The 56,905-nt window shown below is 73.5% G+C and carries 52 protein-coding genes and 1 pseudogene (2 of these 53 running past the window's edge); 30 read left to right on the top strand and 23 right to left on the bottom strand.

Annotation, left to right across the window (positions count from 1 at the left end; genetic code table 11):
- Window positions 1-152, bottom strand: the start of a protein-coding gene (locus tag CNQ36_RS26765) for an IucA/IucC family protein (RefSeq protein WP_121547858.1). 1,363 nt of this gene lie to the left of the window's left edge; only the first 152 of its 1,515 coding nucleotides appear in the window; its start codon is at window positions 150-152; its stop codon lies off the left edge, out of view.
- Window positions 153-230: 78 nt separating this feature from the next.
- On the opposite strand from CNQ36_RS26765, the gene CNQ36_RS26770 reads away from it, so the two are divergent.
- Complete coding sequence (locus CNQ36_RS26770) at window positions 231-1,724, top strand: IucA/IucC family protein (protein ID WP_121547859.1); 1,494 nt, start codon at window positions 231-233, stop codon at window positions 1,722-1,724.
- Between the two features lie 41 nt (window positions 1,725-1,765).
- A complete protein-coding gene (locus tag CNQ36_RS26775; RefSeq protein WP_121547860.1) occupies window positions 1,766-2,692 on the top strand; it encodes a HipA family kinase in 927 nt (308 codons plus the stop codon).
- A gap of 3 nt (window positions 2,693-2,695) precedes the next feature.
- Here the strand turns inward: CNQ36_RS26775 and aceB are convergent, their stop codons facing one another.
- Together aceB and CNQ36_RS26785 are read right to left on the bottom strand one after the other, a co-directional pair.
- Entirely contained in the window at window positions 2,696-4,315 is a 1,620-nt protein-coding gene (aceB, locus tag CNQ36_RS26780; protein WP_121547861.1) for a malate synthase A, read from the bottom strand.
- Window positions 4,316-4,456: 141 nt separating this feature from the next.
- Window positions 4,457-5,074 carry a nucleotidyltransferase family protein gene (locus tag CNQ36_RS26785; protein WP_121547862.1) on the bottom strand — a complete coding sequence of 206 codons (618 nt, stop codon included), beginning with the start codon at window positions 5,072-5,074 and terminating at the stop codon, window positions 4,457-4,459.
- A gap of 205 nt (window positions 5,075-5,279) precedes the next feature.
- Between CNQ36_RS26785 and CNQ36_RS26790 the strand changes: the two genes are divergently transcribed.
- Window positions 5,280-5,594 carry a DUF5955 family protein gene (locus CNQ36_RS26790; protein WP_040905768.1) on the top strand — a complete coding sequence of 105 codons (315 nt, stop codon included), beginning with the start codon at window positions 5,280-5,282 and terminating at the stop codon, window positions 5,592-5,594.
- 22 nt (window positions 5,595-5,616) lie between these two features.
- Here the strand turns inward: CNQ36_RS26790 and CNQ36_RS26795 are convergent, their stop codons facing one another.
- Window positions 5,617-6,399, bottom strand: a complete 783-nt coding sequence (locus CNQ36_RS26795) for an IclR family transcriptional regulator (RefSeq protein ID WP_121547863.1) — start codon at window positions 6,397-6,399, stop codon at window positions 5,617-5,619.
- Between the two features lie 243 nt (window positions 6,400-6,642).
- On the opposite strand from CNQ36_RS26795, the gene allB reads away from it, so the two are divergent.
- The gene (gene allB, locus CNQ36_RS26800; RefSeq protein ID WP_121547864.1) at window positions 6,643-7,983 is read left to right on the top strand and encodes an allantoinase AllB; all 1,341 of its coding nucleotides are present in this window, start codon (window positions 6,643-6,645) and stop codon (window positions 7,981-7,983) included.
- 38 nt (window positions 7,984-8,021) lie between these two features.
- The gene (gene alc, locus CNQ36_RS26805; RefSeq protein WP_121547865.1) at window positions 8,022-9,137 is read left to right on the top strand and encodes an allantoicase; all 1,116 of its coding nucleotides are present in this window, start codon (window positions 8,022-8,024) and stop codon (window positions 9,135-9,137) included.
- A 96-nt stretch (window positions 9,138-9,233) separates the two neighbouring features.
- Here alc and CNQ36_RS26810 read toward each other — a convergent pair whose 3' ends face one another.
- The gene (locus tag CNQ36_RS26810; protein WP_004923020.1) at window positions 9,234-9,992 is read right to left on the bottom strand and encodes an SDR family oxidoreductase; all 759 of its coding nucleotides are present in this window, start codon (window positions 9,990-9,992) and stop codon (window positions 9,234-9,236) included.
- Between the two features lie 160 nt (window positions 9,993-10,152).
- Between CNQ36_RS26810 and CNQ36_RS26815 the strand changes: the two genes are divergently transcribed.
- Window positions 10,153-10,578 carry a guanyl-specific ribonuclease gene (locus CNQ36_RS26815; RefSeq protein WP_121547866.1) on the top strand — a complete coding sequence of 142 codons (426 nt, stop codon included), beginning with the start codon at window positions 10,153-10,155 and terminating at the stop codon, window positions 10,576-10,578.
- A gap of 31 nt (window positions 10,579-10,609) precedes the next feature.
- Here CNQ36_RS26815 and CNQ36_RS26820 read toward each other — a convergent pair whose 3' ends face one another.
- Entirely contained in the window at window positions 10,610-10,810 is a 201-nt protein-coding gene (locus tag CNQ36_RS26820) for a hypothetical protein (RefSeq protein WP_121547867.1), read from the bottom strand.
- A 177-nt stretch (window positions 10,811-10,987) separates the two neighbouring features.
- On the opposite strand from CNQ36_RS26820, the gene CNQ36_RS26825 reads away from it, so the two are divergent.
- From CNQ36_RS26825 to CNQ36_RS26835, 3 genes are read left to right on the top strand one after another with little or no spacing between them, the layout of a single operon-like run.
- Window positions 10,988-12,238 carry a sensor histidine kinase gene (locus CNQ36_RS26825; RefSeq protein ID WP_121547868.1) on the top strand — a complete coding sequence of 417 codons (1,251 nt, stop codon included), beginning with the start codon at window positions 10,988-10,990 and terminating at the stop codon, window positions 12,236-12,238.
- 58 nt (window positions 12,239-12,296) lie between these two features.
- A complete protein-coding gene (locus CNQ36_RS26830; protein ID WP_121547869.1) occupies window positions 12,297-12,971 on the top strand; it encodes a response regulator transcription factor in 675 nt (224 codons plus the stop codon).
- A 34-nt stretch (window positions 12,972-13,005) separates the two neighbouring features.
- Window positions 13,006-13,434 carry a PaaI family thioesterase gene (locus CNQ36_RS26835; RefSeq protein ID WP_121547870.1) on the top strand — a complete coding sequence of 143 codons (429 nt, stop codon included), beginning with the start codon at window positions 13,006-13,008 and terminating at the stop codon, window positions 13,432-13,434.
- Window positions 13,435-13,448: 14 nt separating this feature from the next.
- Here CNQ36_RS26835 and CNQ36_RS26840 read toward each other — a convergent pair whose 3' ends face one another.
- On the bottom strand, window positions 13,449-14,471 hold the full coding sequence (locus CNQ36_RS26840) for a Gfo/Idh/MocA family protein (RefSeq protein WP_121547871.1): 1,023 nt from the start codon (window positions 14,469-14,471) through the stop codon (window positions 13,449-13,451).
- Window positions 14,472-14,587: 116 nt separating this feature from the next.
- Between CNQ36_RS26840 and CNQ36_RS26845 the strand changes: the two genes are divergently transcribed.
- The 8 genes from CNQ36_RS26845 to CNQ36_RS26880 all read left to right on the top strand — a co-directional run bounded on the left by CNQ36_RS26845 (window position 14,588) and on the right by CNQ36_RS26880 (window position 25,652).
- A complete protein-coding gene (locus CNQ36_RS26845) occupies window positions 14,588-15,337 on the top strand; it encodes a GntR family transcriptional regulator (protein ID WP_004923017.1) in 750 nt (249 codons plus the stop codon).
- A 170-nt stretch (window positions 15,338-15,507) separates the two neighbouring features.
- Entirely contained in the window at window positions 15,508-16,512 is a 1,005-nt protein-coding gene (locus CNQ36_RS26850) for a sugar ABC transporter substrate-binding protein (protein WP_121547872.1), read from the top strand.
- Window positions 16,509-17,552 (top strand): ABC transporter permease, encoded by a 1,044-nt coding sequence (locus CNQ36_RS26855; protein WP_121547873.1) that lies wholly within the window; start codon window positions 16,509-16,511, stop codon window positions 17,550-17,552. Before CNQ36_RS26850 ends, CNQ36_RS26855 begins: the two co-directional genes overlap by 4 nt.
- Window positions 17,549-18,343, top strand: coding sequence for an ATP-binding cassette domain-containing protein (locus CNQ36_RS26860; RefSeq protein WP_121547874.1), 795 nt, complete (start codon window positions 17,549-17,551; stop codon window positions 18,341-18,343). Before CNQ36_RS26855 ends, CNQ36_RS26860 begins: the two co-directional genes overlap by 4 nt.
- Before the next feature lie 182 nt (window positions 18,344-18,525).
- Window positions 18,526-19,668, top strand: a complete 1,143-nt coding sequence (locus tag CNQ36_RS26865) for an ROK family glucokinase (RefSeq protein WP_121547875.1) — start codon at window positions 18,526-18,528, stop codon at window positions 19,666-19,668.
- A complete protein-coding gene (locus tag CNQ36_RS26870) occupies window positions 19,665-20,243 on the top strand; it encodes a sugar kinase (protein WP_121547876.1) in 579 nt (192 codons plus the stop codon). Before CNQ36_RS26865 ends, CNQ36_RS26870 begins: the two co-directional genes overlap by 4 nt.
- A gap of 97 nt (window positions 20,244-20,340) precedes the next feature.
- Entirely contained in the window at window positions 20,341-23,250 is a 2,910-nt protein-coding gene (locus CNQ36_RS26875) for a DEAD/DEAH box helicase (protein WP_121547877.1), read from the top strand.
- A gap of 548 nt (window positions 23,251-23,798) precedes the next feature.
- The gene (locus tag CNQ36_RS26880) at window positions 23,799-25,652 is read left to right on the top strand and encodes an SWIM zinc finger family protein (protein ID WP_410177138.1); all 1,854 of its coding nucleotides are present in this window, start codon (window positions 23,799-23,801) and stop codon (window positions 25,650-25,652) included.
- Between the two features lie 37 nt (window positions 25,653-25,689).
- On the opposite strand, the gene CNQ36_RS26885 is transcribed toward CNQ36_RS26880, so the two are convergent.
- The 3 genes from CNQ36_RS26885 to CNQ36_RS26895 form a co-directional block, all read right to left on the bottom strand.
- Entirely contained in the window at window positions 25,690-26,130 is a 441-nt protein-coding gene (locus CNQ36_RS26885; RefSeq protein ID WP_121547879.1) for a hypothetical protein, read from the bottom strand.
- Between the two features lie 100 nt (window positions 26,131-26,230).
- Window positions 26,231-27,058: a DUF4397 domain-containing protein gene (locus CNQ36_RS26890; RefSeq protein ID WP_121547880.1), complete on the bottom strand. Its 828-nt coding sequence runs from the start codon at window positions 27,056-27,058 to the stop codon at window positions 26,231-26,233.
- A gap of 134 nt (window positions 27,059-27,192) precedes the next feature.
- Window positions 27,193-27,786, bottom strand: a complete 594-nt coding sequence (locus CNQ36_RS26895; RefSeq protein WP_121547881.1) for a sigma-70 family RNA polymerase sigma factor — start codon at window positions 27,784-27,786, stop codon at window positions 27,193-27,195.
- A gap of 93 nt (window positions 27,787-27,879) precedes the next feature.
- Between CNQ36_RS26895 and CNQ36_RS26900 the strand changes: the two genes are divergently transcribed.
- From CNQ36_RS26900 to CNQ36_RS26920, 5 genes are all read left to right on the top strand, one after another.
- On the top strand, window positions 27,880-28,905 hold the full coding sequence (locus tag CNQ36_RS26900; RefSeq protein ID WP_121547882.1) for a MerR family transcriptional regulator: 1,026 nt from the start codon (window positions 27,880-27,882) through the stop codon (window positions 28,903-28,905).
- A gap of 208 nt (window positions 28,906-29,113) precedes the next feature.
- The gene (locus CNQ36_RS26905; protein ID WP_121547883.1) at window positions 29,114-30,364 is read left to right on the top strand and encodes an NAD(P)/FAD-dependent oxidoreductase; all 1,251 of its coding nucleotides are present in this window, start codon (window positions 29,114-29,116) and stop codon (window positions 30,362-30,364) included.
- 105 nt (window positions 30,365-30,469) lie between these two features.
- Complete coding sequence (locus CNQ36_RS26910) at window positions 30,470-31,696, top strand: lycopene cyclase family protein (RefSeq protein WP_121547884.1); 1,227 nt, start codon at window positions 30,470-30,472, stop codon at window positions 31,694-31,696.
- Entirely contained in the window at window positions 31,693-32,424 is a 732-nt protein-coding gene (locus tag CNQ36_RS26915; RefSeq protein WP_121547885.1) for a class I SAM-dependent methyltransferase, read from the top strand. The genes CNQ36_RS26910 and CNQ36_RS26915 overlap by 4 nt, the downstream gene beginning before the upstream one ends.
- Complete coding sequence (locus CNQ36_RS26920) at window positions 32,421-34,007, top strand: FAD-dependent oxidoreductase (RefSeq protein WP_121547886.1); 1,587 nt, start codon at window positions 32,421-32,423, stop codon at window positions 34,005-34,007. The genes CNQ36_RS26915 and CNQ36_RS26920 overlap by 4 nt, the downstream gene beginning before the upstream one ends.
- 38 nt (window positions 34,008-34,045) lie before the next feature.
- Here the strand turns inward: CNQ36_RS26920 and CNQ36_RS26925 are convergent, their stop codons facing one another.
- From CNQ36_RS26925 to CNQ36_RS26960, 8 genes are all read right to left on the bottom strand, one after another.
- A complete protein-coding gene (locus CNQ36_RS26925) occupies window positions 34,046-35,056 on the bottom strand; it encodes a DUF5914 domain-containing protein (RefSeq protein WP_121548610.1) in 1,011 nt (336 codons plus the stop codon).
- Window positions 35,053-36,048, bottom strand: a complete 996-nt coding sequence (locus CNQ36_RS26930) for a phytoene/squalene synthase family protein (RefSeq protein ID WP_121547887.1) — start codon at window positions 36,046-36,048, stop codon at window positions 35,053-35,055. The genes CNQ36_RS26925 and CNQ36_RS26930 overlap by 4 nt, the downstream gene beginning before the upstream one ends.
- Window positions 36,035-37,606 carry a phytoene desaturase family protein gene (gene crtI / locus CNQ36_RS26935; RefSeq protein ID WP_121547888.1) on the bottom strand — a complete coding sequence of 524 codons (1,572 nt, stop codon included), beginning with the start codon at window positions 37,604-37,606 and terminating at the stop codon, window positions 36,035-36,037. The genes CNQ36_RS26930 and crtI overlap by 14 nt, the downstream gene beginning before the upstream one ends.
- On the bottom strand, window positions 37,603-38,745 hold the full coding sequence (locus CNQ36_RS26940; protein ID WP_163013375.1) for a polyprenyl synthetase family protein: 1,143 nt from the start codon (window positions 38,743-38,745) through the stop codon (window positions 37,603-37,605). The genes crtI and CNQ36_RS26940 overlap by 4 nt, the downstream gene beginning before the upstream one ends.
- A 132-nt stretch (window positions 38,746-38,877) precedes the next feature.
- Entirely contained in the window at window positions 38,878-40,374 is a 1,497-nt protein-coding gene (locus tag CNQ36_RS26945) for a cryptochrome/photolyase family protein (protein WP_121547890.1), read from the bottom strand.
- A 13-nt stretch (window positions 40,375-40,387) separates the two neighbouring features.
- Complete coding sequence (locus CNQ36_RS26950) at window positions 40,388-41,761, bottom strand: cryptochrome/photolyase family protein (protein WP_004923004.1); 1,374 nt, start codon at window positions 41,759-41,761, stop codon at window positions 40,388-40,390.
- Between the two features lie 36 nt (window positions 41,762-41,797).
- Complete coding sequence (locus CNQ36_RS26955; protein WP_121548611.1) at window positions 41,798-43,369, bottom strand: SDR family oxidoreductase; 1,572 nt, start codon at window positions 43,367-43,369, stop codon at window positions 41,798-41,800.
- 186 nt (window positions 43,370-43,555) lie between these two features.
- A complete protein-coding gene (locus CNQ36_RS26960; protein ID WP_121547891.1) occupies window positions 43,556-44,452 on the bottom strand; it encodes an SDR family oxidoreductase in 897 nt (298 codons plus the stop codon).
- Between the two features lie 419 nt (window positions 44,453-44,871).
- On the opposite strand from CNQ36_RS26960, the gene CNQ36_RS26965 reads away from it, so the two are divergent.
- The 4 genes from CNQ36_RS26965 (at window position 44,872) to CNQ36_RS26980 (ending at window position 48,408) form a co-directional block, all read left to right on the top strand.
- Window positions 44,872-45,075 (top strand): cold-shock protein, encoded by a 204-nt coding sequence (locus CNQ36_RS26965; protein ID WP_004923001.1) that lies wholly within the window; start codon window positions 44,872-44,874, stop codon window positions 45,073-45,075.
- 314 nt (window positions 45,076-45,389) lie between these two features.
- Entirely contained in the window at window positions 45,390-46,847 is a 1,458-nt protein-coding gene (locus CNQ36_RS26970; RefSeq protein ID WP_121547892.1) for a DEAD/DEAH box helicase, read from the top strand.
- A gap of 773 nt (window positions 46,848-47,620) precedes the next feature.
- Window positions 47,621-47,959, top strand: coding sequence for a MerR family transcriptional regulator (locus CNQ36_RS26975; protein ID WP_004922999.1), 339 nt, complete (start codon window positions 47,621-47,623; stop codon window positions 47,957-47,959).
- Window positions 47,960-48,204: 245 nt separating this feature from the next.
- Complete coding sequence (locus CNQ36_RS26980; protein WP_004922998.1) at window positions 48,205-48,408, top strand: cold-shock protein; 204 nt, start codon at window positions 48,205-48,207, stop codon at window positions 48,406-48,408.
- 100 nt (window positions 48,409-48,508) lie between these two features.
- Here CNQ36_RS26980 and CNQ36_RS26985 read toward each other — a convergent pair whose 3' ends face one another.
- The 3 genes from CNQ36_RS26985 to CNQ36_RS26995 all read right to left on the bottom strand — a co-directional run bounded on the left by CNQ36_RS26985 (window position 48,509) and on the right by CNQ36_RS26995 (window position 52,987).
- Complete coding sequence (locus CNQ36_RS26985; protein ID WP_121547893.1) at window positions 48,509-50,194, bottom strand: ribonuclease J; 1,686 nt, start codon at window positions 50,192-50,194, stop codon at window positions 48,509-48,511.
- A 241-nt stretch (window positions 50,195-50,435) separates the two neighbouring features.
- On the bottom strand, window positions 50,436-51,977 hold the full coding sequence (locus CNQ36_RS26990) for an alanine/glycine:cation symporter family protein (RefSeq protein ID WP_121547894.1): 1,542 nt from the start codon (window positions 51,975-51,977) through the stop codon (window positions 50,436-50,438).
- A 488-nt stretch (window positions 51,978-52,465) separates the two neighbouring features.
- Window positions 52,466-52,987 (bottom strand): nitroreductase family deazaflavin-dependent oxidoreductase, encoded by a 522-nt coding sequence (locus CNQ36_RS26995; RefSeq protein ID WP_121547895.1) that lies wholly within the window; start codon window positions 52,985-52,987, stop codon window positions 52,466-52,468.
- 171 nt (window positions 52,988-53,158) lie between these two features.
- On the opposite strand from CNQ36_RS26995, the gene CNQ36_RS27000 reads away from it, so the two are divergent.
- The 4 genes and pseudogenes from CNQ36_RS27000 to CNQ36_RS35400 all read left to right on the top strand — a co-directional run.
- A complete protein-coding gene (locus CNQ36_RS27000; RefSeq protein ID WP_121547896.1) occupies window positions 53,159-54,250 on the top strand; it encodes a PP2C family protein-serine/threonine phosphatase in 1,092 nt (363 codons plus the stop codon).
- Window positions 54,251-54,279: 29 nt separating this feature from the next.
- Window positions 54,280-54,819 carry a MarR family winged helix-turn-helix transcriptional regulator gene (locus CNQ36_RS27005; RefSeq protein ID WP_121547897.1) on the top strand — a complete coding sequence of 180 codons (540 nt, stop codon included), beginning with the start codon at window positions 54,280-54,282 and terminating at the stop codon, window positions 54,817-54,819.
- Between the two features lie 727 nt (window positions 54,820-55,546).
- Window positions 55,547-55,750, top strand: coding sequence for a cold-shock protein (locus tag CNQ36_RS27010; RefSeq protein ID WP_014670069.1), 204 nt, complete (start codon window positions 55,547-55,549; stop codon window positions 55,748-55,750).
- Between the two features lie 79 nt (window positions 55,751-55,829).
- Window positions 55,830-55,949: pseudogene (locus CNQ36_RS35400) on the top strand (transposase); the annotation flags it as partial.
- 257 nt (window positions 55,950-56,206) lie between these two features.
- On the opposite strand, the gene CNQ36_RS27020 reads toward CNQ36_RS35400, so the two are convergent.
- On the bottom strand, window positions 56,207-56,473 hold the full coding sequence (locus CNQ36_RS27020; protein WP_121547898.1) for a hypothetical protein: 267 nt from the start codon (window positions 56,471-56,473) through the stop codon (window positions 56,207-56,209).
- Window positions 56,474-56,554: 81 nt separating this feature from the next.
- Window positions 56,555-56,905, bottom strand: partial view of a bacteriocin immunity protein gene (locus CNQ36_RS27030; RefSeq protein WP_228313092.1) — the end only. Its footprint extends 552 nt past the window's final position; only the last 351 of its 903 coding nucleotides appear in the window; its start codon lies beyond the right edge, outside the window; it ends in the stop codon at window positions 56,555-56,557.

The raw sequence follows: 56,905 nt of genomic DNA on the forward strand, positions 1-56,905 counted from the left end.
GGCAGCGGTTCGTGCGCGAGACCGCGCCACAGCCGGGTCAGCACGGCCGCACGGGCGCCGGGCAGCTCGCCGGCGTACCGCGGCACGAGGCCGGGCCGCACCACGGCCAGCTCGTCGGCGATCTCGGCCTCGGCGGTGGGGGGTCGGTGCACGGGCGGACTCCTCGGTACGCGTGGGGCGGGACGTCCGGACGGGACGTCCCGCCGGACGACGACAGACATACTGATCGCGTGGACCTCATCCCCCCGCCCACGGACGACGACACGGCCCGCCGCGCGGACGCGTACGCGTCGGTGCCGCTGCTGAACTGCCTGCTGCGCGAAGTGGCCCGGCCCTTGCCGGGGACCGGGGACCGCCCCACCTACCGCCTGCCCGGCACCGGCCGCCTGCTGCGCGTGAGCGGCACCCGGCGCCCCGCCGGACCCGAGGTCCGCACGGCGGGCGGCTGGCACCGGGTGAGCCACACGGAGCTGGTGAAACTCGTCGCCGAGGAACTGCGCCGGCACACAGGCCGGTCCAACCACGAACTGCCCGCCGAGATGCTCGACAGCCGGGAGGCGGTCGCCGCGCTGCTCACCGCCCGCGCCCGGGCCACCCCGCCGGACGACCCCTATCTCCGCTCCGAACAGGCCCTCGTCACCGGCCACACCCACCACCCCGCCCCCAAGGCGCGCGGCGGCGGCCCCGCCGCCGCCTGGCTGCCCTACGCGCCGGAGGCGCACGCCCGGTTCCCGCTGACGCTGCTGGGGCTGCGCGAGGACGCCGTCGCCGACGAGGGCGACACCGCGGCCCTCGACCGCCTGGGCGCCGCCCCGCCCGGCTACCGGCTGCTCCCCGCCCACCCCTGGCAACTGGACCTCGCGGCCCGTGACCTCGCCCCCGCCTTCGCCGACGGCCGTCTGATCCGGCTGGGCACGACCCCCTTCCCGGTGTGGCCGACGGCGGCGATCCGCACCGTGTACGCGCCCGCGCGCGATCTGTTCCTGAAGTTCAGCCTGGATGTGCGCATCACCAACGACATCCGCCGGCTGTGGCGCCACGACCTGCTGAGACTCCGCACGACCGACACGGCCGCAGGCGCCGCCCTCGCCGGGACCGGCGCGGCCTGGCAGAGCGACCGCGGCCACCGCACCGCGGACTTCGCCTACGAACAGCTGGCCGTGGTGGTGCGCGACGGACTGCGCGACCACCTCCCGCCCGGTGCGACCCCTTTCCTGGCCGCCGCCCTGGCCGAGGGCTTCGACGGCAGCCCCCTGGCCGCCACGACCGCCCCGGCCGCCTGGTGGGACGCCTACCTGGCGGCGGTGGTCCCCCCGGCGCTGACCGCCTTCGCCGAGCACGGCGTCGTCCTGGAGGCCCACCTGCAGAACACGCTGGTCGCCATGGACCCCGGCGGGATGCCGGTGCGCGCCCTCTACCGGGACGCCGAGGGCGTGAAACTCCTTTCCGCGGTGACGCGGGAGGCGGGCTGGGAACGCCTGGTCTACTGCCTGATCGTCAACCACCTCACCGAGATCGCCGCCGCCCTCGCCGCACACCATCCCGGCCTCGACCCCTGGCCGGCGGTCCGCCGTGAACTCTCCCGCCACGACCTCCCCGAGATCCCCGCCCTCCTCACCGCCCCCACCCTCCCGGCCAAGACCAACCTCCTGCTGCGCTGGACCGGGGCGGACGGCGCGGACGCCCGCTACCGCCCGGTGGCCAGTCCGCTGGCCGGGCCGTGAAGGCCGGTGCCCGTACGGGGACCTGACGTACGCTGGCCGGTGTGCTGCGCGAAGTGAAGGCTGTCCGGTATGTGATGCCCCTGAGGTCGGGCGGGTCCGTGCCCGGCGTCTTCGAGACCGACGACCTCGGCACGTACGTCGTCAAGTTCACCGGGTCCGCGCAGGGGCGCAAGGCGCTGGTCGCCGAGGTGATCGTGGGGGAGCTGGCGCGCGCCCTCGGGCTGCGGTTCCCCGAGCTGGCGCTGGTGCACTTCGACCCGGCGGTCGCCGACAGCGAGCCGCACCAGGAGGTGCGGGAGCTGCACGCGGCCAGCGCCGGCGTCAACCTCGGCATGGACTACCTGCCGGGCGCGCGGGACTTCACCCCCGAGGTCGCCGAGGCCTTTCCCGTCGATCCGCTGGAGGCCGGGCGGATCGTCTGGCTCGACGCCCTCACGGTGAACGTGGACCGGACCGTCCACAGCTCCAACCTGGTGGTGTGGCCGACCCTGGGCGTCGCACCCCCGCGGCTGTGGCTCATCGACCACGGGGCCGCGCTCGTCTTCCACCACCGGTGGGAGGGGTCCGACCCGGCCAAGGCGTACGACTTCCGTCACCACGCCCTCGGCCACTACGGCCCCGACGTGCGCGCGGCCGACGCCGAACTCGCCCCGAAGGTGACCGATGAACTGCTGCGGTGCGTCACCGCCGAGGTGCCCGACGACTGGCTGGCCGGCGACCCCCGCTTCGCCACGCCCGACGAGGTCCGCGAGGCCTACGTGACGTTCCTCCACGCACGGGTGCGGTCGTCCGCGGCCTGGCTGCCCGTGGACTTCCCCGGCGCGGACGAGCTCGCCGAGGAGAACGCCCGGCGGGCGGCGAGTACGCGACGGGGGCGCCCCGAATGGCTGAAACGGGTCCCCGACCTGCACGGCAAACCGGCGGCGGCCCAGGACTGGTCGGTGCACCTGGGCCGCTCGGAGCCTTAGGGGTCAGCCCCTGAGCTGCTCGTAGGCCGGCAGGGTCAGGAAGTCGGCGTAGTCCTCGTCCAGGGCGACCTTCAGCAGCAGGTCGTGCGCCTGCTGCCAGTTGCCCGCCGCGAACGCCTCCTCGCCCAGCTCCGCCCGGAGGTTCGCGAGTTCCCCGGCGGCGACCTCGCGGGCCAGTCCGGCGGTGACCTGCTCGCCGTTGTCGAGGACGACCTCCGCGTTGATCCACTGCCAGATCTGGGAGCGGGAGATCTCGGCGGTGGCGGCGTCCTCCATCAGGTTGAAGATGGCGACCGCGCCCATGCCGCGCAGCCAGGCCTCGATGTAACGGATGCCCACCTGAACGGCGTTGACCAGGCCCGCGTACGTCGGCTTCGCGTCGAGGGAGTCGATGGCGAGGAGGTCCTCCGCCCGGACGTCGACGTCCTCGCGCAGGCGGTCCTTCTGGTGCGGCCTGTCGCCGAGCACCCGGTCGAAGGACTCCATGGCGAGGGGGACCAGGTCGGGGTGGGCGACCCAGGAGCCGTCGAAACCGTCCCCGGCCTCGCGGTCCTTGTCGGCGCGGACCTTCTCGAAGGCCACCTTGTTGACCTCCGCGTCCCGGCGGGACGGGATGAACGCCGCCATGCCGCCGATCGCGTGCGCGCCGCGCCTGTGGCAGGTGCGGACGAGGAGTTCGGTGTACGCCCGCATGAACGGGGCGGTCATCGTCACCGCGTTGCGGTCCGGGAGCACGAACCTGGCCCCGCCGTCGCGGAAGTTCTTGACGATGGAGAAGAGGTAGTCCCAGCGGCCGGCGTTCAGACCGGAGGCGTGCTCGCGGAGTTCGTAGAGGATCTCCTCCATCTCGAACGCCGCGGTGATCGTCTCGATGAGGACGGTGGCGCGGACGGTGCCCCGGGCGATGCCCAGGTGGTCCTGCGCGAAGACGAACACCTCGTTCCAGAGACGGGCCTCCAGGTGCGACTCCGTCTTGGGGAGGTAGAAGTACGGGCCCTTGCCGGCGTCGATCAGCCGCTGGGCGTTGTGGAAGAAGTACAGGCCGAAGTCGACCAGCGCGCCCGGCACGGGAGTGCCGTCCGCATCGGTGAGGTGGCGCTCGTCCAGGTGCCAGCCGCGCGGGCGCACGACGACCGTCGCCAGCTCCGCGTCCGGGCGCAGGGCGTACGACTTGCCGGAGACCGGATCGGTGAAGTCGATGCGGCGGGTGTAGGCGTCGATCAGGCTGAGCTGGCCGCCGACCACGTTCTCCCAGGTGGGCGCGGAGGCGTCCTCGAAGTCCGCGAGCCATACCCTGGCGCCCGAGTTGAGGGCGTTGACGGTCATCTTGCGGTCGGTGGGGCCGGTGATCTCGACGCGGCGGTCGTTCAGGGCCTCGGGGGCCGGGGCGACCCTCCAGGAGTCGTCGGCGCGGACATCGGCCGTCTCCGGGAGGAAGTCCAGCGTGCAGGTGCGGGCGATCTCGGCGCGGCGCTCCGCGCGCCGGGCGAGCAGCTCGTCACGCCGCGGGGTGAACCGCCGGTGCAGCTCGGCCACGAAGGCGAGCGCCGCCTCGGTGAGGACCTCCTCCTGCCGGGGCAGGGGCGCGGCGTCGACGACGGCCGGCGGGGCTGGTGCGGACATCGGTGTCACTTCCTTCGGCGTGCGGGGCACCGGGTGCCGGTCGACCCGGGTACGGCGGTGGCTCCTGAGTGGTGGATAGTAGTTTCCTCATAGTGGAAGTTCAATGTTCTGTTGACGCCGGATCCCTCGCCGGTCGCCGGCTCATTCAAGGTGCGTCAGATCCGCCTCGGTGTCGATGTCGTACGCCTCGGCCACGTCGCCGCACTCGACGAGCGCGAGTTCCTCCGCGTGCTCCCGCAGATACGCGCGTGCCCCCCGATCCCCGGTCGCCGTCGCGGCGATCCCGGCCCAGTGCGCGGAGCCGAACAGGACCGGATGGCCGCGTACCCCGTCGTACGCGGCCGAGACGAGCGAGGCGGGGGAGCGGTAGGCGCCGAGCACCCGCGCCACCGCCTCCGCGCCGATCCCGGGCTGGTCGACCAGCGAGACCAGCGCGGCCCGCGCGCCCGTCCCGGCCAGCGAGCCCAGGCCGGCCCGCAGCGACGTGCCCATGCCCTGCTCCCACGCGGGGTTGTCGACGAGGACGCAGCCCGGCAGCGCGGCGCGGGCGCGCACCTCGTCCGCCGCCGCGCCGAGCACCACGTGCACCCGCGTGCAGCCGCCCGCGCGCAGGACCGCGACCGCGTGCTCCACCAGCGGCCGGCCCCGGTGGCCGAGCAGTGCCTTCGGCCTGCCGCCGAGCCGCCGCCCGCCGCCCGCGGCCAGCAGCAGACCCGTGACCTCGGGGGTGCCGCCCCCGCCTGTGTGAGGTGTCGTCATGTCTCCTGCATACCGCACTCGCCGCGGGGTAGGAGCGCGGCGCGGTACGCGGCGCCCCGGGCCGCGATGTCACGCTGCGGAGCAAGTCGATGACGCAGCGGACTGGCGCAAGCGGGCAAGGGTGGCGTTTACTGGCGCGACCGGCCGACGGGGGAGCGGAGGCCGGTCAGGGGAGGGTGCACGGCGACGTGCCAGGGGAGGGACTGTGTTGCGCAGCGTGGAGCAGAGGCGTGTGCCCGGCACTCAGGCGGACCCGAGGGTGGCGGAGCTGCACTCCGCCGTGTCCCGGTTACGCCGTCAACTCGCCGCCCACCCCGGAGAGTTCCGGGACCGGGGCGTCGCGGAGGAGGAACTCGCCGAGCTGGCGGGCATGGCCGCCGCGGGCGACCCGGACATTCCCCGGCTCCGCCGTTCGCTGCTGCTGATCGCGGGTGCGATCGGCTCGGTGAGCGCGCTGCGGCAGGGGGTGCGCGAACTGCGCGAAGCGGTGGACCTGTTCGGGCGGTCGCCGCGCGGCTGACGCGCCCCGTCGGGGCTCCGGGTCAGGTGCCCGGCGTGGCGAGTGCCTCGGAGAGCTCCACCGCGATCTGCCGCAGCACCGGCACGATCTTCTCCGTCGCCGACTCCGTGACCCGGCCCGCGGGGCCCGAGATCGAGATCGCCGCCGCCGTGGGGGAATCCGGCACCGGGACGGCGAGACAGCGGACGCCGATCTCCTGCTCGTTGTCGTCCATCGCGTAGCCCAGGCGGCGCACGTCCTCCAGTGCCGCGAGGAAGCCGTCCGGCGTGGTGATGGTCTTGTCCGTCGCGGCGGGCATGCCGGTGCGGCCGAGCAGGGCCCGCACCTCCTCCGGCGGGAATCCGGCCAGCAGGGCCTTGCCCACACCCGTGGAGTGCGGCAGCACGCGCCGGCCGACCTCGGTGAACATCCGCATGGAGTGCTTCGACGGCACCTGCGCCACGTACACGATCTCGTCCCCGTCGAGCAGCGCCATGTTGGCCGTCTCGCCGGTCTCCTCCACCAGGCGCGCCAGATACGGCCGTGCCCAGGTGCCCAGCAGCCGGGAGGCGGACTCGCCGAGCCGGATCAGGCGCGGGCCGAGCGCGTACCGGCGGTTGGGCTGCTGGCGTACGTAGCCGCAGGCGACGAGCGTGCGCATCAGGCGGTGGATCGTCGGCAGGGGCAGCCCGCTGCTCGCGGACAGCTCGCTCAGGCCGACCTCGCCGCCCGCGTCCGCCATCCGTTCGAGCAGATCGAAGGCGCGCTCGAGGGACTGCACGCCACCGGCGGGCCGGGCGGAGTCGGTGGTGCTGGACGTCGGCACGGCACGTTCCTTTCGAGGCCTGGCAGGAAGGGCAGAAGCCTACCCGGCGGCCGTCCGGCCGCCCGTCGGCGCCCAGCCGAGTTCTGCTGGATGGAAGTATATTTCCGCTTCCTGGAATCGTCCAGGCTGGCCGTCGATCCGGTCCGCACCGGAAGTGTGCCCTTGACGGGCCGCGGGCGCCGGTGAACACTCCTTCAACAGAACGTTGAATTCCATCCGGACGGAAGGTCAGGAGGATTCCGGGTGCCCGACGCCGAACTGGTGCTGCGCTCGACGCGCGTCATCACCCCCGACGGAACGCGCGCCGCGTCCGTCACGGTCGCCGGCGGCACGATCACGGCCGTACTGCCGTACGACGCGCCCCTCCCCGGGGGCGCGCGCCTGGAGGACCTCGGCGACGACGTCCTGCTGCCCGGTCTGGTCGACACTCATGTGCACGTCAACGACCCGGGCCGCGCCGAGTGGGAGGGCTTCTGGACCGCCACCCGCGCCGCGGCGGCCGGCGGCATCACCACGCTGATCGACATGCCGCTCAACTCCCTCCCGCCCACCACCACCGTCGAACACCTGCGCACCAAGCGGCGGGTCGCCGCCGACAAGGCCCATGTCGACGTCGGCTTCTGGGGCGGCGCCCTGCCGGACAACGTCGAGGACCTGCGTCCGCTGCACGAGGCGGGCGTCTTCGGCTTCAAGGCCTTCCTGTCACCGTCCGGCGTCGACGAGTTCCCCCACCTGGACCGGGAGCGACTGGCCCGCTCCCTGGCGGAGACCGCCTCCTTCGGCGGGCTGCTGATCGTGCACGCCGAGGACCCGCACCGCCTCGCTGCCGCCCCGCAGCACGGCGGCCCGAAGTACGCCGACTTCCTAGCCTCCCGCCCCCGGGACGCCGAGGACAGCGCCGTCGCCCACCTCGTGGAGCAGGCGCGACGTCGGGACGCGCGGGTGCACGTGCTGCACCTGTCCTCCAGCGACGCGCTGCCGCTGATCGCCGCCGCGAAGGCCGAGGGCGTGCGGGTGACGGCCGAGACCTGCCCCCACTACCTCACCCTCACCGCGGAGGAGGTCCCGGACGGCGCGAGCGAGTTCAAGTGCTGTCCGCCCATCCGCGAGGCCGCCAACCAGGATCTGCTCTGGCAGGCCCTCGCGGACGGCACCATCGACTGCGTCGTCACCGACCACTCCCCGTCCACCGCCGACCTCAAGACGGACGACTTCTCGACCGCCTGGGGCGGCATCTCCGGACTCCAGCTCAGCCTGCCCGCCGTCTGGACCGAGGCCCGCCGCCGCGGCCACGGCCTGGACGACGTGGTGCGCTGGATGTCGGCGCACACGGCACGGCTGGCCGGTCTCGACGGGCTCAAGGGCGCCATCGCGCCCGGCCGCGACGCCGACTTCGCCGTCCTCGCACCCGAGGAGACCTTCACCGTCGACCCGGCGGCGCTCCAGCACCGCAACCGGGTGACGGCGTACGCGGGCAGGACCCTGTACGGCGTCGTCAGATCCACCTGGCTGCGCGGCAGGCGCGTCGTCGGCGACGGCGAGTTCACCGAACCGGGGGGCCGGCTGCTCACCCGCCCCCGCTGACACCGCCACCGACACCCGAGAGGCAGGACCGGACCACCGTGACGGCGATCGAGAGATTCACCGGCGACGCGCACCCCTACGGCGGCGGCGACCCCTACGCGGACTACCGCACCGCCGACTTCCCCTTCACCCACCACGCCGACCTCGCCGACCGCCGGCTCGGCGCCGGAGTCGTCGCCGCCAACGACGAGTTCTTCGCCCAGCGCGAGAACCTCCTGCTGCCCGGGCGCGCCGAGTTCGACCCCGGGCACTTCGGCCACAAGGGCAAGGTCATGGACGGCTGGGAGACCCGGCGCCGGCGCGGCACCTCCGCCGAGGACCCCTGGCCGGCGGCCGACGACCACGACTGGGCGCTGATCCGGCTCGGCGCGCCCGGAGTGGTCCGCGGGATCGTCGTCGACACCGCGCACTTCCGCGGCAACCACCCGGCGGCCGTGTCCGTCGAGGGCGCCTCGGTGGCGGGCGCGCCGTCGCCCGGCGAACTGCTCTCCGACGACGTGCGGTGGACCACGCTCGTCCCGCGCACCCCGGTGGGCGGCCACGCGGCCAACGGCTTCGCCGTGACGGCCGAACGGCGCTTCACCCATCTGCGCCTCAAGCAGCATCCCGACGGGGGCGTCGCCCGGCTGCGCGTCTACGGCGAGATCGTCCCGGACCCGGCCTGGCTGGCGGCGCTCGGCACCTTCGACGTGGTCGCCCTGGAGAACGGCGGCCGGGTCGAGGACGCGTCGGACCGCTTCTACTCACCGGCCGCCAACACCATCCGGCCGGGCCGTTCGCAGAAGATGGACGACGGCTGGGAGACCCGCCGCCGGCGCGACCGGGGGCACGACTGGATCCGCTACCTGCTGGTGGCCCAGGCCCGGATCCGTGCCCTGGAGATCGACACGGCGTACCTCAAGGGCAACAGCGCCGGCTGGGCCTCGGTGTCGGTGAAGGACGGCGAGGACGGCGACTGGCGCGAGATCCTCCCCCGCACCCGCCTCCAGCCCGACACCGACCACCGCTTCGTCCTGCCGGACCCGGCGACCGCCACCCACGCCCGCGTGGACATCCACCCCGACGGCGGCATCTCCCGCCTCCGCCTCTTCGGCGCCCTGACGGAAACCGGGGCCGCCGCCCTGACGGCCCGCCACCGGGAACTGGGCGGCTGACCGCCACCTCGCGTCCAGCGCGTGCACGGCACCCGGCGGACGCCGGCGGAGCACCGCACGGCGGCCGTCACCCCGGCCGCCGTGCACCGGCACGCGTCACGCCGCATGGCCCCCGTCCACCGAGAACTCCGCCCCCGTCACATAGTCCGCCCCCGCCAGATGGGCGATCGTCTCCGCCACCTCCTGCGCCGTGCCGAACCGTCCCAGCGCGGTCACGGCCGCCTGCCCCGCCGCGTGCGGCCCGTCCGCGGGGTTCATGTCGGTGTCGACCGGCCCGGGATGGACGATGTTCGCGGTGATCCCCCGCCCGCCCAACTCCCGTGCCAGCGCCCTCGTCAGCCCCACCAGGGCCGACTTGCTCATCGCGTAGAGCGTCCCGCCGGGCCCCGGCACCCGCTGGGTCATGCACGTGCCGACGGTGATGATCCGTCCCCCGCGCGGCATGACGGCCGCCGCCGCCCGCGACGCCAGGAACACTCCGCGCACATTCACCGCGAGCACCCGGTCGACATCGGCGGGGGACAGGGACTCCACCGGTCCGAGCACCCCGACGCCCGCGTTGTTCACCAGCACGTCGAGCCGGCCCAGTTCCCGGGCGGCGGCGGTCACCGCCCCGGCCGCCTCCTCCGCGTCACCGGCGTCCGCGCGCAGCGCCACCGCGCGGCGCCCCAGCGCCCGCACCGCCCGCACGACCTCCCCGGCCGCCTCCTCGCCGTTCACGTAGGTCACCGCGACGTCCGCGCCCTCCCGCGCGAGCCGCAGCGCCGTCGCCGCGCCGATCCCGCGGCTGCCGCCGGTCACCAACGCCACCTTGCCGAGCAGGGAGTTACCCGCGGCCTGCTCGAAGTTGCTCATCGAATCGTCTGTCGTCATGCGTCCATCCCAGCGCCCGCGCTCCCGGCGCGCTGGCGGCGAACGGACGTCGACCTGCCACCCGCCCCGACGGGTCACCCGACGGCAAAATCCCTGTAGTTGTCATTGACATGCCATCGTCTACGCGCGTCATCATGAGGTCATGCGATTCCCCCCACGTACCGCACGCACCGGCGCGGCAGCCGCGCTCCTGTCCACCCTCCTCCTGGGCGGCACCGTCGCCGCGACGACGGCCCACGCCGCCCCCGCCCCAGCCGTGTCCGCCCCCGCCACGGTCCTGGTGGTCGGCGACATCTGCTACGGCGACCTGCCCGCACAGGCGCACGACACCCTCGACCTGATCGAGCGGGGCGGCCCCTACCCGTACGAGCAGGACGGGACCGTCTTCCAGAACCGGGAGGGCATCCTCCCCGACAGGTCCACCGGCTACTACCACGAGTACACGGTGATCACGCCCGGTTCCCCCACCCGTGGCGCGCGCCGCATCGTCACCGGCGAGCAGTATCAGGAGGACTACTACACCGCCGACCACTACGCCTCGTTCGACCTGGTCGACCACACCTGCTGACCGGCGGACCGCGGGCCCGGCGGACAGGCCGTCATCCGGGCCCGCGGCTCTCCGCCGCCGCGAACAGGGCGACGCCCAGCACCAGCAGGGCGACGCTCGCGTAGAGCGCGTGGCCGTCGAGGAAACCGATCCGCCGCACCAGCCCCCAGCGCAGATCGGTGAACTCGCCCACCAGCCCCGCCACGCCCTGCACGACGGCGAGGAATCCCAGAACCTCCAGCAACTTCTTCATGCAGGGACCCTCGCCCCGCGGACCCCCCGCCCGCATCGGCCGAGGGGTGAGCCCCGTCCGACGGAAGTCGACGACCCGCGGCGGCCGGCGCGCCGAAAGTCCGCGCCTCCGCGACTTCGGTGGGCGATCCCGCCCGCCGGGTGCCGCCGGGGCCGCGCCGTGCGTAGATTGCCGACCGTGACTGGTGACAAGGCGGGGCAGACCGTCCCGGTGTTCACGGGGCGCCGGTGGGCCTTCCCGTCCGCCCTCGTCCACGAACTCGACCCCGACGCGACCCGCTCCGCGCGGCGCCCCAGGCGCACCGCGCGGGACTGGGCCGTCGACTTCGCCTGCTTTCTGCTGGCCGTCGCGGTGGGCCTGCTGGGCGCCGAGACGCTCCGCGGCAACCAGGACATCCCACACGCGCTGGCCGTCACCGACCAGGTGCTCGGCGCGCTGTCCTGTGCCGCGATCTGGCTGCGCAGACGGTGGCCGCTGGCGCTGGCCGCCGCGATGGTTCCGGTCAGCTTCGTCTCGGAGACCTCCGGCGGGGTGGCGATGATCGCCCTGTTCACACTCGCCGTGCACCGCCCCTTCCGTTACGTGGCCTGGGTGGGCGGCGCCCAGGTGCTGCTCGTCCCGTTCTACTTCTGGTGGCGCCCCGACCCCGACCTGCCGTATCCCGCCTCGATCGTCCTCTTCGTGGTGCTGGCGGTCGCGACCCTCGGCTGGGGCGCGTTCGTACGGTCGAAGCGGCAGCTGATGCTGAGCCTGAGGGACCGGGCCCGGCGGGCCGAGACCGAGGCCCGGTTGCGGGCAGAGCAGGCGCAGCGGCTGGCGCGCGAGGCCATCGCGCGGGAGATGCACGACGTGCTCGCGCACCGGCTGACGCTGCTGAGCGTGCACGCCGGCGCGCTGGAGTTCCGGCCCGATGCGCCGCGCGAGGAGATCGCGCGGGCGGCCGGCGTGATCAGGGAGAGCGCGCACGAGGCGCTGCAGGACCTCCGGGAGATCATCGGCGTGCTGCGGGCGGGCGAGTCCGACGACGCGGGCCGGCCGCAGCCGACGCTCGCGGCGCTCGGCGCGCTGGCGGCCGAGTCCCGGCAGGCCGGCATGGAGGTCACCCTGGACCAGCGGGTCACCGGCGCGGACACCGCCCCCGCCTCCGTCGGCCGCACCGCCTACCGGATCGCCCAGGAGGCCCTGACCAACGCCCGCAAGCACGCCCCCGGCACGGAGGTCACCGTGTCGGTCACCGGCGGCCCCGGGCAGGGCCTCACCGTCGCCGTGCGCAATCCCGCGCCCGAGGGGGACGTCCCCCACGTTCCCGGCGCCGGGCAGGGCCTGATCGGTCTCACCGAACGCGCCACCCTGGCGGGCGGCGCCCTGGAACACGGCCCCACCTCCGACGGCGGGTTCGAGGTACGGGCACGGCTGCCGTGGGGATGAACCGGGACCGGACACAGGCCGTGTCGCCGCCCCGCCCGTCCGTGATGACATGGGGCCCATGACTGCGACCCGAGTGCTCCTCGTCGACGACGACCCGCTGGTGCGGGCCGGGCTGTCCTTCATGCTGGGCGGCGCCGACGACATCGAGATCGTCGGAGAGGCCGCCGACGGCGGCGAGGTCGAGGCGCTCGTCGACCGCACCCGCCCGGACGTCGTCCTGATGGACATCCGCATGCCGTCGGTGGACGGGCTCACCGCGACCGAGTCGCTGCGCCGCCGCGAGGACGCCCCGCAGGTCGTGGTGCTCACCACCTTCCACGCCGACGAACAGGTGCTGCGCGCGCTGCGCGCGGGTGCCGCCGGGTTCGTCCTCAAGGACACCCCGCCCGCCGAGATCGTCGCCGCGGTGCGCCGGGTCGCGGCCGGCGATCCGGTGCTGTCGCCCACCGTCACCCGGCAGCTGATCGCGCACGCGGCCGGCAGCGCCGCCGGCGCGCGCCGCGCCCACGCGCGAGCGCGCGTCGCGGTCCTCAACGACCGGGAGCGCGAGGTCGCCGTCGCCGTCGGGCGGGGCCTGGCCAACGCCGACATCGCCGCCGAGCTCTATATGAGCCTGGCCACCGTCAAGACACATGTCTCCCGGATCCTGGCCCGGCTCGACCTCAACAACCGCGTCCAGATCGCCCTGCTCGCCCACGACGCCGGCCTCCTGGACGAGACCGGAAACCCCTGACCCGCCCGCCCGTCACCCCGAGGAGTCCCGTCCCGTGACCGCGTCCCCCGCACTCGACCTGACCACCGCCCGGCGGACCCTCGCCGACCAGCCCTTCAGCCGGCTGCTCGGCGCCCGGCTGACCGCCTTCGGGGATGGCGGGGCGACCCTGGAGATCGACATCCGTGAGGAACTCCGCCAGCAGAACGGCTTCCTGCACGGCGGCGTCCTCTCCTACGCCGCCGACAACGCCCTCACCTTCGCCGCCGGGGCCCTCCTCGGCCCGCACGTCCTCACCGGCGGCTTCTCCCTCCAGTACCTCCGCCCGGCCACCGGCCGCACCCTGCGGGCCCGCGCCGAGGTCGTGCACGCCGGACGGCGGCAGGCCGTCGTCCGCTGCGACCTGCTCACCCTCGACGAGGACGGCACCGGCACGCTGTGCGCGGTCGCCCAGGGCACGGTCCTGCCGGTCCAGGCACCCTGACGCCCGCCCGTGCCTCAGGTGTACGCCGCCGCCGAGCCGCTCAGCAGCTCCGCCGGCCGCACCGGCCGGCGCTCCCGCCGGGACAGCTCGCACGCCTCCGCGATCAGCAGCGCCTGCAGGGCCTCCCGCCCGTCGCACGGATTGGCCCGCTCGCCCCGCACCACCTCGACGAACGCGATCAGCTCGGCCTCGTACGCCGGTCCGAACCGCTCCAGGAACCCGGTCCACGGCTTGTCCGCGGCCGGCGGCCCGGTCGGCTCGGTGGACGCGATCGGCGTACGGTCGTCCAGGCCGACGACGATCTGGTCGCGCTCCCCGGCCAGCTCCATGCGCACGTCGTAGCCTGCGCCGTTGAGCCGGGTCGCCGTGACGGAGGCGAGCGTGCCGTCGTCGAGGGTGACGAGCGCCGCACCGGTGTCGACGTCGCCGGACTCGCGGAACACGGCCGGCCCGGCGTCGGACCCGGCCGCGTAGACCTCCGTGACCTCCCGGCCGGTCACCCAGCGCAGCATGTCGAAGTCGTGGATCAGGGTGTCCCGGTACAGCCCGCCGGACTGCGCCAGATGTCCCGCGGGCGGCGGCTCCGCGTCACTGGTCATCGCCCGTACGGTGTGCAGCCGCCCGAGCCTGCCCGAGCGCACCGCCTCCCGCGCGCCCGTGTAACCGGCGTCGAAGCGGCGCTGGAAACCCATCTGCAGCACCGTCCCGGCCGTCTCGACCTCCGTGATCGCCTGTAACGTGCCGGCGAGGTCCAGGGCGATGGGCTTCTCGCAGAACACCGGCAGTCCCGCGCGTGCCGCCCGGCCGATCAGATCGGCGTGGGCGGACGTGGCCGCCGTGATCACCACGGCGTCCACACCCCAGGTGTAGATCTCGTCCACCCCGGGTGCCGACGTCTCGCCGAGCCGGTGGGCGAGGGCCTGCGCCCGCGCCGGATCGACGTCCGTGAGGATCAGCGAGCCGACGTCGCGGTGCCTGCTGAGTGTGTGGGCGTGAATGGTGCCGATACGGCCCGTACCGATGACCCCGATGCGCATGGAAACAAAGTGGGGCCCGCGCCGCTCCCTGTCAATGCGTATGTCCGGACAACCGAACTACACAACTTCCCGTCAACAGCGCACGGGGCTACGCTCGGCCCGTGCCGAAACCAGAAGTGGACCCGACCGTACAGCTGGAGCTGAGCGTGGACCGGGGCTCCCCTGTGCCGTTGTACTTCCAGCTGTCCCAGCAGCTGGAGTCCGCCATCGAACACGGCGTACTGACCCCCGGCACCCTGCTGGGCAACGAGATCGAGCTCGCCGGGCGGCTCGGCCTGTCCCGGCCCACCGTCCGCCAGGCCATCCAGACCCTGGTCGACAAGGGGCTCCTGGTGCGCCGCCGCGGGGTCGGCACCCAGGTCGTGCACAGCCAGGTCAAGCGCCCCCTGGAACTCAGCAGCCTCTACGACGACCTGGAGGCGGCCGGCCAGCGCCCCACCACGAAGGTGCTGGTCAACACCGTCGTGGCGGCCTCCGCCGAGGTCGCGGCCGCGCTCGGGGTGGCCGAGGGCGGCGAGGTGCACCGCGTCGAACGGCTGCGCCTCACCCACGGGGAGCCGATGGCGTACATGTGCAACCACCTGCCGCCCGGACTGCTCGACCTGGACACCGGCCAGCTGGAGGCCACCGGTCTCTACCGGCTGATGCGGACGGCCGGGATCACCCTGCACAGCGCCCGCCAGACCATCGGCGCCCGGGCCGCCACCGCCGGCGAGGCCGAGCGGCTGGGCGAGCAGACCGGCGCCCCGCTGCTCACCATGGAGCGGGTGACCTTCGACGACACCGGCCGCGCGGTGGAGTTCGGCTCGCACACCTACCGGCCCTCCCGGTACTCCTTCGAGTTCCAGCTGCTTGTGCGGTCCTGACAACTCGCCGCCGCGCACGCCTCGTTCCTCGCCATGTCCGGACAATGTGACCGGCGAGCGGTCCCCGCGCGGGGACGCCCGGCGCCCGTGTTCGAGAATGGTGCGTTTGGGGCCGGTGCGGTCATCGGCCCCTTGCACACGCAAGAGCACAGCAAGAAGGGCAAGTCCTCGTGGCACGGATCTCGACCTGGGTGGGCATCGCGCTGGCGGGGGCGCTGACGCTCTCCCTCGCCGGATGCAGCAGTACCGGCGGCAAACGGGCGGAGGACGCCCGGGCGGCCGCCGCGGCGGAGGGGAAGGCGGCGGTGAACACCCCCCGCTGGACCTTCGCGATGATCACCCACGCGGGCGACGGCGACACCTTCTGGGACATCGTCCAGAGCGGCGCGAAGCAGGCCGCCGTGAAGGACAACATCCGCTTCCTCTACTCCCACGACGACGAGGGCCAGCAGCAGGCGCAGCTGGTGGACGCGGCCGTCGACAAGAAGGTGGACGGCATCATCGTCACCCTGGCCAAGCCGGACGCCGTGAAGGCGTCCCTGGCCAGGGCCCGCGAGGCCGGCATCCCGGTGGTCACCGTGAACAGCGGCTCGGCCGAGTCGAAGGAGTTCGGGGCGCTCACCCACATCGGCCAGGACGAGACCGTCGCCGGTGAGGCCGTCGGCGAGGAACTGAACGGGCGGGGCCGCGAGAAGGCCCTGTGCGTCCTGCACGAACAGGGCAACGTCGGTCACGAGCAGCGCTGCGACGGCGTGGCGAAGACCTTCGACGGCACGCTGGTCCGGCTGCACGTCAACGGCACGAGCATGCCCGACGTGCAGTCGGCGATCGAGGCCCGGCTGCAGTCCGACCCCGGCCTGGACGCCGTCGTCACCCTGGGCGCCCCCTACGCCGACACCGCGGTGAAGGCCCGCGAGGGCGCGGGCAGCGACGCCGAGATCGACACCTTCGACCTGAACGCCAAGGTCGCCGCGGGCCTGGAGGACGGCAGCCTCGGCTTCGCCGTCGACCAGCAGCCCTACCTCCAGGGCTACCAGGCGGTCGACCTGCTGTGGCTGTACCGCTACAACGCCGACGTCCTCGGCGGCGGCCGGCCGGTGCTCACCGGGCCGCAGATCGTCACCGGTGACGACGCCGCCGAGCTGCGGGAGTACACCCGGCGGGGCACCCGATGAGCGCGACGACCTCCGACACCGCTGATGAAAGGTTTCTGCGCCTGCCGTCCCCGCTCCGGCGGCTGCTGAGCCGCCCCGAGCTGGGCTCCGTGGTCGGCGCGATCGCCGTCTTCTGCTGCTTCGCCCTCGTCGCCGACAGCTTCCTGCGCGCCTCCAGCCTCGGCACCGTCCTGTACGCGTCCTCCGTCATCGGCATCATGGCCGTCCCGGTGGCGCTGCTGATGATCGGCGGCGAGTTCGACCTGTCGGCCGGCGTGCTGGTGACCTCGTCGGCGCTGGTGTCGTCGATGTTCAGCTACCAGGCGACCGCCAACGTCTGGGTCGGCGTCGGCGTGTCCCTGCTGGTCACGCTCGCGGTCGGCGCCTTCAACGGCATCATGCTGGCCCGCACCCGGCTGCCCAGCTTCATCGTCACGCTCGGCACCTTCCTGATGCTGACGGGGATGAACCTGGGCTTCACCAAGCTGATCAGCGGCACCGTCTCCACCAAGACCGTCGCCGACATGGAGGGCTTCACGAGCGCACGGGCGCTGTTCGCCTCCACCGTCACCGTCGGCGGCATGCACATCAAGGTGACCGTCCTGTGGTGGCTCGCGCTGGTCGCCGTCGGCAGCTGGATCCTGCTGCGCACCCGCGCCGGCAACTGGATCTTCGCGGTCGGCGGCAACGAACAGGCCGCGCGCGCCGTGGGCGTCCCCGTGACCCGGACCAAGACCGTCCTCTACATGGGCGTCGCCCTCGGCGCCTGGATCTGCGGCCAGCACCTGCTCTTCAGCTACGACGTCGTCCAGTCCGGCGAGGGCGTCGGCAACGAGCTGATCTACATCATCGCGGCCGTCATCGGCGGCTGTCTGATCACCGGCGGCCACGGCAGCGCGGCCGGCTCGGCGGTCGGCGCCCTGATCTTCGGCATGACCAGCAAGGGCATCGTCTTCGCCGAGTGGAACCCCGACTGGTTCAAGTTCTTCCTCGGAGCGATGCTGCTCCTCGCCACCCTGCTCAACACCTGGGTGCGCCGCCGCGCGGAGGCCTCGAAATGACACGGAGCGACACCCGTACGCCCCTCGTGGAGCTGTCCGGCGTCGGCAAGCACTACGGCAACGTCCGCGCCCTCGAGGGCGTGTCGCTGGAGGTGCACGCGGGTGAGATCACCTGCGTGCTGGGCGACAACGGCGCCGGGAAGTCCACCCTGATCAAGATCATCGCGGGGCTGCACCGGCACGACGGCGGCACCCTCGCCCTCGACGGCGAGGAGACCCGTCTGTCCTCCCCGCGCGAGGCCCTGGACCGGGGCATCGCCACCGTCCACCAGGACCTGGCCGTCGTCCCCCTGATGCCGGTCTGGCGGAACTTCTTCCTCGGCTCCGAGCCGCGCAGGGGCACCGGCCCCTTCAAGCGCATGGACACCGACCTGATGCGCCGCACCACCCGGGCGGAACTCCTGCGCATGGGCATCGACCTGCGCGACGTCGACCAGCCCATCGGCACCCTCTCCGGAGGCGAACGCCAGTGCGTGGCGATCGCCCGCGCGGTGTACTTCGGCGCGAAGGTCCTCGTCCTGGACGAGCCCACGGCGGCACTGGGCGTGAAGCAGTCGGGAGTGGTCCTCAGATATGTGACGGCGGCCCGCGACCAGGGCCTGGGCGTCGTCTTCATCACCCACAACCCGCACCACGCGTACCTGGTGGGCGACAGGTTCGTCCTGCTCAAGCGCGGCACGATGGCCGGCAACCACACACGCGACGACATCACCCTGGACGAGCTGACGAACCAGATGGCGGGCGGCACGGAGCTCGACGCCCTGCGGCACGAGCTGCGCCGCACCCCGTAGGCCCGGTCGTCACGTTCCCGCCTGCCGCGCTCCGGGCGGACGCCGGTAATGCGACGACGAAGCCCAGGGGCGCGGGGCGCCGCGCGACCGGCGCCCACGCACCCGCGTCCGGCGATGATCCGCACCACGCACCCCGGGATCCGTTCGGCACCCGGCGGAGCCGTGCGGCAGAATCGCACCCGATGAGCACCTACCGCGACTTCACCGCCCCCATCGGCTCCCGGCGCGCCCCGGTCCTGAGAACCGTCGGCACCCGGGAGCGCCGCTCCCACCTGACGGCGCCGCGCGTCCCGACGGTGGGCATCGACATCGGCGGCACCAAGGTGATGGCGGGCGTCGTCGACGCCGACGGCAACATCCTGGAGCGGCTGCGCACGGAGACCCCGGACAAGTCCAAGAGCCCGAAGGTCGTCGAGGACACCATCGTCGAACTCGTGCTGGACCTGTCCGACCGGCACGACGTGCACGCGGTCGGCATCGGCGCGGCCGGCTGGGTCGACGCCGACCGCAACCGCGTGCTGTTCGCCCCCCACCTGTCCTGGCGCAACGAACCGCTGCGCGACCGCCTCGCCGGCCGCCTCGCGGTCCCGGTCCTGGTCGACAACGACGCGAACTCCGCCGCCTGGGCCGAGTGGCGCTTCGGCGCCGGACGCGGCGAGGACCACCTCGTCATGATCACGCTCGGCACCGGCATCGGCGGCGCCATCCTGGAGGACGGCCAGGTCAAACGCGGCAAGTACGGGGTGGCCGGCGAGTTCGGCCATATGCAGGTCGTCCCCGGCGGCCACCGCTGCCCCTGCGGCAACCGCGGCTGCTGGGAGCAGTACAGCTCCGGCAACGCGCTGGTCCGCGAGGCGCGCGAGCTGGCCGCCGCCGACTCCCCGGTCGCCTACGGGATCATCGAGCACGTCAAAGGGAACATCGCCGACATCACCGGCCCGATGATCACCGAGCTGGCCCGCGAGGGCGACGCCATGTGCATCGAGCTGCTCCAGGACATCGGCCAGTGGCTCGGCGTCGGCATCGCCAACCTCGCCGCCGCCCTCGACCCGTCCTGCTTCGTCATCGGCGGGGGCGTCTCCGCCGCCGACGACCTGCTCATCGGCCCCGCGCGGGACGCCTTCAAACGGCACCTCACCGGCCGCGGCTACCGCCCCGAGGCCCACATCGTCCGCGCCCAGCTCGGCCCCGAGGCCGGCATGGTCGGCGCCGCCGACCTCGCCCGGCTGGTCGCCCGCCGCTTCCGCCGCGCCAAGCGCCGCCGCGTCGAACGCTACGAGCGGTTCGCCGAGGCGCGCCGCGGCACCACCCAGGAGTCGCTGTGAGCGGCGAGTTCCCCCAGCAGGCGGACCTCCCGGGCGCGCCCCGCCCGGCCGAGGACCGGCGGCACATGATCCGCCGCAGGGCGCTCACCCTGCTGATCATCGTGCTGCTCATCGGCATCCCGGCCGGGTACCTGGTGATCTCCGCGAACCAGAGCCGGGCCAGCGGCAAGGACAAGGAGGCGAAGTACTCCGCGACCGGCCTGACCGAGGGCTGGCCGTCGAAGGTGCAGCGCCGTCTCTACCAGGTGCCCGTGCCGCACCCCGCCTGGTGGGTGGCGTCCTACGAGACCAACAACTGGAAGACCAGCCGCCTCTACGTCGAGTTCGAGACCACGGACGCGGGTCTGAGCGCCTTCCTGACCAGCCTGGGAGTGCGGCAGGACGCGCTGAAGCGCGACGACCTCACCATCGGCGCGCGCGACCGGGAGGTCACCGGCTGGAACTTCGAGGGGCCCGGCACCTGGTCGGGCTTCGTCCACGAGCAGGAGAACCCCGCGCCCACCCACGACGTGGTCGTCAACCACAACAAGCCGGGCTATCCCCGGGTGTACGTGGTCTCCCGCACCGTGCCCTGACCCCGCACGCGGGCCGGCCGCCGGGGCCGGTTGTCAGACCCCGCCCGTAGAGTCGGAGACGACTGGCCGGACACAGGGGCGGGAGGTGACAGGACGTATGAGCGAGCGGACCACGGCGGCCGCAGCGGGCCCGGCCGCGCCCGGCGGGACGGCGGGGGAGGACCCTTCCGTCCGGCTCGCGGCCGTCTTCCTGCCCGCGCCCCTCCCGCGCGACGGACGGATCGCCTTCTACGACCCCGCCGGCGGCCCCGGCGAGCCGCCGCCGCCCCCTGGCGGAACCGGCACCACCGGGCCCGCGCGGCACACCGAACTCACCGTCGTCCGCCCGCACGGCACGGGGGTGCGGCGGCGGACCACCACGGCCCTCTCCCTCCCCGTCGACGAGGCGCTGCCGCTGCTGGTCCGCGCCCGTCACGATCCCGCCGCCCACCCCGCCACCGCCTGCTGGGGAGCGGCCGCCCTGCACGCGCTGCGGCTCACCGCCCGCGGCCGGCTGCTGCCCGGCCTGACCGCCGCCGGACACGACGCCTGGCGCGCCGGCCCCCTCGAACCGGACGACGTGGCGCACCTGCGCGCGGTGGCCGCCGCCCTGCCGTACGAGGGCCACGCCGTCCCGCTGCCGGGACCGGGACCCGTCCGGCTGCCCCGGCCGGAGGCGCTGGTGCGCGCCTTCCTGGACGCGGTCACCGACACCCTGCCCCGCACCCCGGCCGCGGCGTACGCCTCGGGAGCGCCGTTCGCCGCGCGCCCGGCGCAGCGGCTGCCCGACGCCCGCGACTGGGCCGCCGAGGTCGCCGCCGGCATGGACGCCGGGGTGCGCGTCTCGCTCCGCCTGGACCTGTCCGCGTACGACCTCTTCGACGCCGGCGAGGGAGCGGGCGGCGGCGCCGGGAGCGGCGCGCGCGGCGCCGGGGCGGCGATCGTCCAGGTGCACAGCCTCGCCGACCCCACCCTGGTCGCCGACGCGGCGGCCCTGTGGGCGGGCGGGGCGGACGCCTCCTTCGGCCCCCGCGCGCGGGTGGACGCCGCCCTCGCCGTGCGCCGCGCCGCCCGCGTCTGGCCCCCGCTGGACCGGCTCTCCGACCAGGACGTGCCGGACGTGCTGGCCCTGTCCGAGGACGAGCTCAACGACCTGCTGGGGGTGGCGGCCACCCGGCTCGCCGCGGCCGGGGTGGCGGTGCACTGGCCACGGGACCTCGCCCAGGACCTGACCGCCACGGCGGTGGTCCGGCCGGCACCCGGCTCGGCGACCGACGGCACCGGCTTCTTCGAGAGCGAGGACCTGCTGCGGTTCGGCTGGCAGCTCGCCCTCGGCGGCGACCCCCTCACCGAGGCCGAGATGGACGCCCTGGCCGAGGCCCACCGCCCGGTCGTGCGGCTGCGCGACCAGTGGGTGCTGGTCGACCCCGACCTCGTGCGCAAGGCCCGCAAGCGGGACCTGGGGCTGCTCGACCCGGTCGACGCGCTGTCCGTCGCCCTCACCGGGCACGCGGAGGTCGACGGCGAGACCGTCGAGGCGGTGCCGGCCGGCGCCCTCGCCGTCCTCCGCGACCGCCTCACCGCCGGCGTGCGGCCCGCCGAGCCGCCGCCCGGCCTCGACGCCACGCTGCGCGACTACCAGCTCCGGGGGCTGGCCTGGCTGGACCTCATGACCTCCCTCGGCCTCGGCGGCTGCCTCGCCGACGACATGGGACTGGGCAAGACCATCACCCTCATCGCGCTCCATCTGAAGCGGGCCCGCAGCGAACCCACCCTGGTGGTCTGTCCCGCCTCGCTGCTCGGCAACTGGCAGCGGGAGATCACCCGGTTCGCGCCCGGCGTCCCCGTACGCCGCTTCCACGGCCCGGACCGCACCCTGGACGGCGTGGACGGCGGCTTCGTCCTCACCACCTACGGCACCATGCGCTCCACCGCGCCGGAACTCGCCGGCCGGCGGTGGGGCATGGTCGTCGCCGACGAGGCACAGTACGTCAAGAACCCCCACTCCGCGACGGCGAAGGCCCTGCGCACCATCCCGGCCCCCGCACGGGTCGCGCTCACCGGCACCCCGGTGGAGAACAACCTCTCCGAGCTGTGGGCCCTCCTCGACTGGACGACCCCAGGACTCCTCGGCCCGCTGAAGTCCTTCCGCGCCCGGCACGCGCGCGCGGTGGAGACGGGCGAGGACGACGCGGCGGCCGGGCGCCTCGCCCGTCTGGTCCGCCCCTTCCTGCTGCGGCGCAAGAAGTCCGACCCCGGCATCGTGCCGGAACTGCCGCCCAAGACCGAGACGGACCACCCGGTGCCGCTCACCCGCGAGCAGGCCGCGCTGTACGAGGCGGTGGTGCGCGAGTCGATGGCCGCCATCGGGACGGCGCGGGGCATGGGCCGCCGCGGACTGGTGCTGAAGCTGCTGACCTCGCTGAAGCAGATCTGCGACCACCCCGCGCTGTATCTGAAGGAGGAGCCCGCGGGGGCCGGCGGCGACCGGCTCTCCGCCCGTTCCGGAAAGCTCGCCCTGCTGGACGAACTGCTCGACACCCTCCTCGCCGAGGACGGCTCGGCCCTGGTCTTCACCCAGTACGTCGGGATGGCCCGCCTGATCACCGCCCACCTCGCCGGGCGCGCGGTCCCGGCCGACCTCCTGCACGGCGGTACGCCGGTGCCGGAGCGGGAGCGCATGGTGGACCGCTTCCAGAGCGGGGCGACGCCCGTCCTGGTGCTCTCGCTCAAGGCCGCGGGCACCGGCCTCAACCTGACCCGCGCGGGCCATGTCGTCCACTTCGACCGCTGGTGGAACCCCGCGGTCGAGGAGCAGGCCACCGACCGCGCGTACCGCATCGGGCAGACCCAGCCCGTGCAGGTGCACCGCCTGGTCACCGAGGGCACGGTCGAGGACCGCATCGCCGACATGCTGGAGTCCAAGCGCGCCCTCGCCGACGCGGTCCTCGGGTCGGGCGAGTCCGCGCTCACGGAGCTGTCCGACCGTGATCTGTCCGATCTGGTGTCCCTGCGGAGGCCGGCATGACCCCCCGCCCGTCCGACGAGGCACGCGAGGCCCTGCGCGCGGCCCGCGAGCGGGCGGCCGGCGAGCCGGCGGCCACCGAGGACCGGCCGCCCGGCGCCGCCACGCCGCCCGCGGCCGCGCCGTCCGCCGGCCGGGCGCCCCGCCCGGGCGACGTGGCGCGCGAGGCACTGCGCCGCGCGGTGCGGGCCCGGCGCGGCACCGAAGCGGAGGCCGACGACGCCGACGGAAGCGAAACCCCGACGCCGACGGACCGCCACGCCCCGGAGGCGACGGGCCCGGACAGGACGGCCCCCGGCGACGAAGGGTCCGGCGACACCGGGGGCGTGGATGTGTCGCCCGGGGGCGTGGCGGGCTCGCCGGGGCGTGAGCCGGTGTCGCCCGGCACGCCGGGAGAGGCGTCACCCGGCGCGTCGGCGATCCCGGACGCCGCGTCCGGGGAGACCCGTGACGGCGTTGCGGCGGTCGGTCCGGTGTCGTCCGGGGATGCCCGTGACGGCGTGGCGGCGGTCGATCCGGCGTCGTCCGGGGATGCCCGTGACGGCGCGGCGATGGCCGGTCCGGTGTCGTCCGGGGCGGGGGAGGTCACCGCGCCGTCGCCGGGGGCGCCGGCGGACGGCGCGTCCGGGGACGTCCCTGACGACGTGGCTGCGGTCGATCCGGTGTCGTCCGGGGAGGCTCGTGACGGCGCGGCGGCGGTCGGTCCGGTGTCGTCCGGGGAGGCTCGTGACGACGTGGGGACGGTCGGTCCGGTGTCGTCCGGGGACGTCCGTGACGGCGCGGCGACGGTCGGCCCCGCCCCCTCCGGGGACGGGGCGGTCGGCGTGCCGGGGGAGGCGGGCCGGCCGGCCGCCCGACCTGGGGACGCCGCGCGGGAGGCGTTGCGGTCCGCCCGTGAGGAGGCCGACGTCCGGCCCGAACGGGCCGGGACCCCCGCGCGGCGCGCACCCTCACCGGCCCCGCGCGTCCCCCGCACGACGCGCGGCGACCGCGCCGCGGACACCCGGGCGCGCGAGGTCCGTTCGGCGCTCGCCGACGCCTTCCGCCTGCCCGGCACGGCGGACGGACCGGAGAGGGATCCCGGCCCCGGCACCGGAGCGGCCCCTACCCCGGCCGCCCCGCGGGACACCGCGCCCCGCTCCATGGCCGCTCCCGCCCGCGACGGCGAACTGCGCCGCACCTTCCCGGCGTTCCCGCCCCGCACCCCGGACACGCCGCGCTTCGCCGAGACCTGGTGGGGCGACGAGTGGGTCACCGCGCTGGAGGACGGCGCGCTCGACGCCGCACGGCTGGCACGCGGGCGCGCCTACGCCGAAGAGGGACACGTCGACGCCATCACCGTCACCCCGGGGCTGGTGCTCGCCTACGTGCGGGGCAGCCGCCCGCGGCCGTACCGGGTGCAGGTGCGGCTGCGGACGTTCGGCGACGCCGAGTGGGAGCGGTTTCTGGACGCCGCCGCCGAGCGGCCCGGCCATATCGCCGCACTGCTCGACAAGGAGATGCCGCAGTCCCTCGCCGACTGCGGAGTCCCGCTGCTGCCCGACCCCGGCGACCTCGCCCCGCGGTGCAGCTGCCCCGACTCCGGTCACCCCTGCAAGCACGCCGCGGCCCTCTGCTACCAGACGGCCCGGCTGCTCGACGCCGACCCGTTCGTACTGCTCCTGCTGCGCGGGCGCGGCGAGCGCGAGGTGATCGACGCGCTCTCCCGGCTCAGCGCCGCCCGCACCGCCCGCGCCGCCCAGGGAAGGGAACCGGAACCCCTGCCCGGCATCAGGGCGGCCGAGGCAGTCGCCCGGAGCGGCCTCCCGCCGCTCCCGGCCCCGCTGCCCCCGCCGCCGCACCCCGAACAGCCGCCCGTGTACCCGGCGTCACCGGGCGGGCCCGACCCGTTCGCGCTGGACCAGCTGGCCACCGACGCCGCCGCCCGCGCGCACGCCCTGCTCACCACCGGCCGCGACCCCGTCGCCCGGCTGACTCTCTGGCAGGACGCGGTGCGGCTCGCCGCCGCCCGCCCCGGCTCCGGACTGACCGCGGCGACCCGCGCGCTGTACTCCTCCCTGGCCCGAGCCGCCGGCCGCACCCCCGCCGATCTGGCGCGCGCGGTCGCCGCCTGGCGCCAGGGCGGCCGCCGGGGCCTCGACGTCCTCGACGAGCCCTGGGACCCGCCGGCCGGCCGGTTCGACCGCGCCCGCCCGCTGCTCCTCGCCGCCGACCTGCCCGCCTTCCGCCCCTGGCGCAACCACCTCACCCACCCCCGGGGCCATGTCCAGCTCCGCCTGGGCCGCGACCACCTCTGGTACGCCTACGAGTCCGAGCCGGGCCACGACGACTGGTGGCCCCGCGGCACCCCCGACCCGGATCCCGTGGGCGCACTGACCGGACTGGACACCCTGGGCGACCTGTGAACCGCCCGGCGCCTCCCGGAAGCCGACGCCACCGTGCTCAACGGCCGGCCGGGCGGACGGGGGGCGTCCCGGTGTTCCGCCCGCGCCGCCGGAGGGCCCCGCGTCCGGCGGCGGCCCAGAGCCTGCGGAGCAGGGCGGCGCCCGCGACCAGGGCGACCACGAGGAAGCCCGCCCGCGCGGGACGTCGTCCCGGCGGCGGGGGCGCGGCGGTCTCATGCGACACCTCCCGGGCGATCCGCCGCCAGACGTGTCCGGGGGGCGCGGCCGGGAGATCCGCCACCTCGGCGTCGCGTGCGGCGGCCACCAGGCGGGACAGCTGCCTCAGTTCCTCGCGGCAGTGCGGGCAGCTCGCGATGTGCCGCAGGGCGCCGACATCGTCGTCACCGGTCGCGTGGCCCAGCGCCAGCTCCACCAGGTGCGCCGACTCGACATGGCCCACTGCGACCTCCGGTGTCTCGGATCCGTACTGCTTGTGCAACACCGGCTTCCGGCCGCCGGGCCGGGTTCCCGCGGCCGGCCCGGAACGCCGAGGGCGGCTGCCGGGGCGGCAGCCGCCGGGGGTCGGCCCTCCCACGCCGTCAGGGACGCCGGTCCACGAAGCGGCGGGCCACCAGGACGCCGGGCACCGCGAGCGCTCCGGCCGCCCAGGCAGGCCACCGGTCGGGGGAGTTCGGGGCGGCGGCGCTCCCGCCGCCCGTGTGCCCGGAGCCGGACGGTGATTCCGTGCCGCTCAGCGTCTGGGTGGCCAGGGCCAGGTTCTTGTCGTCGGCGCTGCCCCAGGCGTAGACGACGTTGCTGGTGCCCTCCGCCAGTTTCAGCTCGGCCGGTCCGATGGCCACCGTGTCCGTCCCGGCGAGGACGACGTCGGTGTTCACCGTCCCGGCGTCGACCGTCGCGGTGTCCTGGTCGGGGTTGGACAGACCGGTGAAGAGGGGCTGTCCGCCGGCCCGTACGTCCACGGCGGGCGCGGCCGCGACATGGCGGACCGTCAGCCGCGCCTGGCCGGAGTCCACCTGGGACACGTCGTCGGCGAACGCCGTCAGCTGGGGCTTGCCGGCGGCGGACAGGTGGGCGGCGATCGTGGCGTTGCCGCCCTCGGGCACCTTCACCTCTTTCTCGAGGGCCGGTGTGCCGTCGGGATCCTGGCCCGCCTTGAAGATCTCGATGTCGTAGGTTCCGGCGTCGAGGGACTGCGGCTCGGTCACCGTGCCCGGCTTGAAGTCGCTGAGCAGCTCGTTGCCGTTGGCGTAGACGTCGACGGTCATCCCGGGGATGCCGTGGAAGACGGACACCATGGACTTGTCCTCTGCCGTGTCGGACGCGGCCATGGCGGGTGCGCCCACCCCGAGGGCGAGTGCGCACGCGCCGGCCGAGGCGGCGACGGCGACGGGGGTCCGGGAGCTCATGGGGATCATCCCTTCGCGTGGGGTCTCCGCCGGCTGCGGAGTCTCGTTCCTGTTTCGCGGGGGGCAGGTGCCGCGGATGCGCCCGGGGCGAGGTTTGTCCGGCCGTGCGCGGAGGCCGGCGCACGGCCGGAGCCCTACACGTGGTCCTGCTCGATGACCATCCGCAGCCGGTGCAGACCCCGGCGGGCGTGACTCTTGACCGTCCCCAGGGGCACGCCGGTGCGCTCCGCGATCTGGGCCTGCGTCAGGTCCTCGAAGAACGCCAGGCACAGCACCTCCCGCTGAGCGCGCGGCAGCCGGGACAGGGCCTCGACGAGCAGCACGCGGTCCAGCACGTCGTCCGGTGCCGCGGCGGCCGTCGCGGCGGGGGCGGCGCCGTGCGCGGCCGAGTCGACGAGGGAGAGGCGCCGCGTCCTGGCGGCCAGTGCGTCGATGATCTTGCGGCGGGTGATGCCGACCAGCCAGGCGCCGAGCGCGCCCCGGTCGGGACGGAAGCCGTTCCGCCCGCGCCAGGCGCCGATGAAGACCTGCTGGGTCACGTCGTCGGCCTCGTGGGTGTCGCCCAGGGACCGGGTGGCCATGGTGTGGACCAGTGAGCCCCAGCGGCGGTATATCGCCGCGAACGCCTCCTCGTCGGCAGCGGCGAGCCCACGGGCCAGTTCCTCCTCGTACCGCGTCTCCTCCACGGGCGGGACGAGGGCGGTGGTGGATCGCGTCTGGGTGGTCATGGCCTGACTCCTCCTGCGGTGCGCGTGACTCCAGTGTTGAAGGCGAAACGACGCAGAACAACATGCGTCGTTTGTGCGTCGTAGACTGGCGTCATGGCAGCACTCACGGAGAACGGCGGACACGGGGACGGCGAGGGAGCCCCGCCGGGCGGCGGGCTGACCACCGGCGAGGTGGCCAGGCGTCTGGGGGTGGCTCCCACCACGGTCCGCACCTGGGACCGCCGCTACGGACTCGGCCCCGACAGCCGCGCCGACGGCCGGCACCGCCGCTGGACCGCGGGGGACGTCGCGCGGCTGGAGCGGATGTGCGCGCTGACGGCGACCGGGCTGCCCCCGGCCGAGGCCGCGCGCCTGGCACGCGCTGAGGAATCGCCGGCCGCGCCCCCGGCCCACGAGGCGGCCGTCGCGTCGGGGCCCGCTCCGGCCAGAGGCCCGCGGCCCGCTCCGGCCCGCAGCCGGGCGGGCAGCGGGCTGCGCCTCGGTGACGTGCGCCAGGAGTGCAGGGGCATCGCCCGTGCGGCGCTGCGGCTGGACGCCGCCGCGCTGGACCGGCTCCTGCTCGCCGCGATCACCGAGCACGGACTGGTCGCGGCCTGGACCGAGGTGATCATGCCCACGCTGCAGGCCGTCGGCCGCAAGTGGGAGACGTCGGGCGAGAAGTACGTCGAGGTCGAGCACTTCCTGTCCTGGCACGTCTCCGGCGCGCTGCGGCGCACCGTGCCCGACACGGTCGCCGACCGTCCCGGCGCCACCACGGTGCTGGCCTGTGTACCGGGGGAGAACCACACGCTCGCCCTGGAGGTGCTGTCCGCCGCCCTGACGGAGCGGGGTGTGCCGGTGCGGATGTTCGGCGGCTCCCTGCCCGTCGAGTCCCTCGTCGCGGCGGTACGCCGGACCGGGCCGGCCGCCGTGGGACTGTGGGCGCAGTCCCGCACCACCGCCAGCCGCCCGCTCGCCCAGCACGTGGCCGGCATGGAGTGGGGCGTGCGCGGCGCCCGCCGCAAGCCGGTGGTGCTGACCCTCGGACCGGGCTGGGCGGGGCGGGCGGTGGCCGGACTGGCGCGCCCCGCGGGGCTCGCCGAGGCGGTCGCCGTCCTGGAGTCGGTGGCCGCCGGGTGAGGCGCCGACGTCCGGGGCGCCAGGTCGTGGCGCCTGGCATCGGCCCGGGGAACGTGGTCCGCTGGACCGGCGACCGGCCGGCGGTGCCGGCCGCCCGCGCCGGGACACGGGCCTGCCCCGGCGTGATCCGGGTACCGGCCGGGTGAGCGGGCCCGGCGACGAGCCCCGCCGGCTCCCCGCACGGACCCGGCGCCGAGCGAGGAGAGCCATGACCGACGAACACCGCGGGTCACCGGACGCCGTCGTCGTAGGGGCGGGGCTGGCCGGCCTGGCCTGCGCACTGGACCTGTGCCGTGCCGGACTGCGGGTGGCCCTGCTGGAGGCGTCCGACGGGGTCGGGGGCCGGATGCGCACGGACCGGCGGGACGGCTTCCTCCTGGACCGCGGCTTCCAGGTGTTCAACACCTCCTATCCGCAGGTGAAACGGCGCCTGGACCTGAAGAGCCTGCGGCTGCGGCCGTTCACTCCGGGCGTCGTCGCCCACACCCAGGACGGCCCGGTGCGCCTCGTCGATCCCACCCGGAGTCCAGGCGCGGCGCGCGAACTGCTGCCCGGGAGGGTCCTGTCCGCCCGCGACCTGGCCGCGCTCGCGGCGCTCACCGCCCGCGACGCGGTGCTGCCGGTGGACGTCCTGAGGCGCCGCGCGGACCGCTCGACCTCCTCGGCCCTGTCCCGCGCGTTCCTGTCGGACGAGGTGATCGCACAGGTACTGCGGCCGTTCCTGTCCGGAGTGTTCCTGGAGGACCGACTGGAGACCTCCGCGCGCTTCTTCCACCTCGTCTGGCGGAGCATGGTCCGCGGAACCCTGTGCCTGCCCGCCGACGGCATCGGAGCGGTGCCGGCCCAACTCGCCGGAGGACTGCCCGACGGCGTCCTGCGCCTCGGGACGCCCGTCGCCGGGGTCACCGGCTCGGGCGTGGTCCTGGAGGACGGCGCCGAGGTGCCGGCGTCCACCGTCGTGGTCGCGACGGACGCGGCGACCGCGGCCCGCCTGCTGCCGGGCCTCTCCGTGCCGGACGGACGCACGGTCACCACCTACTACCACGCGACCGACAGGACGCCGCCGGCCGAACCGACCCTCATGGTGGACAGCACCGGAGCGGTCCTGAACACCTGTGTGCTCAGCGAGGTCGCCCCCACGTACGCGCCGCCCGGCACCGCGCTGGTCTCCACCTCCGTCCTGGGAACGGACCTGCCGGGTACGGCGGACCGGGTGCGTCGCCGGCTGGCCGACCTGTACGGCACCGACACGAGCGGCTGGAGCCGGATCGCCGTCCGCACCGTCGAGGGCGCGCTGCCCGCGATGCTCCCGCCCTGGCCGCTGAGCCGTACGACCCGCCGCGGCCCCGGCAGGTACGTGTGCGGGGACCACCGGGCGACCGGATCGGTGCAGGGCGCCCTGGCCTCGGGCACGCGTGCCGCCCGGGAGGCGCTCACCGACCTCGGACGGCCGCGGTGACGCCCAGGACCCGCCGTGACCGGCCGCATCCACGCGGGCCCGGCGGCCGGAAGAACTGAGCGACCCGATGTGACGTCCCGCCCCGATCCGGAGTGAAGTGTGGAAGTGAGCGCAGCCGGCGCCCGGCGCCCGGCCGAGACGTCGGACGTGGTCATCCTCGGCGGGGGCGCGGCCGGCCTCAGCCTCGCGCACCGGCTGACCGGGACGGGCGCGGCCACCGTGACCGTCGTCGAGCCGCCGGACGGCCCGCTGCGCCCGGCGGAGCGGACCTGGTGCTACTGGGACCGGGACGGCGGAGACCTCGACGGCGCCGTCAGCGCGTCCTGGTCCGTGCTGCGCGTGCACGGCGCCGACGGCCGGGCGGTCACCGTCGACCCCGCCCCGTTCACCTACCGCATGGTGCGCTCCACCTCGTTCGAACGGCAGGTCCACTCGCTGCTGGCCGGTTCACCGCACGGACGGCTGCTGCGCGCGACGGCGGACACGGTGCACGACGTGCCCGGAGGCGCGCTGGTCCGGTGCACGCTCCCCACCGGCCGGGCCCTCACCCTGCGCGCCCGGCGCGTCTTCGACTCCCGGCCCCCGCGCGAACTGCCGCCGGCCCGCACGCAGATGCTCCAGCACTTCCGCGGCTGGTTCGTGCGCACCGACGCCGAACGGTTCGATCCCGCGGTCGCCGACCTGATGGACTTCCGGGTGCCGCAGCCCGCGCACGGACTCGCCTTCGGCTACGTGCTGCCGCTGGCCCCGGACCGGGCGCTGGTGGAGTACACCGAGTTCTCCCGCGCCCCGCTGACCACCGACGCCTACGAGGCGGCGCTCGGCCACTACTGCCGCGGCGTCCTCGGGCTCGGCGCGTTCACCGTGGAGCGCACGGAGCAGGGCGTCATCCCCATGACCGACGCCCGCTTCCCCCGCCGGTCCGGGAAGGCCGTCTACCGGATCGGCACCGCCGGCGGCGCGACCCGACCGGCCACCGGCTACACCTTCGCGGCGGTCCAACGGCAGAGCAGGGCCATCGCCGCCGCCCTGCGCGACGGACGGGGGACGGTCCCCGCGCCCCACGGGCGGCGCGCGCTGGCCATGGACGCGGTACTGCTGCGCGCGCTGGACACCGGGCGGATCGACGGACCGGACTTCTTCACCGGCCTGTTCCGCCGGGTCCCGCCCGAGCGCCTGCTGCGCTTCCTGGACGGCGCCACCTCACCGGGGGAGGAATGGGGCATCGGGCTGCGCACGCCCGTCCGGCCGATGCTCCGCACCGCGGTGGAACTGCCGTTCCTGCCACGCCGCTCCCGGCCCATCGCACGAAACGGAGAGAGCCACCGATGAGTCTGCTGCGCGACCACGACCTGGCGCGCGCCTTCGACCACGCCTCGCACACCTACGACAGCCTCACCTCCCTCAACCCGGGACACCGAGGGGGCCTGCTGCGTTCCGCCCGCCGCCTCCGGCTCCCCGGCGACGGCGCCGGACTGCACGTCCTCGACCTCGGCTGCGGCACCGGCGCCTCGACCGCGGCCCTGCTCAGGGCCGCCCCCCAGGCCCGGATCACGGCGGTGGACGCGTCGGCGGGCATGCTGCGCCGCGCACTCGCCAAGCCGTGGCCCGCACGCGTGAGCTTCCTGCACCTGACCGCAGAGGAGATCACCGCCGCCGGCGAGGAGCCCTTCGACGCGGTCTTCGCCGCCTACCTGTTCCGGAACGTCACCGACCCGGACACGCTCCTCAAGAGCGTCCGGGCCCTGCTGCGGCCGGGCGGACGTCTCGCCGCCCACGAGTACAGCCTCAGCGGCTCGCGGGCGCACCGGGCCCTGTGGACGGCCGTGTGCCGCGGGTTCGTCGTCCCGGCGGGCACGCTCACCGGCGACCGCGCCCTGTACCGCCACCTCTGGCACAGCGTCCGCGACTTCGACACCGCGCCCGCCTTCGCCGGCCGGCTCGCCCAGGCCGGTTTCACCGGGGTGCGGGTCGCCCCCGTCGCCGGATGGCAGACGGGCATCGTGCACACCTTCCTCGCCCGCAACGGCTCGCCCACGCCGAAGGAGCAGAACCGGTGACCGACCGCCGTACAGGCGCCGCCCGGCGGGGCCGCGACCGCAGGGCCGAGATCCTGACGCCCCCGCCCGGCAGGAACCGCTTCCCGCTCGGGGACGCACCGTCCGTCGGCGTGATCGGCGGCGGCATCGCCGGTCTCGCCGCGGCCACCCTGCTGGCCGAACGCGGCACCCGCGTCACCCTCTACGAGCGGGAGGACTCCCTCGGCGGCCGGCTCGCCGGCCGTCCCACCACGCTCGCGGACGGCTCGCCGGTGACCATGACCCGCGGGTTCCACGCCTTCTTCCGCCAGTACTACAACCTTCGCGGTCTGCTTCGCCGCACCGACCCCGCGCTCGCCCGGCTCACCCCGCTGCCCGACTACCCCCTGCGGCACAGCGGCGGCCTGACCGACAGCTTCGCCCGCGTCCCCAGGACCCCGCCGTTCAGCGCGCTCGGATTCGTCGCCATGAGCCCCACCTTCGGCTGGCGCGACCTCGCGGCCATGGACGCCCGGGCGGCGCTTCCGCTCCTCGACGTGCGCGTGCCCGAGGTGTACGAGCGCTTCGACGACGTCACCGCCACCGATTTCCTGGAACGCGTGCGCTTCCCGGAAGCCGCGCACCACCTGGCGTTCGAGGTGTTCTCGCGCAGCTTCTTCGCCGACCCGCGGGAACTGTCCGCCGCCGAACTGCTGCTGATGTTCCACATCTACTTCCTCGGATCGGCCGAGGGCCTGCTCTTCGACGTGCCGTCCGAGCCCTTCCCCCAGGCCCTCTGGGAACCGCTCGGCGACTACCTCGGGCGTCTCGGGGCCGACGTCCGCACCGGGACCCCCGTGCACGACGTCGTACCCCGCGACGGCGGGGGAGCGGAGGTGCGCACCGGCACCGGCGCCGACCGCCACCAGGCCGTGGTGCTCGCCCTGGACCCCGGGGGACTGCGCCGGATCGTCGAGGCGTCACCCGGTCTTGGCACGCCCGCCTGGCGCGACGACGTCGCGGCCCTGCGCACCGCCCCGCCGTTCCTGGTCTCCCGGCTCTGGCTGGACCGTCCGGTCCGCCCCGACCGCCCCGGCTTCCTCGGGACCAGCGGCTACGGCGGACTGGACAACATCAGCGTCCTGGAGCGGTACGAGGGCGAGGCCGCCCGCTGGGCCGCCCGCAACGGCGGCTCGGTGGTGGAACTGCACGCCTACGCCGTGGATCCCGCGGCGGAACCGAAGGACGTGCAGGACATGCTCGCCGACCGGCTGCGCCAGGTGTACCCGGAGACCGGCGGGGCGCGGGTGGTCGACGCCCGGCACGAGTGGCGCTCGGACTGCCCGCTCTTCCCGGTCGGTTCGCACCGCCGGCGCCCCACCGTGCGCGGTCCTCACCCGTGGCTGACCCTGGCCGGTGACGCGATCCGCTGCGATCTGCCGGTCGCCCTCATGGAACGGGCCGCCACCACCGGTTTCCTCGCGGCCAACGCCCTCCTCGGCGGCTGGGGCGTACGGGGACAGGTGCTGTGGACGGTCCCCCGGGCCGGCCGTTCACCCGTGCTGCGGGCGCTCGGCGGTCTCGCGGAACGCCGCCCGGCCCCCCGGACCACGGTCCGCCGGTGACCGCGGCGTGCCGGGGGCCCGAAGGCCCCCGGCACGCGTCACCCGGGAAACCGTCCGGTGCTGCGCAGCGCCCAGCGGCGTTCCGCGTACGCCAGGTCGTCGCGCCACAGACGTCCGGCCGTACGCCGCATCAGGGGACGCAGTACGGGCGCGGCGGCCCTGGCCAGCGCGAAGCCGCGCCGGTCCGAGGCGGCGACGACCGCCTCGACCACGGCCGTCCGGGGCCGTTCGTCGCCTGCGCCGGTCAGCGGCGTCGCGTGGGTCTCCACCACGGAGGTGGCTCCCTCGCCGTCGGTGATGCGCATGAGGACCGTGCGCGGCCCGGGCGCCGTGAACTCGGCCCGCACCGGCACCACCAGACGCCCCGCCACCCGGAAGGACACGTCCACGACGAAGGCGTCGTCCTCGTCCCCGAGGGGTTCCCGGACCACCGACAGGTCGACGAACGAATAGGGGTGGAACCACGAGCCGTGCCACGGATCGAGCCGGTTGGCCACGACGTCCTGGGGTTCGCACCGGCCCACCGCCGTGAACACGGCGTCCACCCCGCTGTCCGGCGCGGGCCGCTCGGGTACGACGGGACGCTCGGTCGGCTCCTCACTGCCCACCTCGTCCAGCCGCACCCAGACCAGCACGCCGTCGTCGTGCACCGGGAACGGCTGCCACCCGGCGAACGGCGCACCGTCCAGGGCCAGTCCGTGCCAGTGGCACACCAGCGTGCCGCACACCACCCGGCTGTCCCGCAGCGGAGCACCCAGATGCGGGCACATGCCCGCACCCGCGTGCAGCCCGCCGTCCGCGGAGCGCCACAGCACGACCTCCACGCCCCCGACCGTCCTGCCGTACGGACGGTCCGGGGCGCGCATGGTGCGGGAGGCACCCGCCACGAACCAGTTGCCGGAAGGGCGGGCGGACGCGCGCTTCAGCGCGTCGGCGATGAGCGCCGGACGCGCCCGGCGCCAGGTCGGCGTCTGCGTGGCCCAGTCCGGGCCGCGGCTCCGGCGCCGCAACGGCGGCGTCCAGCGTGCCCTGTTCCCTCGTCCGCTCACCGCACCGGTTCCTTCCACCGAGTCACCCCGCCGTCCGCCGCGGCCGTCCGCCGTGGGCCGCGGGCCGCCCACCGCGCGCGGGCCACCCCCAGCACACCGCCCGCGGCCGTGGCCGCGCGCCGCCGCCGGGACACCACCGCACGGCGGTGCAGCACGGTGTAGTCCTCCGCCGCGATCGCGTCGAGGATGCCGCCGTACAGGACGAACGCGGTGCGGATGCACGGGCGCACCCGCGGATCGAGCATGGCGATGCCCGGTTCCGCCGCCCGGTACATGCCCCGCGTCATGGCTTCCGCCGCGACGAAGGCCGCGCGGATCCGAGGGTCGGAGCGCCCGGTGCGCCGGCTCCACTCCAGCAGCGGCCGGTCCACTCCGTGCTCGGCGAGCAGGTCCCCGGGCAGATAGACGCGGCCGCGGTCCAGGTCCTCGCCCACGTCCCGCAGGAAGTTGGTGAGCTGGAACGCCACCCCGAGGGCCGCCGCGTAGGGCGCCGCCTCCTCGCGGGGCACGACCGTGCCCAGCACCGGCAGCATCTGCAGGCCGATCACCGCGGCCGAACCGTGCACATAGCCCTGCAGGTCGGCGTAGGTCGGATAGTCCGTGACCGTCAGGTCGGCACGCATCGAGGACAGGAAGTCGGCGAAGAGCGCGTGCTCGATGCCGTAGCGGGCGGCGGTGTCGGCGACGGCCCGGACCACGGGCTCGTCCCCGCCGCCGGCCGGCAGCCCGTTCGCCAGGTCGGACTCCAGACGGCTCAGCAGCCGGTCGCGTTCCCCGGGTGTCCGGTGCGGGTCGAGGTCGTCCACGATGTCGTCCGCCCAGCGGGCGAAGCCGTACAGGGCGTGCACCGCCGAGCGGTGTTCCAGCGGCAGCAGACGGGTGGCGAGGAAGTAGGTCTTGCCGTGGCGGGCGTTGAGCCGCCGGCACTGGGCGTAGTCGGCGCGCAGCACGGGATCGGTGATCCCGGCCGCGTCCAGTTCACGACGGGTCATCAGCACCTGCAGGGGTAGGAGTCGCGGTGACGGGAACGGCCGCCGGGGGAGCACCGGGGCGCACGGCCCGGCGGCCGGCCCCGCCGGTGACGCGGGCGGCGGCGAGCTTGCCGCTGATGAGCACCGTCGGCACGCCGACGCCCGGAGTGGTCCCGCAGCCCGCCAGGACCACGTTCTCCACCCCCCGGACGAGGTTGCGCGGCCGGAAGGGCCCGGTCTGGGCGAAGGTGTGGGAAACCGAGAAGGGGCTGCCCGCCGCATGGCCCTGTGCCGTCCAGTCCAGCGGGGTCACCAGCAGCTCCTCCCGCACGCTGTCCCCGAAGCCGTCCAGACCCCGGCGCTCCAGCTCGGCCACCAGACTGTCCCGGTAGCGGGGGCCGAGGTCCCGCCAGGCGGCGGCGTCCGGGCCGACCGCCGTGTTGGGACACGGGGCCAGGACGTAGTGGAGGTGGCCGCCGGGAGGCGCCAGGCCGGGGTCGTGGGTGGTCGGACGGGTGATCAGCAACGACGGGTCGCTCATCAGCTCGCCGGTGCGGGTCAGCTCGTCGAAGGTGCGCTCCCAGGCGGCGCCGAAGGAGATCGTGTGATGGGCCAGTTGCGGCCAGGTGCGGTCGGTCCCGGCGTGCAGGACCACCGCGGACGGCGAGTGCCGGAGCCGTGCCGGGCGCCGGGGCCGGCGCCCCAGCAGCCGGTAGGCCGTGGGCAGTTCGCAGGTCAGCACCACCGCGTCGCACGGGATCCGCTCGCCCGAGGCCAGGCGGACGGCCCGCACCCGGCCGGCCGAGCGCTCCAGCGTGCTCACCTCGGCCGACCAGCGCAGCTCGGCGCCGGCCTCCGCCGCCGCGTCGGCCATCGCCCGGGGGAGCGCGTGCATGCCGCCCTTCGGGAACCAGACGCCGGCCACGGTGTCCATGTACGCGATGACCGCGTACGCCGCGAGCGCCCGGGCCGGGGCCACACCGGCGTACAGCGCCTGGAAGGAGAAGACCCTGCGCAGACGGTCGTCGGAGAGGAATCGGCCGATCCGGCCGTCCAGCCGCCCGAAGCCGCCGAGCGCCGCCAGACGGGCCAGGTCCGGGTGGAGCAGCTGGAACGGGGAGTCGAAGTTGGTGTCGATGAACCGGCGCATCTGCGCCCGGTACAGCCGCTCCAGCCACTCCCGCAGCCCGCGGTAACCGGCCGCCTCCGCCGGTCCGGCGAAGCGCCGCACCTCCTCCTCCATCGCCTCGCCGTCGGTGTGCACGTCGAGGGAGGACCCGTCCGCGAAGCCCGCCCGGTACGCCGGATGCAGGGCCGTCAGCTCCACGCGGCGGTACAGGCTGTCGCCGACCGCCGCGAACGCCTCGTCGGCCAGGTCCGGCATGGTCAGCACCGTGGGTCCGGTGTCCACCTGGTAGCCGCCCAGATCCACCCGGCCGGCCCGGCCGCCCGGACCGCCGTCCCGTTCGACGAGCGTGACCCGGCGGCCCGCGCCCAGCAGGTGCAGCGCACAGGCCAGCCCGGACAGACCGGCGCCCACCACGACCACGTGGTCGGTGCGCCCCGGAACCCCCTTCACGCGACCTCCTCGGCACGGCGCGGAGCGACGCCCGACGCGCGTTCGACGAGCGCGGCGAACTCGCGCCGCACGGCGGGCGGGGCTCCCGTGCCCTCGAAGTGCCGGAGGCTCATCGCCGTCAGCTCCACGATCTTCGCCTCCACCACCTCCCTGGCGCCGGTGCGTTCCATCGCCGTCCGCATCCGTTCGACGGCGCGGTCCGACCGGGAGTCGGCGTCCGGTGCGAGGGTGGCGGCGGCCTGGTGGTCCCCGGCCGCGTCGGCGAGCCGCAGGGCGACGGCCAGCAGGTAGGTGAGCTTGCGCGACCGCAGGTCGTCGCCGGCCGGCTTGCCGGTCAGCGCGGGGTCGCCGAAGGCCCCGAGGAGGTCGTCGCGGAGCTGGAACGCCAGACCGGCGCACCGTCCGGCCGCCCGCAGCGCGTCCAGGGTCCGGTCACCGGCTCCGGCCAGCGAGCCGCCCAGGGCGAGGGGGCGGGCGACGGTGTACAGGGCGCTCTTCAGGGTGGCGATGTCCAGCGCCTCGTCGACCCCCGACGAGCGGGCGGCCTGGGCGTGCAGGTCGCGGTACTGCCCGGCGACCATCTCGGTGCGCATCGCCCGCCACTCCTCGTGCAGACGCCCGCCGTGCGGCGTGCCGAGCGCCGTCTCCGTCAGCAGGTCGTCCGCCCACGCGAGTGCCAGGTCACCGGCGAGCACCGCGGAGGAGGTGCCGAAGGCCTCGGCGGACCCGTGCATGCCCGCCGCCCAGTGGCCGCGCGCCAGTTCCACGTGCAGGGCCGGGCCTCCCCGGCGCCGCAGCGATCCGTCCATCACGTCGTCGTGCACGAGGGCGCACGCCTGGAGCAGTTCCAGGGCGGCACCCGTACGCAGCACCGCGGTGGCGTCGCCCGAGCCGCCCGCCGCCCGCCAGCCGCAGAACGCGAAGGCCGCGCGCAGCCGCTTCCCGCCCCGTGAGACCAGCGCGCCCACCCGGTCGGCGAGATCACGGGCGAAGAGCGGATCGACGGCACGGGCCCGGCGCAGTCCCGCCTCCAGGACCTCCTCCAGGACGGCCTCGGCACCCCTGGCGGCGGCGGACGCCGTGAGGGGGTCGTCGGCGAGTCCCGCGGGTACGCCCGTCATCGGCGGCAGTCCAGGCATGCGCGGCCCCTTCTCACTCTCGGTCATCTGCACATCAGTGCTTCCGCCGAGTGCCCTGATACGGATGCGTTGATCTCTTTCCGCCGCGGGACGCCCTCCCCGGCGGTGTCACTCCTGTGGCCCAGCGGCGGCTCATGGCGGTGCGTCACCCCGTTCCCGTTCCTGCTCGCGCACCTCCGCGAGGTCGGCGAGCCGGTCCAGCTGCCGTACCGGTTGGGCGACGCGCTGATTGCCCGCCAGCCGGTCCCGGTGCCGGTCCAGGAAGGCCCAGTAGCCGGCGGTGTACGGGCAGGCGTGTGCGCCGGTCCGGTCGCCCGGCCGGTAGTCGCAGGGACCGCACAGGTCGCTCATCCGGTTCACGTAGGCGCCGCCCGAGGTGTACGGCTTGGTCGTCATCCGGCCGCCGTCGGCGTACTGGGACATGCCGACGACGTTGGGGAGCATCACCCAGTCGTAGCCGTCGACGAAGCAGCGGTGGAACCAGTCCGTGACGGCGGCGGGGTCCCAGCCCCGCTGCAGCGCGTGGCTGCCGAGGATCATCAGCCGGGGGATGTGGTGGGTCCACCCCGTGTCGCGCACCTGGGCCAGGACGGTGCGCAGGCAGTTGGCCCGGACGGCGTCCGCGTCCAGGTCGTTCCACCAGTCGGGCAGCGGGGCGGTGTGACCGAGCGCGTTGGAGTCCCGGTAGTCCTCGCCGAAGTACCAGTACAGCTGCCAGACGTACTCGCGCCAGCCGGCGATCTGCCGTACGAAGCCCTCCACGCTGTTCAGCGGCGCCCGGCCCGCGCGCCAGGCCTTCTCGGCCTCCCCGACGCACTCGGCGGGGTCGAGCAGGCCGAGGTTCAGCGAGGAGGAGAGCAGGCTGTGGCTCATCACCGGGTCGCCGGCGAGCATGGCGTCCTCGTACGGCCCGAACGTCGCGAGCCGGTGCGTGACGAAGCGCCGCAGGGCCCGCCGCGCCTCCGCGCGGGTCGCGGGGAACAGCCGGGGCCCGTCCCGCCCGACGAAGGAGACGTCCCCGTCCCGCTCCCAGCGGTCGAGGTCGTGCCGCACCTCGTCGTCGATGTCGTCCTCGCGCGGGCGGTAGGGACGGCCGACCTCGAGGGCGGTGGTGTCGCGGGGAGGGGGCTCGCGGTTGTCGTGGTCGAGGTTCCACCGGCCCCCGGCCGGCTCGCCGCCGTCCATGAGCAGGCCGTGTCCGCGACGGACCCAGTGGTAGAAGTCCTCCTGCCGCAGGCGCCGTCCGCCGTGTCCGTCCGCCCAGCCGGCGAAGTCGGCCATGGGCACCAGGAAGCCGCGCGCGGGGCCCACCGTCACCCCGGGCAGGCCGCGCACCAGGCGGAGGGCGCGGCGCGAGGTGGGGTGGTGGACCGTGACCGGGCGTCCCCGTGCCGCCCGCTCCAGTCCCTCCCGGTAGGTGCCGGCGCGCACATAGGTCACGCGGTCGCCGAGTTCCGCCGCGCGGTGGCGCATCGCGGACAGCACCAGATGGGCCTTGGCCCGGTGGAAGCGGCGCCGCCGGAAGACCGAGCGGGCCTCGATCATGAGCAGCGGCGCGTCGCGGGCGGGACCGTCCTCGCCCGGGCCGGCGAAGTGGGGGCCGAGCTGGTCGCCGAAGAGCCAGTGCACGACGGGTGCCTCCTCAGTCGCGGCCGCGGGCGTGCTTGAAGCGCGCGAGCCCGTCGGCGAGGTCGATGAGCGGGGCGGGGTAGCCGAGTCCGGCCCGCCGGTCCTCCGGGAGCCGCCAGGGCTCGTGGACCGCTCTGCCGTCCACGTCCGCGAGTTCGGGGACCCAGCGGCGCACATAGGCGCCCTCAGGGTCGAACCGCTTCGCCTGGACGAGGGGGTTGAGGACGCGATGGGGGCGGGTGTCGGTGCCGGTGCCGGCGACCCACTGCCAGTTGAGCTGGTTGTTGACCACGTCGCCGTCCACCAGCAGGTCCAGGAAGTGCCGCGCGCCGATCCGCCAGTCCACGTACAGCGTCTTGGTGAGGAAGCTCGCCACCAGCAGCCGCGCGCGGTTGTGCATCCAGCCCTCGTGGCGCAGCTGGCGCATGGCCGCGTCGACGACCGGATATCCCGTACGCCCCTCCCGCCACGCGGCGATGTCGTCGGCGGCGTCCTCCTCGCCCCGCCAGTGGTCGTGGCGCGTGCGGTAGTCCCCGGCCGACGCCTCGGGCCGGGCGGCCAGCACCTGGTGGTGGAAGTCCCGCCAGCACAGCTGGCGCACGAACGCGTCCCCGCCGGGCCCGCCGTGCCCCCGGGCGCGGTGCACGAGTTCGACCGGTGACAGCGCCCCGAAGTGGAGGTACGGCGACAGCCGTGACGTCGCGTCACCGGCCAGGTCGTCGTGCAGGTCCTCGTACCGGGACAGCCCGTCGCCCAGCCAGCGCGAGAACCGGTCCCGCCCGGCCTTCTCCCCGCCGGGCGGGACGCCGGGAGAGGTGCCGGACACGTCCGCGCGCTCCGGCACCGGCCGGCCGCGCACTCCGTCGGGCACCCGCACGGCGCGCGGCGCGGGCAGGGGCTTCCTCAGCCGCTCCCGGTCCCAGCGGCGGAAGTAGGGGGTGAACACGGCGAAGTGGTCGGAACCCGACGGTGTCACCGCACCCGGCGCGACGGCGGTGACCACCGTGTCGTGCACCCGCAGCGCCACACCGCCGTCGCCGAGCCGCTCGCGCAGCCGCTCCTCACGGCGGTGGGCGTACGCGGTGACGCCCGCGGCCATGTGCACCTCCGCCGCCCCGCACTCGGCGGCGACCGCGCAGACCTCTCCGGCGACCGGCCCCGCGCGGACCACGAGCCGGCCGCCGCGCCGGCGCAGCGAGGCGTCCAGGTCACGCAGGCAGTCGGCGAGGAAGGCGCGCCGGTTGGGAGCGTCGAAACCGGCCGCGTGGATCCCGGGGTCCAGCACGAACAGCGGCACGACCTCGTCCGCCGCCCGCAGCGCGGCGTGCAGCGGCGGATGGTCGTGCAGGCGCAGGTCCGAGGTGAACAGGACGACCGCGACGGTCATGGCATCACTCCTGGTGCGGTGCTGCGGGAACGGGGGCTACGGCCGGACGCCTCGCGGATCGCGGCGGCCGCGGACCCGCCTGGCGCGCCGGTCGCTCCCGCGGGCGGTCATGCCCTTGGCGGCCGCCTGGGTGATGTTGCGGGCCATCCCGCCGAAGACGACCGCGTGGAAGGGCGAGACGGACCACCAGTAGGCGTGGCCGAACAGTCCGCGCGGGTGGAACAGGGCGCGCTGCCGGTAAAGGGTGCGGCCCTCGGCGTCCGTCCCGACGCGCATCTCCAGCCACGCCAGTCCCGGCAGCCGCATCTCCGCCCGCAGCCGCAGCAGACGCACCGGTTCGATCTCCTCGACGCGCCAGAAGTCCAGCGAGTCGCCGACGCGCAGGCGCTCCGCGTCCCGCCGTCCGCGGCGCAGCCCGACACCCCCGGCGAACCGGTCCAGCCAGCCGCGCACCGCCCAGGCCAGCGGGAAGGAGTACCAGCCGTTGTCTCCGCCGATCCCCTCGATCACCTTCCACAGGGCCTCCGGGGACGCGTCGACGGGACGCTGCCGCTCGTCCTGGTAGAGGCTGCCGCCGGCCCAGTCGGGGTCGGTGGGGAGGGGATCGCTGGGGGCACCCGGGACGGACGCGGACGACCAGCGAGTGGACACCTGGGCCTCACGGACCCTCCGCAGCGCCAGGGCGAGGGCGTCGTCGAACGGCAGGGGGTGCCCCGGCGGGTCGGGGACGTACCGGGCGATGTCGTGCTCGCGGCAGACGACCTCGTGGCGCAGGGACTCCGTCAGGGGCCGGGCGATGGAGGCCGGGACCGGGGTCACCAGGCCGACCCAGTGACTGGACAGCCTCGGGGTGAGCACCGGCACCGGCACGATGACCCGCCGCCGCAGGCCCGCCACGGTGGCGTAGCGGCGCATCATCTCCTGGTAGGTGAGGACGTCGGGGCCGCCGATGTCGAAGGGCCGGTCGACGTCGTCCGGCATGGTGGCGGAGCCGACCAGGTAGCGCAACACGTCGCGGACCCCGATGGGCTGTGTGCGGGTGTGCACCCAACTGGGTGTCACCATGACCGGCAGCCGCTCGGTCAGATAGCGCAGCATCTCGAAGGAGGCCGAGCCCGAGCCGATGACGACCGCGGCCCGCAGCACGGTCGCGGGCACCGGGGAGTCCAGGAAGATGCGGCCGACCTCCGCGCGGGAGCGCAGGTGCGGGGAGAGCTCGTGCTCGGGGACGTCGCGCGGGGTGAGACCGCCCAGGTAGACGATCCTGCGGACGCCCGCCGCGTGCGCCTGCTCGGCGAAGACGTGCGCCGCGCGGCGGTCGGTGTCCTCGAAGTCCGCACCGGTCCCCAGGGCGTGCACCAGGTAGTAGGCGACGTCGACGCCCCGCATCGCCTCGGCGACCGAGCGCGCGTCCGTGACGTCCCCCCGTACCCGCTCGACGTCCGCCGCCCAGGGCTGGTCGCGCAGCTTGGCGGGGGTGCGGACCAGGCAGCGGACACGGTGACCGGCCTCCAGCAGCTCCGGCACCAGACGCCCGCCGATGTACCCGGACGCCCCGGTCACCAGGCAGAGCGGCCGCTCCGCGTCCCGTCGTCCGCTCGTCCCCATGGCGCTTCCCTCCGGCTCGTCCACGGCGCCGTTCCGGCCCCGACCGATCATGGCCGCCACGGCGGGGACCCGCCCGTCGGCGGGGGCCCGGGCGGGCCGGCCGCCCGCCGTGCGGGTGGACGGCACGTGTACTGCTTCACGCCCGGCGCCCCGGACGGATGCACGCCGGCGGCGCGGGCCGCCCGGTCAGCCGCGGGGGGCGGCGGAGCCGGCCGCCTGGTCGGCCCGCCCGCCGGCACCGAGCAGCCCGGTCGCGGAGAACGGCTCGCGCGCGCCGAGCCGCGGCAGCTCGCGGCGCGACAGCGCCGTGACGACCGGCGGCATCGCGGCGCGCACCAGCTGCGTCGCACGCAGCCAGCCCGGTACGTAGACGGCGGGACGGCGTCGCTCGACGGCGCCGACCAGCCGGCCCGCCACGTACGCGGCGGGGTACACCTTGCGGGCCGGCGCCGGCATGTGACCGCGCAACTCCCGCAGCACCGCGTGCTGATCGGCGTCGCGCACCATGTCCGTGTCCGTCCAGTTGATGTAGGCGATCCCCACCCCCACGTGCCGGTGGGCGACCTCGGCCTGCAGCGAGTGGGCGAACGACTCGACTCCCGCCTTCGACGCGCAGTAGGCGCTCATCATGGGCGCCGCGCCGATCGACGCCAGCGACGCCACCTGCAGATAGAAGCCGTGCGTTTCGTACAGGTCGGGCAGGAAGGTCCGCGCGGTGACCGCGCTGCCGATGAGGTTCACCTCGATGACGCGACGCCAGACGCCGGGATCCGACTCGGCGAACGGCCCGCCCTCGGCCAGCCCGGCGTTGGCCACCACCACCGAGGGCGGCCCGAGCCGCGCACGGATCTCGGAGCCTGCCAGGGCCATGCCCCGGTCGTCGGTGACGTCGACCTCCCAGCACGCGGAGCGGCCCGCCGGCAGGGAGTCCCTCACCTCGGCCAGCGTGCTCTCCTCGCGCCCCAGCAGCGCCACCGTCGCGCCCCGTTCGACCAGGATCCGGGCCATGGCCTCGCCGATGCCGCGCGCGGCTCCGGTCACCACGGCGACGCGGCCCTGCAGGGGCTTCCGGGCGAGCGGCATGAGCGGCTCCTTCCGACGGGGGCGACTTCCGTCCCACGCTAGGCGCGCGGCGGCCGTGGGGCATGCCGGGCCTCCCGGGGGTCAGGGGGCGCACTTCGTGGGACAGCGTTTCCCGTCGGTACGCGGCGCACGGAGCGGGTCAATATCTGTGCTCGCGAAGTGAGGATTTGGCGGACCGCGTAGGGAGAGTTATTGCCGCAATGAGCGGAGCGAAATCGCGTAATCCGCACGGGCTGTTCCGGTGTGCTACGGTCGATCCCGGTTGCAGTTGTGGTTCCCGAATGTTCAAGCGCCGCACCCGGTTCTGCCGGTGGGAGGCGCCCTTGTATTTCCGGTCATTTCCGGCGGGGTAATCATCGCGGCGACACGGGGTCCGCGCAGTGCGGATTCCGATGTATTGCCCCAAAAGGAGATTAGACATGGCTGCTGGTACCGTGAAGTGGTTCAACGCGGAAAAGGGCTTCGGTTTCATCGAGCAGGACGGTGGCGGCGCCGACGTGTTCGCCCACTACTCGAACATCGCCGGGCAGGGCTTCCGTGAGCTGCTCGAGGGCCAGAAGGTGACCTTCGACATCGCGCAGGGCCAGAAGGGCCCGACGGCCGAGAACATCGTTCCGGCCTGACGCTGACGCACAGACTGCAGCTGGGGCCCGCATCCTTCGGGGTGCGGGCCCCAGCCGCACGCGTGTCCCCGCACGCCTGTCCCGCAGCGGTTTCGCCTGCGGGACCGACTCGGAGGAACCCGTGATCCCGCGCCGCGCCGCGCCCGGCGCCCGGATCTCACGTACCTGTCGGGTCACCCATTTCAGCGCCTGCCGCCGGATGTTTCCGGCGGCAGGAAGCTGTTTTATCTGGCCCCGGTCCATACTTGTGATTCTCCCTTTCGTTCATTGCTGCGGGAATTCCTTGATATGTGCCACATCGAGGAAGGTTCCGCATGAACCGCACACGTAACAACGATCGCTCCGCCCGTGCGCGCAATGGCTCGCAGGCACCGCGCCGTTCGGGCGGGCCCGCCCGGTCCGGTGGTCAGGGCCGCCGCCCCGCCGCGGAGCGGGGTGAGTTCGCGCTGCCCAGGACGATCACGCCCGCGCTGCCCGCCGTCGAGGCGTTCGCCGATCTCGGCATGCCCGGGCAGCTGCTGGCCGAACTCGGCAAGCAGGGGGTGACCGTACCGTTTCCGATCCAGGGCGCGACGCTGCCGAACTCACTGGCGGGCCGCGACGTCCTGGGCCGCGGGCGCACCGGCTCCGGCAAGACCCTCGCCTTCGGCCTCGCCCTGCTCGCCCGTACCGCCGGACAGCGTGCCGAGCCCCGCCGGCCGCTGGGGCTGGTCCTCGTACCGACGCGTGAGCTGGCGCAGCAGGTGACCGACGCGCTCACACCGTACGCCCGTTCCGTCGGGCTGCGGCTGGCCACGGTGGTGGGCGGGGTGTCGATCGGCCGGCAGGCCGGCGCGCTGCGCGGCGGGGCCGAGGTCGTCGTCGCGACGCCCGGACGGCTCAAGGACCTCATCGACCGCGGCGACTGCGGACTGAACCACGTGGGTGTCACGGTGCTGGACGAGGCCGACCAGATGACCGACATGGGTTTCATGCCGCAGGTCACCGCGTTGCTCGACCAGGTGCGTCCGGAGGGGCAGCGGATGCTGTTCTCCGCCACCCTGGACCGTAACGTCGACCGGCTGGTCCGCCGCTATCTGACCGACCCCGTCGTGCACTCGGTCGATCCGTCGGCCGGTGCGGTCACGACGATGGAGCACCACGTCCTGCACGTCCAGGAAGCCGACAAGCACGCCGCCACGACGGAGATCGCCGCCCGCGACGGCCGCGTGATCATGTTCCTGGACACCAAGCACGCCGTCGACCGGCTGACCCGGAACCTGCTCAACAGCGGGGTGCGCGCCGCCGCGCTGCACGGCGGCAAGTCGCAGCCGCAACGCACCCGCACCCTGGCGCAGTTCAAGACGGGACACGTCACCGTGCTCGTGGCGACCAATGTCGCGGCGCGGGGCATCCACGTCGACGACCTCGACCTGGTCGTCAACGTCGATCCGCCGACCGACCACAAGGACTACCTCCACCGCGCCGGCCGTACCGCCCGCGCCGGCGAGTCCGGCAGCGTCGTCACGCTCGTCACACCGAACCAGCGCCGCGGCATGATCCGCCTCATGTCGGACGCCGGGATCCGGCCGCGGACCACCCAGGTCGGGCCGGGTGACGAGGCTTTGAGCCGGATCACCGGCGCCCAGGCCCCGTCCGGCATCCCGGTCGTCATCACCGCACCGGCGGCCGAGCGTCCCCGGCGCGGCGCCTCCTCCCGAGGCCGGCGCCGCCCTTCACCGGCCGCCCGGCGCGCTTCCGCCCGCCGGTCCGCCCTCGACGCGGCAGCCTAAAGCCTTCGTGATCAGGAAGCTGACCCCGTGACCACGAGGGCGAGGCCGGGTACGCGGCGCGCTCGCGCCGGCGCGGTGCCCCGCGAGTCGTAGACGAGCGAGGCGGCTCCAGGCGCGAGCCGACGTAAGAGCAGCAGTGTGGGCCCGACCGGTACGCCGGTCGGGCCCACACTTGCGTGCGGACGCCCACGTCCACGTGAGCCCACGTCCACGTGACATGAACCGGTCGAGGCGGAATACCTCATCCTTGAGTGCGCAGAAATCTATGCCAGCAAGAGTAGACTTTGGGTGGCGATGCGGTTATGGTTTCTCTCGTAGCCGAGATCGAGTGAAGCCCGGCAGAGATGAACTGCCGGGCAGTGGTGCCGCAGTTGCAGTGCGCAGGACGGTGCGGCGGTGGAGTTCCGAAGCCAAAGCGGTTGCAGGACGGCGACGGGACTGACCACCGCACCGGGTGGCCCGCAGTGATCAGGGGCCGCCGTGAGCAGTACCCGTAAGTGAGTAGTTGACCGAGAGGGAAGAACGGAGGAGCCGAGCGCCATCAGGATCGCCCGGGTGGAAGTCCAGAACCCGGGTACCGCAGGACATCGACAGTGAGGTGGTCTCCGGTCAAGCAACCGCGATCCCCGCGCACCCGACGGAGTCTCGTCCGGAGCCGCGGAAACAGAGGGCCGGTGCAGTATCAGGGCCGGCAGATGGTGTAGTAGTTCCTTCGGGGCCCTGGTGCCGGTCGGCACCAGGGCCCCTCGACGCGCGTTCCGCAGAGAGGTGCAATGACAGCAGACGACACGTTCGGCCGTCTCGACGACGACGATTACCCCGCATACACCATGGGTCGGGCCGCCGAGATACTCGGCACCACACAGGGCTTCCTCCGCGCCATCGGCGAAGCCCGCCTCATCACCCCACTCCGCTCCGCGGGCGGCCACCGCCGCTACTCCCGCTACCAACTGCGCATCGCCGCCCGTGCCCGGGAACTCGTCGACCAGGGCACCGCCATCGAGGCCGCCTGCCGGATCGTCATCCTCGAGGACCAGCTCGAGGAAGCGCAGCGCATCAATGCCGAATACCGCCGTGCCGCCGAATCGGCGAAACCGACGGACCAAGCATGAGACGAGCGTGCCCGCCGCTGCCGGCGGGCACGGTGCGCACGGTCCTGTACGCGGCCTGATCATTTCCTGTGGTGACGCGGTGTGCGGACGTGTAGCGTCTGCGTCAGCTGTCGTGGTTCGGAACTCCTTCGTACCCCGCACCTTCGGGTGTGGGCGTTTCGCTGTGTTGTGCCGCAGGAACCAGGGCGATCACCTCCGCCTGCCACACGGTGTGGGGGGCGTACATCGGCTGGAAGGCATGAGACATGGCAACGGGAACAGTGAAGTGGTTCAACGCGGAGAAGGGCTTCGGCTTCATCGCCCAGGACGGCGGCGGTCCGGACGTCTTCGCGCACTACTCCGCGATCAACGCCACGGGCTTTCGTGAGCTCCAGGAGGGCCAGGCCGTGACCTTCGACGTCACCCAGGGCCAGAAGGGGCCGCAGGCCGAGAACATCAACCTCGCCTGACCTCGCGCGCTGCGCGAGGGACCGAGCCACCACAGGGGCCGCTCAGCCATGGCTGAGCGGCCCCTGCCGCGTGCGGTACCGGCCGTGCCGCCGGCGGTGGTCAGGCGTCGATGATGACGGGGATGATGAGCGGCTGGCGGCGGTGGGTGCGGAACGCCCAGTTCGCCACGGCGCGGGCGACGAGTTGCTCCAGCTGGCGCGCGTCCCCGACGCCCTCCTCGGCCGCGGTGGCCAGGGTCTTCTCGATGACCGGGACGACCGGCTCGAAGGTGCTGTCGTCGTGGACGAAGCCCCGGGCCAGGAAGTCGGGGGGCTCGGTGAGGGCGCCGGTGTCCGCGTCGACGATCGCCACCACCGTGACCACGCCTTCGGCCGCGAGGGTGAGGCGGTCCTTGAGGGACGCCTCGGTGGCGCCGCCGACTTCCATGCCGTCCACGTAGACGTTGCCGGCGGGGACCTTGCCGGTGATGGACGCGCGCCCGTCGACCAGGTCGACGACGACGCCGTCCTCGGCGATGACGACCCGCTCGGGGTCGACACCGGTACGGATGGCGAGGTCGCCGTTGGCCCGCAGGTGGCGCCATTCGCCGTGCACGGGCATGACGTTGCGCGGTTTCACGATGTTGTAGCAGTAGACGAGTTCGCCGGCGCTCGCGTGCCCGGAGACGTGCACCTTGGCGTTGCCCTTGTGGACCACGTGGGCGCCCCACCGGGTGAGTCCGTTGATCACCCGGTAGATGGCGTTCTCGTTCCCGGGGATGAGGGAGCTGGCGAGCAGGACGGTGTCGCCCTTGCCGATACGGATCATGTGGTCGCGGTTGGCCATCCGTGACAGCGCGGCCATCGGTTCACCCTGGGAGCCGGTGCACACCAGGGTGACCTTGTGGTCCGGGAGCTTCTCCAGCTCCTTCGTGCTCACGACCAGACCGGAGGGGACCTTCAGATAGCCCAGGTCGCGCGCGATGCCCATGTTGCGGACCATCGACCGGCCGACGAAGGCGACCTTGCGGCCGTGCTGGTGGGCGGCGTCCAGGACCTGCTGGATGCGGTGCACGTGGCTGGCGAAGCTGGAGACGATGACCCGGCGCGGTGCGGTGCGCATCACCTGCTCGATCGCCGGGTTCAGCTCCCGCTCGGAGGTGGTGAAGCCGGGCACTTCCGCGTTGGTGGAGTCGGTGAGGAACAGGTCCACGCCCTCCTCGCCGAGACGGGCGAAGGCACGCAGATCGGTGATGCGGTCGTCGAGAGGGAACTGGTCCATCTTGAAGTCGCCGGTGTGCAGCACCAGCCCGGCCCGAGTACGGATCGCGACCGCGAGGCTGTCGGGGATGGAGTGGTTGACCGCCACGAACTCGCAGTCGAAGGGCCCGAAGGTACGCCGGTCGCCCTCCCGCACCCGCACCCCGCGCGGCCGGATGCCGTGTTCCTTGAGCTTGGCGTCCAGGAACGCCAGCGTCAGCTTGGAGCCGACGACGGGAATGTCGGACCGCTCGCGCAACAGGTACGGCACACCGCCGATGTGGTCCTCGTGGCCGTGGGTGAGAACGACGGCCACGATGTCGTCCAGCCGGTCCCGGATCGAGGTGAAGTCCGGCAGGATCACGTCCACGCCGGGCTGGGTCTCCTCGGGGAACAGCACGCCGCAGTCGACGATGAGCAGCTTGCCCGCGTGCTCGAAGACGGTCATGTTGCGGCCGATCTCGCCCAGGCCACCCAGAGCGGTGACCCGCAGCCCTCCTCTCGGAAGGGGCGGGGCGGCTTTCAGGTCGGGGTGCGGATGACTCATACCCCGACGGTACCGGGAGAGCGGGACGGAGTCTTCGCTGGCCTGCGTGTTCCGACGAGCGCTCGGCACCAACCCGCCGCCCCGCGGGTGCACCGGCACCCGGGCAGGCACCTGACTCCGTCGTCCCCAGCCGGCTTCGGACGGTGGCCGGCCCCGCCGTCGGCGTGGGCACGGGAACGGGCCCGTGCTCCGCCAGGGGGGGGCACGGGCCCGTCCCTGAGGAGCAGGGCCGTGTGAGCGGTCAGACGGTGGTCTTCACCGGTTCCTGGTCGTCGTCGTCGCCGTTGCCGGCGTTCGGGTCCGCGTTGCGGGCGCGGACGAATTCGAGGAAGGTCCCCAGTTCGCGCTTGACGACAGGGGCGAGGAGGTAGAGGCCGATGATGTTGATGACGGCGAGCGTGAAGAGGAAGGCGTCGGCCATGTCGATCAGGGTCTGCAGGGTCAACAGTGAACCGGCGACGGCGAAGACGGTGTAGACGACCTTGTAGGTCACTTCGCTGGCCCGGCTGCGGCCGAAGAGATACGTCCAGGACTTGAGGCCGTAGTAGCCCCAAGTCAGCACCGTGGAGACGGCGAACAGCAGGACGGCGACGGTGAGGACGTACGGGAACCAGGGCAGGACCGTCTCGAAGGCGTCGGACGTGATCGTCACGCCGCCGATGTCCTCGCCCGCGCGGGCCTCGCCCCAGCTGGCGGGGTTGGCGATGACGATGGCGAGGGCGGTCATGGTGCAGACGACGACGGTGTCGATGAACGGCTCGAGCAGGGCGACCAGGCCCTCGCTGGCGGGGTGCTTGGTCTTGACCGCGGAGTGGGCGATCGGGGCGGAGCCGAGGCCGGCCTCGTTCGAGAAGGCGGCCCGCTTGAAGCCGATGATCAGTGCGCCGAGGACGCCGCCGGCGACTCCTTCGGGGTTGAACGCGCCTTCGACGATGGAGGTGACGGCGTCGGGGACGGCGGTGATGTTGACCACGATCACGATCAGGCACGCGGCGACGTAGATGCCGGCCATGGCGGGCACGAGCCTGCTGGTGACGTTGGCGATGGAGCGGATGCCGCCGAGGAGGACGATGCCGACGAGTGCGGCGATCAGGATGCCGAAGAACAGGGCGCCGGCGGAGGAGCCGAGTGCGCCGTCCTCGCCGCCGGTGACCGAGACCAGCTGCGCGTAGGACTGGTTGACCTGGAAGAGGTTGCCGCCGAAGAGGCCGAAGAAGAGGATCAGGAAGGAGGCGAGGACCGCGAGGACCTTGCCGAGCACCTTGCCGTTCTTGCCGAAGCGTTCGGCCAGCCCCTTGGGGAGGTAGTGCATCGGGCCGCCGGAGACGGTGCCGTCGGGGTGCACTTCGCGGTACTTCACGCCGAGGGTGACCTCGACGAACTTGGTGGCCATGCCGAGCAGGCCGCACAGGATCATCCAGAAGGTGGCGCCGGGGCCGCCGATGGAGACGGCGACGGCCACACCGGCGATGTTGCCGAGGCCGACCGTGCCGGAGACCGCCGCGGTCAGGGCCTGGAAGTGGTTGACCTCGCCAGTCGATCCCTTCTCGTCGTACTTGCCCCGCACCACGTCCACGGCGAGTTTGAACCTGCGGAGCTGGACGAGGCCGAACCAGCCGGTGAAGACGAGGCCGGCCACGACGAGCCAGGCGACGATGAGCGGCAGGTCGGTTCCGCCGACGGGGACGGTGTAGAAGACGACTTCTCCCAGCCACTTTGCTATGGGCTCGAAGAATCCGCTGACTGCTTCGTCGACGGACTGGGTGACGGAGTCGAGTGACACGATGGTTACCTCGGTGACGCTGGTCGGGCGGGTGGGGTGTCTCGCCTGGTTGAGCGGTCTCTTGGCGAACGTCGTTGTCCGGTGAGCGGACCCGGGAGGCACGGAGCGGTGTCGGACCGTGACCGGGCCGGACTCGAGCGGTGAACAGGTCGACGACAGGTCGGCTCTTCGCGGGTCGGTGGATGGCCGATCCACCTGCGAAGTTGCGTTGTTCTACCACGCCTTTGCCGAACTTTTAGTGACGTATCTCACGTCACTGCTCGTGACCAGGGAGTGTTCCGACAGGTGAGACCCGACCGTTATCCGGACGCGGGAAGCGTGTCGTATGCACCTATGTGGATGCTCCTGGAGCGGTCATGCGCACGCCGACGGCGACCGGGTGCCGCCGCGAAGCAGATTGCCGTGCCTTTTCCAGTGGTCCTGCAACGGCGCTGCTGGATTACCAGGATGAGTTCAGGCGACCGCCAACGAGTGATGACGCCCGGGCGTCACCGGTCTCTTCTCCCGGCCGGGCTGTGTCCGGCGCCTGCCTCGAGACGTACGAAGGGGATGGCGCGTCCCGCCGCACGGAACGACTCGTTGCTGCCGTCGGCCGGCAGTCCCATGAAGGCGCACAGGCGGAGAGCCGTGCGAGGGTGCCGGCGCGCGTAGTCGGCCATGATCTCCGCTCCGTCATCAGGGGGCAGGAAGCGGGCGGTGACAGGGTGCGGGCGGTTGCCGGACCTGATGAGCGCCTGCGGCTGTGCGCGGAGATTCTGGTACCAGTCGGCCGTCGGTCCGAAGCCTGAGGCGACGGTCCAGTTGCCCTTGACCGCATCGAAGGACACGACCTCCAGGACGGTCGTGCGGTCGTGGCCCGAGACCCTGCCGGTGTGGTGAAGCAGAAGAAGCCGCTTGCCGAAGAGGGAGCCGAGTCCGACGCGGTAGGCGAATACCGGCAGGCGCAGGGCGCGACGTCGCCAGCCGGTGGGCCGCCCGGGTCGGCCGATCGGTGCGTTCTGGTTGATCAAGGCGAGGCCTTACGGATCTTGGGTGAATCGTCTTTCGGACTCGATCGGGTAAAGGACGTGGAACGGCAGTCGTCTGGCGGGATCCACCTTTGCATAGTCTAAAGGTCGGGAGGGGCGCCTGCGGGGAGAAGCCGGTGGCTCTCGACAGCCCTGACGTCGCAGGAGTGCCGCATGACCGACCGGAAGCCGCCGCCGCACCGGACGCTGCTCTCCTGCACTCCGGCGGTCGTGATGGCAGTCGTGGCGGTGACGGACATCCTGGCGGGGCCGGGTGTCGGGTTCCTGCCGTTGGTCTCTCTCGGACCGGCCTTCGCCGGGCTGGTCGGCGGATGGTGCCGAACCGCGCTCTACGGCCTCGCGGCCCTCGTACTGTGCGTCGCACTGGGCTTGTACGACGGACTGTTCGATGAACGCCGCGGGTACACCGCACTGGCCTCGGTGGCCGGTGTCACGGGCGTCGGCGTCGCAGCCGCTGTGATGCGCTCGAACCGGGAGGAAGAACTGGCCAACGTACGGTCGATCGCCGAAGTCGCCCAGCGAGTGCTGCTCCGCCCCGTTCCGCGGACCGCCGGACCGCTGCAAGCCGCGGTGTCCTACACGTCGGCGGTCGCCGAGGCGCGCATCGGCGGAGACCTCTACGAGGTGGTGTCCTCCCCCCACGGTGTAAGGGTCATCGTCGGGGACGTGCAGGGCAAAGGACTGGCGGCGGTGGAGACGGCAGCGGTGGTGCTGAGTGTCTTCCGTGAGGCGGCCTACGACGAGGGGACGCTGTCCGAACTCGGTGAACGCCTGGAGCGCAGCGCGGCACGGGAACTGGAAGGGGAGAAGTTCGTCACCGCCGTCCTCGCCGAGATCGGCACCGAGCACGAGGCGGTCTTCGTCAACTACGGGCATCCGGCGCCGATGATCCTGCGGAAGGACGGAACGGTCGACTTTCCTCAACCGCCCGCCTTCGCGCCGCCGCTCGGCCTCGGAGAGTACGGCAGCGAAGGGCCGAAACCCTACCGGGTGAGCTTCGCGCCGGGTGAGCAGCTCCTGCTCTACACCGACGGCGTCACGGAAGCCCGCGACGAGGAGGGCCGCTTCTATCCCCTCGGTGAGCGGGCGCACCTGCTGAAGGACCCGGGCGCCCACCGGGCCCTGGCAGCCCTGCGGGAAGACCTCGCCCGGCACGCGGCCGGACCGCCGCACGACGACGCTGCGATGCTTCTGCTGCGCTACCGCGGTCATGAGAACGGAAAGCCGTCCCCTCCGCGTAAGTGAGCACCGCTGCCACGAGGTAGAAAGGACGCATGCCGGAGCGCGAGGACCCTGCGGGAACGACGGACGACGTGGATCTGGTGACCCGGTCGGTGCTGACCGCGTCCCGACTGCTGGTCGCGGTGTCCGCGCAGTCCCTCGCCGAGGTCGAGGAACGGGTGACGTTGCCTCAGTTCAGAATGCTCGTCGTGCTGTCCACCCGGGGCGCGACCAAACTCGTCACGCTCGCCGACCTCCTTCAGGTCGCCCCGTCCACCGCGATGCGGATGATCGACCGTTTGATCGCCGCCGGCCTCGCCGACCGCCGGCCCAACCCCGCCAACCGACGCGAGACGCTGCTCCAGCTCACCGAGGAAGGGCACCGCACGGTCGCCGACGTGACCACCCGCCGCCGCGCCGCGATCGCCGCGATCGTGCAGCGGCTCAGCCCGACACAGCGATCGGCCCTCGTCAAGGCGCTGGCTGCTTTCAACGAAGCAGGCGGAGAGCCGCTCGCTCCGGTCCGGGACGACACGGTGAGCCCTCACCCGCTGGGGTGGACGACAGGTCTCCCGGCGACCGGAGACGCCTGACGGGCCTGCCGGTCCTTCTGCTTGATCAGGAGTCTGATCACCATGGGGGACAACCTCGAGCCCGGCGCCCTTGGGGCCTGGAGGGACCCGCAGTGGGTGCCTCGGCACGATCGGATCACGCCGGTGACCGGGGACAGGGAGTGGTGAAAGCGGTACCACCTTCCGTGGCCGTTCGCCCGGTGCTGGAGAAGACCTCGTGCACCCTGTCGCTGTTCCGGCGTTCGCTGCCTCCCGGCGGGCCTCGGCACTGGTCCACTCGCAGTAGTCGAGACTCGGGTCCCTCGGCGCTCCCTTGAGGCGCGAAGGCGTCGACGTGGCCAAGCTCGCCGCCGCCTGGCAGCGCATGGCCCAGGCGACCTGACCCGCGTTCGTGTCGGGAGGGGCCGGTCACGCATGATCGGTGAGGCCCACCAGAAAACACTCGGCGGCGGGGAGGCCATGCCTCGCCGCCGCCTTGTGCAGAAGAAGGGCGCGAAACTGCTTGATCACCATCGGCCGAGTCTCACGGGCGATCCAGCCTTTCGTTCCGGGCCGGATGCTGGCGCGTTTCCGCTAGCGGCTTCCGTCATGCCGTTATAGCGTTGTGATCAGCAGTCGTGGTTCCGAAGTTCCGTTCGCCCGTGATCGCCATCACGGGCGTTCTTGCTGTTCAGCGCCTCTCCGGACCAGGGCGATCACCTCCCGGTCGCGCAGCGTGCGTGCCCGGTTTCCCTCAAAGGAGACAGTCATGGCCAAGGGCACAGTGAAGTGGTTCAACAGCGAGAAGGGCTTCGGCTTCATCGAGCAGGAGGGCGGCGGCCCCGACGTCTTCGCCCACTACTCCAACATCGCCAGCCAGGGCTACCGCGAGCTGCAGGAGGGCCAGAAGGTCGAGTTCGACGTCACGCAGGGCCAGAAGGGCCCGCAGGCTGAGAACATCCGCCCCGCCTGATCGCGCCCCGGTAAGGGGGCCCGGCATCCCGGCTTCGGGACGCCGGGCCCTTACCGTCGCACGACGGTTCATCTGACTACGGCACCGCTGGACCATCGAGCGCACGATGGCCTGGCTCGCCGGCTGCCGCCGACTCCACCGCCGCTACGAGCGTAAGGCCGAACACTTCCTCGCCTTCACGAGCATCGCGGCAAGACTCGACGCGAGATCATCCGATGCCTCAAGCGATACGCAGCCCGCGAGGTCTTCAACCTGGCCAGACCGATTTCCCGCGCCCCCGCGTTATAGGGGCGTCGGCGACACTGCCTGTGCCTCGAAGTTGCGTGAGTCGCGTGGACATGACCGTCCCTGCCTTTTGAAGGCGACGCTACCGGGCCGGTGGCATGAGCCGGATATCGCCGCATGTCACCGGCCTGTTTCCTCATCGAGTCACACCAAAGGGCGTGACGGGACAGGTCAGAAGAGGTCGAGCTGGGCGGACTCGGTCGCTCCCAGCATGCGGCACTCTCCTGTTTCCCCGGCGACGCTGACATAGCCCGTGCCGACAGCCATGTCCCGGAGGTCTCCGCTACGGAGGTAGGCGACCGATTGGCAGTCGAAGTAGAAGATGCCTCCCACTTGGGTGCGCTCTCCCTCGACGAGCGCGAAGGCCATGCCCTCGTGACTGACCTTCTCGTCCAGGAACTTCTCGGCCAGCCTCGTCGCCTCTTCCATGTCCAACATCAGTCTTTCCTCAGGAGGAGAAGTTCCGCCATGGTGAGAGGTTGGCGTACCCCGACTGGCCATCCAGGACACCACGTCTCCTTACAAAGCGAAAGGAGTGTAGGCCAAAGCAGTGTCCACGACCTCTTCTGCCGTCAGATCGTCTGTAAAGCCTTCTGCATCGGGGTGATAAATGAGATTGAGAACGCGAGGATGAGGTACGTTCGCTTCGAGAATCTCAACGAGCTTATCGTCTTCCTCCTCCGTCCCATTTGCGACCATGATTCTCCGAACGAGCTCGACGAGCTGATCGCGAGTAAGGTCACGCACGTCCACCACGCCTCGCTGGTGATAGTCGGGGTCCAACCGGCTCGGTGCGCCTGTGCGTAGCAGGTACAGATTCCCGCCTGCGCACCGGGGATCACCGGAGTAGAACGCCTCCACCAGCGGCGA

The organism is Streptomyces fungicidicus (genome assembly GCF_003665435.1).
GTDB lineage: Bacteria > Actinomycetota > Actinomycetes > Streptomycetales > Streptomycetaceae > Streptomyces > Streptomyces fungicidicus.

Excerpts from the sequence above, each read along its gene's own strand:
- aceB (WP_121547861.1), bottom strand. The coding sequence starts at position 4,315 with ATGTCCGCACCAGCCCCGCCGGCCGTCGTCGACGCCGCGCCCCTGCCC.
- CNQ36_RS26785 (WP_121547862.1), bottom strand. The coding sequence starts at position 5,074 with ATGACGACACCTCACACAGGCGGGGGCGGCACCCCCGAGGTCACGGGT.
- CNQ36_RS26810 (WP_004923020.1), bottom strand. The coding sequence starts at position 9,992 with ATGAGCAACTTCGAGCAGGCCGCGGGTAACTCCCTGCTCGGCAAGGTG.
- CNQ36_RS26815 (WP_121547866.1), top strand. The coding sequence starts at position 10,153 with ATGCGATTCCCCCCACGTACCGCACGCACCGGCGCGGCAGCCGCGCTC.
- CNQ36_RS26820 (WP_121547867.1), bottom strand. The coding sequence starts at position 10,810 with ATGAAGAAGTTGCTGGAGGTTCTGGGATTCCTCGCCGTCGTGCAGGGC.
- CNQ36_RS26830 (WP_121547869.1), top strand. The coding sequence starts at position 12,297 with ATGACTGCGACCCGAGTGCTCCTCGTCGACGACGACCCGCTGGTGCGG.
- CNQ36_RS26840 (WP_121547871.1), bottom strand. The coding sequence starts at position 14,471 with ATGCGCATCGGGGTCATCGGTACGGGCCGTATCGGCACCATTCACGCC.
- CNQ36_RS26855 (WP_121547873.1), top strand. The coding sequence starts at position 16,509 with ATGAGCGCGACGACCTCCGACACCGCTGATGAAAGGTTTCTGCGCCTG.
- CNQ36_RS26860 (WP_121547874.1), top strand. The coding sequence starts at position 17,549 with ATGACACGGAGCGACACCCGTACGCCCCTCGTGGAGCTGTCCGGCGTC.
- CNQ36_RS26865 (WP_121547875.1), top strand. The coding sequence starts at position 18,526 with ATGAGCACCTACCGCGACTTCACCGCCCCCATCGGCTCCCGGCGCGCC.
- CNQ36_RS26875 (WP_121547877.1), top strand. The coding sequence starts at position 20,341 with ATGAGCGAGCGGACCACGGCGGCCGCAGCGGGCCCGGCCGCGCCCGGC.
- CNQ36_RS26880 (WP_410177138.1), top strand. The coding sequence starts at position 23,799 with ATGGCCGGTCCGGTGTCGTCCGGGGCGGGGGAGGTCACCGCGCCGTCG.
- CNQ36_RS26890 (WP_121547880.1), bottom strand. The coding sequence starts at position 27,058 with ATGAGCTCCCGGACCCCCGTCGCCGTCGCCGCCTCGGCCGGCGCGTGC.
- CNQ36_RS26895 (WP_121547881.1), bottom strand. The coding sequence starts at position 27,786 with ATGACCACCCAGACGCGATCCACCACCGCCCTCGTCCCGCCCGTGGAG.
- CNQ36_RS26900 (WP_121547882.1), top strand. The coding sequence starts at position 27,880 with ATGGCAGCACTCACGGAGAACGGCGGACACGGGGACGGCGAGGGAGCC.
- CNQ36_RS26905 (WP_121547883.1), top strand. The coding sequence starts at position 29,114 with ATGACCGACGAACACCGCGGGTCACCGGACGCCGTCGTCGTAGGGGCG.
- CNQ36_RS26915 (WP_121547885.1), top strand. The coding sequence starts at position 31,693 with ATGAGTCTGCTGCGCGACCACGACCTGGCGCGCGCCTTCGACCACGCC.
- CNQ36_RS26930 (WP_121547887.1), bottom strand. The coding sequence starts at position 36,048 with ATGACCCGTCGTGAACTGGACGCGGCCGGGATCACCGATCCCGTGCTG.
- CNQ36_RS26940 (WP_163013375.1), bottom strand. The coding sequence starts at position 38,745 with ATGCCTGGACTGCCGCCGATGACGGGCGTACCCGCGGGACTCGCCGAC.
- CNQ36_RS26950 (WP_004923004.1), bottom strand. The coding sequence starts at position 41,761 with ATGACCGTCGCGGTCGTCCTGTTCACCTCGGACCTGCGCCTGCACGAC.
- CNQ36_RS26955 (WP_121548611.1), bottom strand. The coding sequence starts at position 43,369 with ATGGGGACGAGCGGACGACGGGACGCGGAGCGGCCGCTCTGCCTGGTG.
- CNQ36_RS26960 (WP_121547891.1), bottom strand. The coding sequence starts at position 44,452 with ATGCCGCTCGCCCGGAAGCCCCTGCAGGGCCGCGTCGCCGTGGTGACC.
- CNQ36_RS26965 (WP_004923001.1), top strand. The coding sequence starts at position 44,872 with ATGGCTGCTGGTACCGTGAAGTGGTTCAACGCGGAAAAGGGCTTCGGT.
- CNQ36_RS26970 (WP_121547892.1), top strand. The coding sequence starts at position 45,390 with ATGAACCGCACACGTAACAACGATCGCTCCGCCCGTGCGCGCAATGGC.
- CNQ36_RS26975 (WP_004922999.1), top strand. The coding sequence starts at position 47,621 with ATGACAGCAGACGACACGTTCGGCCGTCTCGACGACGACGATTACCCC.
- CNQ36_RS26980 (WP_004922998.1), top strand. The coding sequence starts at position 48,205 with ATGGCAACGGGAACAGTGAAGTGGTTCAACGCGGAGAAGGGCTTCGGC.
- CNQ36_RS26985 (WP_121547893.1), bottom strand. The coding sequence starts at position 50,194 with ATGAGTCATCCGCACCCCGACCTGAAAGCCGCCCCGCCCCTTCCGAGA.
- CNQ36_RS27000 (WP_121547896.1), top strand. The coding sequence starts at position 53,159 with ATGACCGACCGGAAGCCGCCGCCGCACCGGACGCTGCTCTCCTGCACT.
- CNQ36_RS27005 (WP_121547897.1), top strand. The coding sequence starts at position 54,280 with ATGCCGGAGCGCGAGGACCCTGCGGGAACGACGGACGACGTGGATCTG.
- CNQ36_RS27010 (WP_014670069.1), top strand. The coding sequence starts at position 55,547 with ATGGCCAAGGGCACAGTGAAGTGGTTCAACAGCGAGAAGGGCTTCGGC.
- CNQ36_RS27020 (WP_121547898.1), bottom strand. The coding sequence starts at position 56,473 with ATGTTGGACATGGAAGAGGCGACGAGGCTGGCCGAGAAGTTCCTGGAC.